The organism is Cryobacterium frigoriphilum (assembly GCF_004403305.1).
In the GTDB taxonomy this organism is placed as follows: Bacteria; Actinomycetota; Actinomycetes; order Actinomycetales; family Microbacteriaceae; genus Cryobacterium; species Cryobacterium frigoriphilum.
Map to the genome: position 1 here is coordinate 56024 of NZ_SOHE01000083.1, position 57671 is coordinate 113694.

A 57671-nucleotide genomic window follows, 5' to 3' on the forward strand; every position below is an offset into this window, starting at 1 on the left:
CGGTAGTTCTTCACGAACTCGCGCAGCCAGATCACGGAATCGGCGTCGAGGTGGTTGGTGGGCTCGTCGAGGATCATCGTCTCTGCGGCGGAGAAGAGGATGCGGGCGAGCTCGATGCGGCGGCGCTGACCACCGGAGAGGGTGCGCAGGGGCTGGTCGAGGATGCGGTCGGGCAGCTTCAGGTTGCTCGCGATCGCGGAGGCCTCCGCCTCGGCCGAGTAGCCGCCGAGGGCGTTGAACTGGTCGGTCAGGGTGCCGTAGGTGCGCATCGCGGCCGCGCTGATCTTATCGTCGGGGCTCGCCATGGCGAGGCTCGAGTCGTGCATGCCGAGGGCGATGGTGCCGAGCCCGCGGGCATCGAGGATGCGGGTGCGGGCGAGCATGTCCGGGTCACCGGAGCGCGGGTCCTGCGGCAGGTAACCGATCTCACCGCTGCGCTCGATGGAACCCGCGGTCGGGTTCGTCTCGCCCGCGAGGGTCTTGGTCAGGGTCGTCTTGCCGGCGCCGTTGCGGCCGACCAGACCGATCTTGTCGCCGTCAGAAACACGGAAGCTGACGTCCTCCATGAGGACGCGCGCACCAACGCGGATTTGGAGATCTTGCACGTTGAGCACAGCAATTGTCCGTTCAGAAGGGGGGTTGTGAGGGGAAAAAAGAGCGGGCCGACTGGTCCAACTCTCTATTCTACAGGAGGGCGCCGCGCAGGGTTTTTTCGAGCCAGTCCCGGTAGGTGTCGGGCGACCAGCCCACGTCGCGCACGAGGGTGCGATAGCACTGCGGATGCGCGAGGGCCCAGATCGCGGCGGCGGCCTCGTGATCGCTCAGACCGACCCGCAGGGAGCGCCTCGAGCGCAGCGCCGCGGCGTCCTCTCCGAAATCGTGCAGCCGTGCCGTGTCGCGGCGCCGTTCGAAGGCGGCAACGTCGGGGTCGACCGCGGCCGCCTCGCTCACAATCTGCTGGATGCCGGCGGTACGTTCGTTGACGAGGGCGCAGCCATCCGCCAGCGCCCGAATGATGTCGCTCGCCGAGTGCGCGTCATCGATGCGCTGTCGCATGGCAGCGGCCACTGCATCGGGTGAGCCGCTCGCGGCGGCCGCCCGCTCGAGCAGTGCCGCCAGAAGTTCAGCCTTGGAACCGACCGAGTTGTAGATGGTCTGCACGGCCACGCCGGCCTCGGTCGCGATCGCGCCAATCGAGGTCTTCACGTAACCGTGCTGCAGCATGAGTCGACCGGCCGCCCGAACGATATCCTGCCGGGTGCCGGCGGCCTGGGCTTCACGTCGCGCGTTCATGATGTCACTCTCATGGTATTAGCATATCAGTTCTACTGAGTGGATCGGCACTCTACCCAGCGCTTCGGACAGCAGAACGCCCCGGGGCCTGCCTGAGGCAGAATTCCCGGGGCGTTGCAGTATTACTGGTTACCGGTTATGCCAGAACCGGTTATGCCAGAACCGGTTATGCCAGAACCGGTTATGCCAGAACCGGTTATGCCAGAACTACATGGCGAAGCCGAGGGCCCGCATCATGTCGCGGCCGTCGTCGGTGATCTTTTCGGGACCCCACGGCGGCATCCAGACCCAGTTGATGCGGAACTGTTCGACGACACCGTCCAGGGCCTCGGCGGTCTGTTCCTCGAGCACATCGGTCAGCGGGCAGCCGGCCGAGGTGAGCGTCATGTGAATGACGAGCGCGTTGTTCTCGTCGTCCCAGCCGAGGTCGTAGATGAGCCCGAGATCGACGACATTGATGCCGAGTTCCGGGTCCATGACGTCTTTCAGCGCCTCTTCGATCTCGTCGTAGCGCGTCGGAGTGAGGGAGGAGACCATGCGACTAGTTTACGATCTCGGGAACGAGAAAGCGATCGTAGCCCTCGTCTTCGAGGCGGTCGGCGAGCTCGGGTCCGCCCTGTTCGGCGATGCGGCCGTTCACGAAGACGTGCACGAAGTCGGGGTGGATGTAGCGCAGAATGCGCGTGTAGTGCGTGATGAGCAGCAGGCCGAGGCCGGTGTTCTCCTTGGCACGATTGACGCCCTCCGAGACGATCTTGAGCGCGTCAACGTCGAGGCCGGAGTCGGTCTCGTCGAGGATGGCGAACTTCGGCTTGAGAAGTTCGAGCTGCAGGATCTCGTTGCGCTTCTTCTCTCCGCCGGAGAAGCCCTCGTTCACGTTGCGCTCGGCGAAGGACTTGTCCATGCGCAGGTTGGTCATCGCACCGCGCACGTCCTTGATCCAGGTGCGGATGGCGGGGGCTTCGCCGTCGATGGCCGTCTTGGCCGTGCGCAGAAAGTTCGTCACCGTGACCCCGGGAATCTCGACCGGGTACTGCATGGCCAAAAACAGGCCGGCGCGAGCACGCTGGTCGACCGTCATGGTGAGGACTTCGGCGCCGTCGAGCAGAATGGAGCCGCTCTCGACGTGGTACTTGGGGTGACCGGCGATCGTGTACGCAAGGGTCGACTTGCCGGAGCCGTTCGGGCCCATGATGGCGTGGATTTCACCCTCGTTGATGGTGAGGTTCACGCCACGCAGGATCTGCTTCACGCCCTGGTCGGTCTGAACGCTGACGTGCAGGTCCTTGATTTCAAGAACTGACATGGATGATATTTCGCTTTCTATACGTGACACCAGCGCGTGGCGCGGTGTCGACCCGCGGGATTAAACCGCGAGGATGACTGAGGGGTCGATGTAGACGTCGCCGTCGACCAGGGAAACCTGGTAGACGGGCACCGGATCGTAGGCGGGAAGCGTGATCGGCTTGCCCGTCTTCAGGGAGAACATGGAACCGTGCGCCCAGCATTCGAGCGTGTCGCCCTCGACGAAACCCTCGGACAGCGAGATGTCGCCGTGCGTGCAGGTGTCACCGATGGCGAACACATCGCCGTTCATGTCGCGAACGACGGCGATCGGAATGCCGTCAATCTCGACCTTGATGGCCTGATTGGGTTCGAGCTCGTCGAAACCGCAGATCTTCGTGGCGGCCATGGTTATCGGGCCTCGACGGCGGGCGTCACGGCGGCGGGCAGCGAGTCCGAGCTGAGCAGCTCGGCCTCGATCGCGTCCTGCAGGCGGGTTTCCAGTGCCGGCGAACCGATCTGCTGGATGACCTCGGTGAGGAATCCGCGCACCACGAGGCGGCGCGCTTCTTCTTCGGTGATGCCGCGGGACTGCAGGTAGAAGAGCTGCTCGTCGTCGAAACGTCCGGTGGCACTCGCGTGGCCGGCTCCGACGATGTCGCCGGTTTCGATTTCGAGGTTCGGGATCGAGTCGGCCCTGGTGCCCTCGGACAGCACCAGGTTGCGGTTCTGCTCGTAGCTGTCGGTGCCGGCGGCCTTGTTGCCGATCAGCACGTCGCCGATCCAGACCGTGCGGGCATCCTGTCCCTGCAGCGCACCCTTGTAGGTGACGCGGCTGCGGCTGTGCGGGGCGTCGTGGAAGACGTAGACCTGCTGCTCGAGATGCTGGCCGGCGTCGGCGAAGTACAGGCCGAGCAGCAGCGTGTCCGAGCCCGATCCGGCGAGGCGCACCGAGGGGTTGACGCGCACGATGCTGCCGCCGAGCGAGACGACGACGTGCTTCAGGCGCGCGTCTTTACCGACGGATGCGAAGTGGTTCGTGAGGTGCACCGCGCCGGAGTTCCATTCCTGAACGCTGACGACGGTGAGGTTGCTCGATTCACCGAGGATGATCTCGACGTTCTCGCTCAACCGGGCGTCGCCGTTGTTCTGCAGAATGACCGTGGCCTGGCTGAACGGCTTGGCCTCGATGATGACGTGGGCCGCGCGGGCGCCGGTTCCGAGTTCGGCACGGGTGACCGTGATCTCCTTGGCCTCTTCACCGCTCACCGTGATGGCGAGGGCCTTCTCGAAGGTGCTCCAGGCGTTGGCCGCGGCGCGTTCTTCGGGAGTGCCGGCCGTGCCGATGCGGGCATCGGTGCGGTCAACCCAGTCGACGGTCACGCCATCGACGGGTTCTGAGCTGATCGGGTAGACAGCGCCGTCGAGTTCGCCGGCCGTGAGGTCGGTGAACTTGGCGACGGGGGAAAGTTTCCAGACGGCTTCACGACCGGTGACAGCGTCGAAATCGGCGACGTTGACGCTCTTGAACCGGTCGGAACGAGTCTGTACCGGCACGTAGCCGAACCGTCCGTCGGTGTGCGCCTTGTTGCCGTGCTGGGTTGTGGATTCCGGGAGTGTGGAGCCGCCGGGAGTGGGGGTGGTTTTGAGTGCGGGGGCGACGGACATTTAGCCGACGGATCCTTCCATGCCCATTTCAATGAGCTTGTTGAGTTCAAGGGCGTACTCCATCGGGAGCTCCCGGGCGATGGGCTCGATGAACCCGCGCACGATCATGGCCATGGCCTCGTCTTCGGGCATGCCACGGCTCATCAGGTAGAAGAGCTGCTCTTCGCTGACGCGCGAGACGGTCGCCTCGTGGCCGAGCTGCACGTCGTCGACACGGATGTCGATCGACGGGTAGGTGTCAGACCGGGACTGCGTGTCGACCAGCAGCGCGTCGCACCGCACGGTGTTCGCGGAGTGGTGAGCGGATGCATCCACTCGCACCTCACCGCGATAGCCGCTTCGTCCGCCACCGCGAGCGATGGACTTGGAGACGATCGACGACTGGGTGTACGGGGCCATGTGGATCATCTTGGCGCCGGCGTCCTGGTGCTGGCCGGGGCCGGCGAAGGCCACGGAGAGCGTCTCACCCTTGGCGTGCTCGCCCATCAGGTAGATGGACGGGTACTTCATGGTGACCTTGGAGCCGATGTTGCCGTCGATCCATTCCATGGTCGCGCCTTCGCCCGCCGTGGCGCGCTTGGTGACCAGGTTGTAGACGTTGTTCGACCAGTTCTGGATGGTCGTGTAGCGAACGCGGGCGTTCTTCTTCACGACGATCTCGACGACCGCGGAGTGCAGCGAGTCGGACTTGTAGATCGGGGCGGTGCAGCCCTCGATGTAGTGCACGTAGCTGCCCTCGTCGGCAATGATCAGCGTGCGCTCGAACTGGCCCATGTTCTCGGTGTTGATGCGGAAGTAGGCCTGGAGGGGAATCTCGACGTGCACGCCGGGGGGCACGTAGACGAAGGAGCCACCGGACCAGACGGCCGTGTTGAGCGCGGCGAACTTGTTGTCGCCGGAGGGGATGATGGTGCCGAAGTACTCCTCGAAGAACTCCGGGTGCTCCTTGAGCGCCGTGTCGGTGTCCATGAAGATGACGCCCTGAGCTTCGAGCTCTTCGTTGATCTGGTGGTAGACGACTTCGGACTCATACTGGGCCGCGACACCGGAAACGAGGCGCTGGCGCTCCGCTTCGGGGATGCCGAGCTTCTCGTAGGTGTTCTTGATGTCGTCGGGCAGGTCTTCCCAGGTCTGGGCCTGCTTCTCCGTGGAGCGCACGAAGTACTTGATGTTGTCGAAGTCGATCTCGCTGAGGTCGGCGCCCCAGGTCGGCATGGGCTTGCGCTCGAACAGCGCCAGCGCCTTCAAACGGCGCTGCAGCATCCAGTCCGGTTCGTTCTTCAGGTTGGAAATGTCGGTGACGACCTCCGGAGAAATGCCCCGGCGCGCTGAGGCGCCGGCCTTGTCCGAGTCGGCCCATCCGAATTCATATGTACCCAGGCCCTCAAGATCGGGGCGGTCAAGCAGAACATCCGACATACTTACCTCTTCTCCTATCCGAAACAACCCGGATATCAGTCCGGTCATTCCCTGGGGCTGTCCCTTGACGGGAAACACCATGGAATGGATTGTGTGGACGGCTACAGTGCGTATCTAGCTACGCGGCGTACCTAGACTATTCATGGGCTCGTGCAACTGCGACGCAGTCTCAGCTCCGCGAATCCACCAGCGTGATTTCCGCTGAACGGCTCAATTCTACAGGTTGATGCCTGAGGCTGGTGTTCTTACCGGGGTATTAACATGCGCAGTGCCTAAAACAGTGCCTTACACAGTGCCTTACACACAGAGCAGAAGTGGTGAACCGGATGTCCCGATGGATTCCAACCCGAATCGACGGCAAGATACGCTCCTTCGCGTGGCTCTCGCTGATCAGTGAGATCACGATCATCGGCACCGGCGGCGCCGTACGCCTGACCGGCTCGGGGCTCGGCTGCTCCACCTGGCCGGCCTGCGTGCCCGGTTCGCTGACACCGACCGCGGAGATGGGCATCCACGGGGTGATCGAATTCGCCAACCGCCTGATGACCGGGGTCATCGGCATCATCGCCATCATCATGCTGCTGCTGCTCTGGAACCTGCGCCGTCAGCGCCGCGACCTCTTCGTGCTGGCCCTGGTTCTGGTCGGCGGGATTCTCGCCCAGGCGGTCGTCGGCGGAATCACCGTGTGGACCGGGCTGAACCCCTTCATTGTCGGGTTCCACTACGTCGCCTCGCTCCTGATGGTCTGCGTCGCCGCGGTGCTCGTCTACCGCGTCTACTCCCCTGTCGGTACCCGCACTCGCATCGTGCCCGCCGCCTTCGCCGGCCTGACCCACGCCACGAGCTTCTTCGTGGCGGTCACGATCGCCTTCGGCGTGCTCACCACGGCATCCGGTCCGCACTCCGGTGACCTCGACGCCGCCCGCAGCGGCTTCAACGTCGAGCTGCTCGAACACCTGCACGCCTGGCCCGCCTACGTCATGCTGGCGCTCACGATCGTGCTGCTCGCGGCATCCGTCGCCCGCCGGCTGCCCATCGCGTCATGGTTCGCCGCGCTGCTGTTGGTCGAGGGCATCCAGATCTTCGTGGGCCTGGTCCAGGCGAACTTCGGCCTGCCGCCGCTGCTGGTGGGCATCCACATGGTGCTCGCGAGCATCCTGGCGGCGGTCATGACCGTGGTTATTCTCAGTCTCAAAAAGGTGACGGATGCCCCGGCGACCGCACCAGAGGCATCCGCCGCCGAACCGGCCCTCAGCAACCGCTAGCGCGTTCCGCACAGAGGAAAACCCCCGCGTCAGAGGACGCGGGGGTTTTTTATGCTTGACCGGCGGCTATTCCGCCGGGTCGGTGATGAAACCCTCGTCGACCATCCAGGCGTAGGCCACATCGGCGGGTTCTTCGCCGTCGACGTCGACCTCGCGGTTCATGCCGCGCAGCACCTCGTCGGTGAGTTTGGGTGAGATCTGGGCGAAGATCTCTTCGAGGCCCGGGTAAGCGTCGATCGTCTCGGTGAAGAAGACCGGGGCCACGTTGTAGGCCGGGAAGAACGACAGGTCGTCGGTCAGTACCGTGAGGTCGAGGGCGTCGATGCGACCGTCGGTCGTGAAGACCTCGCCGAAGTTGCAGGCTCCGTCGTCGGTCGCGCTGTAGATGGCGCCGGTGTCGTAGATGCCCACGTTGCCGTCCGGCACACTGTCGGCGGCGCCGCGTTCCATGCCGTAGTGGGCGAGCATCGGGTTCAGGCCGTCGGGGCGCGAGTTGAACTCGGACTCCACGCAGAAGGTGCGGGCCTCGACCGGCAGCGCGGCGAGTTCGGACATGGTCGAAATGCCGCCGAGTTCGGCGACGGCCTCGGTGCGTACGGCCATGGCGTAGGTGTTGTTCATGGGAGCCGGCTCGCCCCAGGTGACGCCGTTCTCGATGTCGACGTCGTAGACGGCCTGCCACATCTCGTTCTGGTCGGTGATCGCCTCGGCCTGCCCGAGGTAGGTCAGCCAGGCGGTGCCGGTGTATTCCCAGAGCACGTCGGCCTGGCCCGAGAGCAGCAGTTCGCGGGCCGGCTGGCTGCCGGGCACGTTGCTGAGGTCGGTCACGTCGAAGCCGGCGGCGGTTCCGGCGATGACCGCGATCTTGCCGAGCAGCAGCTGTTCGGTGAAGTTCTTCGAGGTGATCGTCAGGTCGACGCCCTCGGCGCCGTCGAGCGGGGTGATCGAGCCGGGGCCCACCGGGGGAACGTACGACGTGACGGGCTGCAGCCCGCAGCCGGTCAGGGCAACCGCCGAGAGCGCGAGCGCACCGGCGATCAGGCCGCGGCGGCGCATCCGGACGGAGGTGATGCGAGCGGTGGAGCGGTACATCTAGAGTCCCTTCGGGCGGGCGACGTGTTCGACGACACGGCCGACCCAGTCGATGAGCAGGGCCAGCAGAGCCACGAGCAGGGCTCCGGTGACGAGCACCGTGGTCAGTGAGAGGTTGACGCCGGTGGTGATGAGGATGCCGAGGCCGCCACCGTTGATGAAGGTCGCGAGGGCCGCGGTGCCGACCAGCAATACGAGGGCGGTGCGCACTCCGGAAAGCATGACCGGCACGGCGAGGGGCAGCTCGACCCTGAAGAGCACCGCGGTGGCGCTCATGCCCATACCGCGTCCGGCTTCGACGAGTCGGGCATCGACCTGGTCGAGCCCGATCATCGTGTTGCGCAGCACCGGCAGCACGGCGTAGAGCACGAGGCTCAGCGTCGCGGCCCAGAAGCTGAACCCGACCCACAAGGCCAACAGCACGACGACGCCAACCGCCGGAGCGGCCTGACCGATGTTCGCGATGGCGAGCACCGGAGCCGTCAGAAACCGCAGCGGCTTGCGCGTCAGGGCGATTCCGAGGGGGATGGCGATGACGAGCACGATGACGGCCGCCAACAGGGTGAGCTGCAGGTGTTCCAGCGTGTACACCCACAGTGCCGCGGGCGCCAGTGTTCGAAGTTCGATCGCAGAAAGGTCTGCCGTCAGCAGCCATACCAGGAGCGCCAGACCCGCGAGAATGATGCCGGCGAGCTGGTACACCAGACCCCGCCAGGACGCCCACACGGTACGGGCACGGCTGACGGTAGCGGCGGCGGCGATCGGCAGACCGGCGGCGGAGTCGCCGCCGGCTATTCCGGCTTCAGCCTTCAGGGAGCCGGTGCTCACTGCGCGGCCCGCGCGTCCGCGCCGCTGCCGTCCGCCTCGATCGGTTGGGCGCTGCTTGATTGGGCACTGCTTGATTGGGCACTGCTTGATTCGGCACCGATCAGTTCCGCTTCGGCGGCTTCCGCGGCTGACGCCTGCGCCTGGAACATGCCCGTGTTCAAACCGACGGGTGCCTTGTCCGACTCGAGAACCGCAGCGGTCTGCGAGCGGGTGATGGCGTCCATCACGGTGCGTACGTCGATGACGCCCTTGAACATGTCACGGCGGCCGGTGACCAGTGCGGCCCCGGCGCTCGAGACCAGCATCGTGTCCAGTGCGTCGTTCAGGGTGGCGCGGATGCCGACAACCGGCAGCTTCGGGTCCGGAACGGCGCTGATCAGATCGAGGCGCCCGAGTTTGCGCCGCGACAGCCACTGGATCGGACGGTGACGGTCGTCGACGATCACCGCGTGTCCGTGGCCGGCTTCGGCGACGCGGGCCAGAACATCCGCTGCCCGTTCGCCGGGATTACCGATGACGGCGTCGGCGAGACCGACCTCTTCGACCCGCGTCAGGGTGAGCTGCTTGAGGCCGGCGCCGGAGCCGATGAAGTTTTCGACGAACTCGTTGGCCGGGTCGCCGAGGATACGCTCGGGGGTGTCGTACTGTTCGAGCTGGGCGCCCTCGTTGAAGATGGCGATCCAGTCGCCGAGCTTGACGGCCTCGTCGAAGTCGTGGGTGACGCAGACGATGGTCTTCTGCAGCTCATCCTGGATGTTGAGCAGTTCGTCCTGCAGGCGCAGGCGGGTGATCGGGTCGACGGCGCCGAAGGGCTCGTCCATGAGCAGCACGGGCGGGTCGGCCGCGAGAGCACGCGCAACGCCGACTCGCTGCTGCTGGCCGCCCGAGAGCTCCTTGGGGTAGCGATCACGGTAGAGGGCCGGGTCGAGGGAGACGAGCTCGAGCAGTTCGTCGACGCGGGCCGCGATGCGGGCCTTGTCCCAGCCGAGCATTTTCGGCACGATGCCGATGTTCGTGGCGACGGTCATGTGCGGAAACAGGCCGCCGGCCTGGATCACGTAGCCGATGCCGCGCCGCAGGGTGTCGCCGTTCATCTCGGTGACGTCGTCGCCATCGACGACGATGCGGCCCTCGGTCGGCTCGATGAGTCGGTTGATCATCTTGAGGGTCGTGGTCTTGCCGCAGCCCGAGGGGCCGACGAACATGACGATCTTGCCGGCCGGGATCTCCATGGTGAGACCGTCGACGGCGGGGTGGACCTGGCCGGGAAAGCGCTTGGTGACATGGTCGAGCAGGATGCTCGCACCGGTGATTCCGGTGGATGCGGCGCTGGGCGCGGGGCTGGTGGATGCGTTGCGTTCAGACACGGATACCTCGGGGAATGGTCAGGCGGCCGAGGCCGACGAGAAGAAGATCAAGAATGAGGGCGAGGACGATGACGCCGATGACGCCCGTCAGTACGGACTCGAGCGAGTTGGCGCCGCCGCTGCGGGACAGCCCGGAGAAGATGAAGCCGCCCAGGCCCGGGCCGAGGGAGTACGCGGCGACCGCGGCGATTCCCATCACCATCTGAGCGGATACGCGGACACCCGTCAGAATGATCGGCCAGGCCATCGGCAGCTCCACCTGCAGCAGGGTGCGGAACCGGCTCATGCCGATGCCACGCGCCGACTCGACGATCGACGGCGCGATACCGGACAGCCCGACGACGGCGTTGCGCAGAATCGGCAGTGCCGCGAAGAAGGCCACCACGATGACGGCCGGTGTGACGCCGAAACCGAGCGGTGCGATGAGCAGACCAATCAGGGCGAAGGCCGGGATGGTCAGGCCGATGGCCGACACCGAGTTCACGACCGAGGTTAGGCCCTTACTGCGGTAGACGAGGGACGCGATGATCACGGCGATCACTGTCGCCAAGATCAGGCATTGCACCACGAGGCTGAAATGCTGCCAGCCACTGAACAGGATCTGCTCATACCGATCCCCTAGAAAATCCCACACATTAAAACCTCTTCGCCGTAGTTCACACACCGATTCACCGCCACCGGCAGCGGCGCAACTGGAGGCGCCGGTGCCGAACTGGATGGGGACGCGGGCTGAGAGCCGTAGGCGAGGGTGAGGGACTAGTCTCGCACGGCTACCCCCGTATGGGCGTAGCGAGACGTTACGGTTCCATCACGCGTGGCATCTCAGTGACGGGGCGCGGTATGACGAGGGCGTGACGGGGGCATGAAGGGGCGTGACTGGCTAGCTGCTGGGCGTGGTGGCGCGGTGTTTTTGTGGTGCGCGCCAGCTGTCGGTGGGGTCGAGCCAGTGTGGGGCTTTGACTTGGGGTCGGCCGTTGATCATGCGGATGCGCCAGCCGCCGATGTTGTCCAGGCTTTGGTGATGCCACCAGCAGACGGCGCAGCCATTGGAGATGACAGTGTCTCCACCTTCGCTGTAGGGCACGACATGGTTGAGTTCGCAGTAGTACGCGGGCACGGTGCAGCCGAGAATGACGCAGCCTCCATCGCGGGCGGTGATGGCGCGGCGCTGCAGGTGGTCGAAGAGTCGTTTGCGGCGGTTCTGCACGCTGCCGACCTGCACGATGCGCCCGTTTGTGTCAAAGACGACGGGTTCCACGCTGCTGACCTTCATCAGGTCGGTGACGGTTTTCAACGAGAGAGGGGCGTCGAGGCCGTCGATCCAGCCGACGCCGCGGCCGGCTTCGAGGTCGGCGGCGTTGACGTGCACCATCACGGTCGGCGCCGCACCGCCGATACTCGGAGCGCCGGGGTCGCGGGCTCCAGCCACAAACAGCGCCCGCACGATGTCGGCTCGCTTCTCACCGGCGGGGCGGGTGTCGACGCAGACGATCTGTCGGGCCTCCTCGTCGCTGCCCTCGCCCTCAGCACCCTCAGCACCATCAGCACCCTCAGCACCATCGGTGCTGTCGGTGCTCTCGGTGCTGTCGGTGCTGTCGGTGGGGGTGAAGGTGGGACTGCTGGTGGCGAAGTGCGCGGCCCAGAACTTCTCCATGATGCCGCGGTCCAGCGGAGTCATACCACCGATCAACGGGTAGAGACCATCGCGCAACAGACCGAACCCGATACTGCTCTTGGCCTCCCGGGCACGGTCGGTCGGAGCGATACCGTTGGGGTCGAGCCGGGCCTGCCAGGCCGCCACCAACACGCGGAGGTTGTCCGGCGGCAACGCCAGCCCCGGGCACGGGTCACCGTCAGAATCGAGCATCTGCGCACCGGTCGCGACAGTGACCAACGCCTGCTCGGCGGCCTCCAACTTGCTCTGCTCGGCCCGGCGAGAGACCACGTCCAGGCCTTTCACGATCACCTCGGCCGCATCCACCCCGATCGCACCCGCAGCCAACGCCGCCCCCACCACCGGATACAGCGCCGGCAACGACGCCCCGACCCCCGCGCGCACCCGAGTGAACGCACCCAACGCCAGACGCCGCTTGGCCTCCCGCACCGACACCCGCGTGACCGCCGTGATCACGTCGACCGTGTTGCGACAGCCGAGCTTTTTGATCAGACTGCCCGACCCGAAGTCAATGGCCGCCCGCCCCGCCACATCATGCGCGGAGATCACCCGGGCGGCATCCACCAGCCGGCCCAGGCCCTCCAACCCACCCAACACCCCGACCGCGGCCATGTCCGAGGGTCGTGAGAGGGTGAGCCCAGCAAGGACTTCGGCGAGACGCTCCTGAATCTCAGCGAGCGCCTCAACCGCTTCGTGGTCGGAATCTGTGTCCGACGGGAGTGTCAATGACATATTCTCAGTATCGCGGGTCTAGAATTCAACTTCAAGACTATATATGAGTGATTGTCAGAATAATCAGAGATAATTCTCCCCTCGACACGCGCACGAACATCCCGGGTTGCCAGCGGGACCCGGGCCCGCCGTCGGCACGCTGTCGGCCCGATAACGGCCCATCGAAGACCCCCAGAGTGCCCCAGAGTGCCCTGGGAACAGAACGTCAGGACCGGTGTGAGACGGGTACGTGAGAAGGGTGCGTGAGAAGGGTGCGTTAAAAGGGAAGGAGGGGGTCCACGCCGACGGCCACGAAGAGCAGCGTGAGGTACGCGATCGAGCCGTGGAAGACCCGCATCGGTGAGACGTGCTCGTGGCGGATGGCGAGGTTGTAGAGGCGGTGGGTCTCGTAGATGAACCAGCCACCGGTCACGAGGGCGATGCCGGTATAGAGCAGGCCCATGTCCGCGACGGGAATCAGCAGCAGGGAGCAGGCGACGGTGGCCCAGGCGTACAGGATGACCTGCAGGCCGACCTGCGCGCGACCGCGCACCACGGAGAGCATCGGCACGCCGGCGGCGCGGTAGTCCTCGCGGTACTTCATCGACAGCGGCCAGTAGTGCGGCGGCGTCCACAGGAAGATGATCAGAAAGAGGATGAACGGCGGCCACGACAGGTCACCGGTGACGGCGGCCCAGCCGATGAGCACGGGCATGCAGCCGGCGATACCGCCCCAGACGATGTTCTGCGCGGTGCGGCGCTTGAGGACGATCGTGTAGAAGACGACGTAGAGCAGGATGGCTGCGAACGAGAGAGCGGCAGCGAGCCAGTTGGTGAAGATCCACAGCCAGGCGATGGATGCCGCGCCCAATACCCACGCAAACACGAGCGCCTGCCGGTCGGTCAGCTCGCCCGTGACGAGGGGGCGCCGCTTGGTGCGGTTCATGACCCGGTCGATGTCTCGGTCGATGTAGCAGTTGAATGCACCGGCGGAACCGGCGCTGAGCGATCCACCGATCAGGGTCGCAACCATCAGCCAGAGGCTCGGAAGCCCACGTTCCGCCAAAATCATGGTCGGAGCGGTCACGACCAGCAGCAGCTCCACGACCCGTGGCTTGGTCAGTGCGACATACGCCATGACCGTGCGACGGAAACTACGGGTGCCGCTCACAGCGGTCTTCTCTAAAGCGACGTCCATTGCTCCTCTAACCGGTGCAGTCTGAAACACCTCGCAAGTCTTTTAATTCTAGGCCATCCCGGTGCAGGCCCCGTTCATGTCACGTTAGGCCCCATGACGTAACAAAGAGGGGCAGGGTCCGGCGGCCGTCCGTATACTTAATGTGCTGGCCAATCGCGGTTGTCGCTCGTGGGCAACCCCAGGGTCCCCATCCCGACATCGCGAGTCAACCGGCGCGACAACGCATTCTTCTGTGCGGTCGCTCAGATACTTGGACAGGTTCCCTGTCCACTTCGCCTTGAGAAGGGTCAATACACGTGGCAGCAATGCAGTGGGATTCCATCGACAATCTAGCGGTCAACACCGCCCGAGTTCTCGCGGCCGATGCCGTGGAGAAGGTTGGAAATGGGCATCCCGGCACAGCCATGAGCCTCGCTCCCGCCGCGTACCTGCTCTTCCAGAAGGTCATGCGCCGCGACCCGGCCGACAACGAGTGGATCGGTCGCGACCGTTTCATCCTGTCGGTCGGCCACAGCTCGCTCACTCAGTACGTTCAGCTCTACATGGGCGGCTACGGCCTCGAACTCGAGGACCTGAAGGCTCTGCGCACCTGGGGTTCCAAGACCCCGGGGCACCCGGAGTACGGCCACACCGACGGTGTCGAGATCACCACCGGTCCCCTCGGCCAGGGCCTGTCCTCGGCCGTGGGCTTCGCGTACGCTTCGCGTTTCGAGCGCGGCCTGTTCGACCCGGATGCCGCCACCGGCGCCAGCCCGTTCGATCACTTCGTGTACGTCATCGCCGGCGACGGCGACCTGCAGGAGGGCATCACGAGCGAGGCCTCCTCGCTCGCCGGCCACCAGCAGCTCGGCAACCTGATTGCGATCTACGACAGCAACCAGATCTCCATCGAAGACGACACCAACATCGCCTTCACCGAAGACGTCGCCGCCCGCTACGCCGCCTACAACTGGCACGTGCAGACCGTCGACTGGAAGAAGACCGGCGACTACGTCGAAGACGTCGCCGAACTGAACGCCGCCATCACGGCCGCGCAGGGCGTCACCGACCAGCCCTCGCTGATCATCCTCAAGACGATCATCGGGTGGCCGGCGCCGAAGAAGCAGAACACCGGCAAGATCCACGGATCCGCGCTCGGTGCCGAAGAACTCGCCGGCGTCAAGACCGTGCTCGGCTTCGACCCGGAGAAGAGCTTCGACGTGGCCCCCGAGGTCATCGAGCACACCCGTCTGGCGCTCACCCGCGGCGCCGCCGCCCACGCCGAGTGGAACGTGGGCTTCGACGCCTGGGCCCTCGCCAACCCCGAGCGCAAGGTTCTGCTCGACCGCGTACTCGCCGGCGACCTGCCCGACGGCGTCGACGAGGCCCTGCCCGTCTTCCCCGCCGGTACCGCCGTCTCCACCCGCGCCGCGTCCGGCAAGGTGCTCACCGCCCTCGGTGAGGTCATCCCCGAACTCTGGGGCGGTTCGGCCGACTTGGCCGAGTCGAACAACACCACCATCGGCGGTGCGGCCTCGTTCATCCCGAGCGAGCACTCCACCGGCGCCTGGACCGGCAACGAGTACGGACGTGTGCTGCACTTCGGCATCCGCGAACACGCCATGGCGGCGATCCTCAACGGAATCGTGCTGCACGGCAACACCCGCCCCTTCGGCGGCACGTTCCTCATCTTCAGTGACTACATGCGCCCGGCGGTTCGTCTCGCCGCGCTCATGAAGGCGCCGTCGATCTTCGTCTGGACCCACGACTCCGTCGCCCTCGGCGAAGACGGCCCCACTCACCAGCCGATCGAACAGCTCGCGACCCTGCGCGCCATTCCCGGACTCGACGTGGTGCGCCCCGGCGACGCCACCGAGGTCGGCGTCGCCTGGCGCACCATGCTCGAGCGTCGCAACGGTCCGGCCGGCATCGCCCTGACCCGTCAGAACATCCCGGTGTTCGCTCGTGGCGAGGGTGCAGCCAGCGGCGACACCTTCGCATCCGCTGACCTGGCCAAGCACGGCGCGTACGTTCTCGCCGAGGCCTTCACCGGCACCCCCGACGTGATTCTCATCGGCACCGGCAGCGAGGTGCAGCTTGCCGTCGACGCCCGCGAAGCGCTCAAGGCCGACGGAATCCACGCCCGCGTGGTCTCGGCTCCCTGCCTCGAATGGTTTGACGAGCAGACCGCGGAGTACCGCGAATCTGTTCTGCCGGCCGCCATCACGGCCCGCGTCTCGGTCGAAGCCGGCATCGCCCTCACCTGGCGCGGCATCGTGGGCGACCGCGGCCGCAGCGTCTCGATCGAGCACTTCGGTGCCTCGGCCGACTACCAGACCCTGTTCCGCGAATTCGGCATCACGACGGAAGCCGTCGTCGCTGCCGCCAAAGCATCCATCGCTGCGCACTAGCGCCAACATAATTCAGGAGATCAAAAAAATGACTGAACAGACCACTCCCCTCGCCCAGCTCTCCGCCGCCGGCGTCAGCATCTGGCTCGACGACCTGTCGCGCGAGCGCATCGCCTCGAACGGGCTGCAGAAGCTCATCGAAAGCCACAACGTGGTCGGCGTGACCACCAACCCGACGATCTTCGCCGGCGCCCTCACCAAGGGTGAGGCCTACGCCGAGCAGGTGGCCACCCTCGCCGCCGCCGGCACGCCCGTCGCCAAGGCCGTCTTCGAGATCACGACGGATGACGTCACCGCCGCGAGCGATATCTTCCGCCCCGTCTACGACCGCACCCACGGCCAGGATGGCCGTGTCTCCATCGAGGTCGAGCCCGGCCTCGCCCACGACGCCGCCGGAACCGTCGTACAGGCCCAGGAACTGTGGGCCAAGGTCAACCGCCCGAACGCGATGATCAAGATCCCCGCGACCGTTGAAGGCCTCGACGCGATCACCGAGACCATCGCGCTCGGCATCAGCGTCAACGTCACCCTGATCTTCAGCCTCGAGCGTCACCGTCAGGTCATCAACGCCTACCTGTCCGGTCTCGAGAAGGCCAAGGCCGCCGGCATCGATCTCTCCACGATCCACTCCGTCGCCTCGTTCTTCGTTTCCCGCGTCGACACCGAGATCAACGCCCGCCTCGAGGCCATCGGCACCCCCGACGCCCTCGCCCTGAAGAGCAAGGCCGGCGTCGCCAACGCCCAGCTGGCCTACGAGGTCTTCGAGCAGGCATTCTCCAGTGAGCGTGCCCTCGGCCTGCTCGCCGCCGGCGGCACCAAGCAGCGCCCGCTCTGGGCCTCGACCGGCGTCAAGGACCCGAGCCTGCCCGACACCCTCTACGTGACCGAACTGGTCGCGCCCGAGGTCGTCAACACCATGCCGGAGAAGACGATGCAGGCCACCTTCGAGCACGGCGTGATTCCCGCCGACTCGGTCACTGGCTCCTACGCCGCGGCCAACGCCGTGCTCGACGCCCTCGCTGCGCAGGGCGTCTCCTACGACGACGTCACCCGCGTTCTCGAAGAGGAAGGCGTCGCCAAGTTCGTCATCTCCTGGAACGAACTGCTCGAAACCGTCGAGACGGCACTCAACGCCGCCAAGGTTCTGCGATGAGTTTTCGTATTTCGGTGAGCGGAGCGGCGGCCGACGCCGTTCGCTCCGCCGTACCGACGCTGGTCGACGACCTGGTCGCCTCCGGCATCACGGCGCTTGACCCGGCGCTGTGGGGCCCGGACGCGCAGTCAGAGGCCGCCGTGCGCCTGGGCTGGACGGAATCCGTCGCGATCTCCCGCCCGCTCGTCGCCGAGATCGTCGCCCTGCGCGACGACCTGCACGCACGCGGCGTGACCCACATCAACCTCGCCGGCATGGGCGGCTCCTCGCTCGCCCCCGAGGTCATCACCCGCACCGCGGGTGTCGAGCTGACCGTGCTCGACGCCACCGACCCCGGCCAGGTGCTCGCCGCCCTCGGCACCAACCTCGCCACCTCGGCGCTCGTCGTGTCGAGCAAGTCCGGTTCGACGGTCGAAACCGACAGCCAGCGTCGCGTCTTCGAACGCGCCTACCTGGCCGCCGGCATCGACCCGGCCGAGCGCATCATCGTGGTGACGGACCCCGGTTCGCCGCTCGAGGCATCCGCTACCGCCGCCGGCTACCGCGTCTTCACGGCCGACCCGAACGTGGGCGGGCGCTATTCGGCCCTCACCGCTTTCGGACTCGTGCCGTCGGGCCTGGCCGGCGTCGACATCGGCGCGCTGCTCGACGAGGCAGAGGCCGTTTCCCTGTCGCTCGCCGTGGACTCCCCCGAGAACCCCGGACTGGTGCTCGGCGCGGCGATCGCCGCGACCGTTCCGCGCCGCGACAAGCTCGCCATTCTCGCCGACGGAACCCACATCGTGGGCTTCGCCGACTGGGTCGAGCAGCTCATCGCGGAGTCGACCGGCAAGCTCGGCCGCGGCATCCTGCCGGTCGTCATCGAGGCGACCGCCCCGGAACTGACCGAGGCCCTGCCCGACGTGCAGCTCGTGCGCGTGGTAGCGGATGCCGGCACCGAAATTCTGCTCGGCGACGACACCGATGAGATCCGCGTCAGTGGAACCCTTGGCGCGCAGTTCCTGGTCTGGGAATACGCGACCGTCGTCGCCGGCCGGTTGCTCGGCATCAACCCCTTCGACCAGCCCGACGTGGAATCGGCCAAGATCGCGACCCGCGGCCTGCTCGACTCCCGCCCGGCGCCCGAACCGGCCGCGTTCATCTCCGACGGCATCGAGGTGCGCGGCACTGCCCACGTCATCGGCGCCGCGAGCGACCTCGCCTCGGCGATCGACGCCCTGCTCGAGGAACTCGGCCCCGACGGCTACGTGGCCATTCAGGCCTACGTGAACCGCCTGGCACTGCCCGAACTGGCCGGCCTGCGCGACGGTGTCGCGACGCTCGCCAAGCGCCCCGTCACCTTCGGTTGGGGACCCCGGTTTCTGCACTCGACCGGTCAGTTCCACAAGGGCGGCCCGGCCACCGGCGTGTTCCTGCAGATCCTCGCCACTCCGGCCGAGGACCTCGATATTCCGGAACGCCCGTTCACCTTCGGCGAGCTCGTGCAGGCGCAGGCGAGCGGTGACGCGAGCGTTCTGGCGGCTGCCGGTCGCCCGGTGCTCACGCTGACGCTGACCGATCCGGCCGCGAACCTGGCGACCCTCTTCGCGGCACTCGCGTAGGCTCGCCCTGCATCACTAGATCCGGCACCACCGGACGGGGCCTTCGGGCCCCGTCCCGATCGATACCCCATACCTCCCCGAAGGAGCTGCATGTCACCGGTGGAAATCACCCCGGAGTTCAACCCGCTGCGTTCGCCCTCCGACTACCGCCTGAACAGAATCGCGGGGCCCAGCAGCCTCGTCATCTTCGGCGTCACCGGCGACCTCGCTCGGAAGAAACTCATGCCCGCGGTCTACGACCTCGCCAACCGCGGCCTGCTCCCCCCGGGCTTCGCCCTGGTCGGCTTCGCCCGCCGCGACTGGGACAACGAAGACTTCATGCAGGTCGTGCACGATGCGGTCAAGGAACACGCCCGCACCGACTTTCATGAGGATGTCTGGGCACAGCTGGCCGAGGGCATCCGCTTCGTCTCGGGAACTTTCGACGACGCGGCCGCGTTCGAACGCCTCAAGGACACGATCGAGGAACTCGACCGTGAACGCGGCACCATGGGAAACCATGCCTTCTACCTGTCGATCCCGCCGAAGGCCTTCCCGGAGGTCACCGAACAGCTGCGCCGTTCGGGCCTCGCGGAGCAAAAAGACGGCCAGTGGCGCCGCGTCGTCATCGAAAAGCCCTTCGGCAGCGACCTGAAGACCGCCCGTGAACTCAACGCGGTGGTTGAATCGGTCTTTCCGCCGGACTCCGTCTTTCGAATCGACCACTACCTGGGCAAGGAGACGGTGCAGAACATTCTCGCGCTGCGCTTCGCGAACCAGATGTTCGAACCGCTCTGGAACGCCAACCACGTCGAGCACGTGCAGATCACCATGGCCGAGGACATCGGAGTGGGCGGTCGCGCCGGATACTACGACGGCATCGGCGCCGCCCGCGACGTCATTCAGAACCACCTGCTGCAGTTGCTCGCGCTGACCGCGATGGAAGAACCGATCTCCTTCGACGCCGCCGATCTGCGCGCCGAGAAGGAGAAAGTTCTCGCCTCGGTGCGACTGCCCGATGACCTGGGTCTCGGCACCGCACGCGGCCAGTACACCGGCGGCTGGCAGGGCGGTGAGAAGGTCGACGGATTCCTCGAGGAAGACGGCATGAACCCGGACTCCGTCACCGAAACCTACGCGGCACTGCGCCTGACGATCGACACCCGCCGCTGGGCCGGAGTTCCCTTCTACTTGCGGGCCGGCAAACGACTCGGCCGCCGGGTCACGGAGATCGCCGTGGTCTTCAAGCGGGCCCCGCAATTTCTCTTCGCGCCCAGCCAGACGGCCGAGCTCGGCCACAATGCACTCGTCATCCGCGTGCAGCCCGACGAGGGCGTCACCATCCGCTTTGGTTCCAAGGTGCCCGGTGTGAACATGCAGGTGCGCGATGTGACCATGGACTTCGGGTACGGCCACGCCTTCACCGAAGCCAGCCCGGAGGCCTACGAGCGTCTGATTCTCGACGTACTGCTCGGCGACCCGCCGCTGTTCCCCCGCCATGAGGAGGTTGAACTGTCGTGGAAAATTCTCGACCCGATCGAGGAGTACTGGGCCACTCAGGGTCAGCCCGAACAGTACCGCCCGGGAACCTGGGGCCCCACCTCGGCCGACGAACTTCTGGCCCGCGACGGCCGAACCTGGAGACGACCATGATCGTTGATCTGCCCAACACCACCACCAGCAAGATCTCCAAGGCGCTGGTGCGCATTCGTGAGGAGGGCGGCGCGGTCGCGCTCGGACGCGTTCTCACGCTCATCATCTCGTCGACCCTCGGCCACGAAGAAGAAGCCATTGCCGCCGCGAACGATGCCTCTCGTGAGCACCCGATGCGGGTCATCGTGGTCTCCACGCAGGTTCCGAATGCGGGTGACCCCGAACCCGCCGCCCGGGTTGACGCCGAGATTCGGGTCGGCGGCGACGCCGGCGCGAGTGAGGTCATCGTGCTGCGCGTGTACGGCGAGGCCGCGAACGACCCGGAGAGCCTGGTCACCGGACTGTTGCTCTCCGACGCCCCCGTCGTGACGTGGTGGCCGGGTGAAGCGCCGGAGATTCCCTCCGAGACTCCCCTCGGCCGGCTCGCCAACCGCCGAATCACGGATGCCTCGGCGCAGCTGAGCCCTCAGGACGCGCTGTTCCACCTGTGCCACAGTTACCGTCCCGGTGACACGGACTTCGCGTGGACCCGCCTGACGCTGTGGCGTGGCCAACTCGCCGCCGTGCTCGATCAGCCGCCCTATGAGGCCGTCACGGCCGTACAGGTCACGGGGGCAGCGGCATCGCCGTCAACCACGATGCTCGCCGCGTGGCTGCAGATGCAGTTGGGGGTCACGGTCGAATACGAACTCACCTCGGGCCCGCTCGCCAACGGCGTGCACGGTGTGCACCTCACCCGCGCCTCCGGTGTCATTTCACTGGAGCGCGAGATTCCCGACGTGGCCACCCTCAGCCAGCCGGGCCAGCCCCTGCAGGATCTGACGCTCAAGCGTCGCAGCCTGCGCGACTGCCTGGCCGACGAACTGCGTCGGCTGGACCCCGACGAACTGTATGGTGAAGTCATTATGCGTGGTCTTCCGGGTTTGCACGCGAAGGCCGCCGCCGAGGCTGGGGAGAAATAGTGAGCAACGAACGGCGTGTACTGGTTCACCGCGACAAACAGGCGCTGGCCACGGCGGTTGCGGCACGGTTCATCACGAAGATGGTCGATATTCTCGACGAACAGGGCACGGCACACGTCGTTCTGACCGGTGGTTCCGTGGGCATCAACGTGCTCTCGGCCATCAACGAGTCGTCGGCCAGGGACACCATCGACTGGACCAGAGTGAACTTCTGGTGGGGCGATGAGCGTTGGCTGGCCCGGCACGATGCAGAACGCAACGAACTGCAGGCCAGGGTGGCGCTGCTCGATCACATCGATGTTCCCGAAGAGAACGTGCACCCGATGGGCGCCGCCGGCGAGGGTGTCGAGCTGGATGACGCCGCCGCGGGCTATGCGGCGGAACTCGGCGCGAACGCTCCGTTCGGGGCACTGATGCCGAGCTTCGACATTACCTTTCTGGGAGTCGGCCCTGACGGACACATCGCATCGCTGTTCCCGCACCGGTCCGCGATCAGGGAGCGCGAGGCGAGCGTGCTCTCCGTGCGCCGTTCCCCCAAGCCGCCGGCCGAGCGCATCACGCTGACCCGTCCGGTGCTCAACTCCTCCGAGCGGGTCTGGCTCGTGCTGGCCGGCTCGGACAAGGCATCCGCTTTGGGGCTGGCCCTGGCCGGTGCCAGCCGCGACGAGGTTCCGGTCGCCGGCATCAAGGGCCGACGTCGCACGGTCTTCTTCATCGACAAGGCCGCGGCCGCCGAGGTTCCCGAGAACCTCATCGCGCCGATCTACTGACGGGCAAGCTGACGGCCAAGCTGACGCAGGTTTAACACAGAAAGGCCCCGACCTGTCAGGTCGGGGCCTTTCTTGATGCACTGTCGGTGTGCTGCTAGTTCGGCGCGATCTTGCCGCGGCGCACGCGCAGCTGCTGCAGCGCCTCTTCGAGGAGGGACTCCGCCTCTTGCTCGGTGCGGCGCTCTTTCACGTAGGCGAGGTGGGTCTTGTAGGGCTCCAGCTTGACCACGGACGGCGGGTTGGCCTTGTCGCGGCCGGCCGGAAGTCCTGAAGACGGGCAATCGATCGTGACGGGGATTTCTTCGTCGGGCAGGGTCGCCGCGAAGTAGCGCACGGTCTCGTTGCCGAGGGCGTCCCAGTAGGAAACCTTGACGCGCTCCGCGTGGTATCCGCGGTCCTGCTCACCCATCGGGCCGGCTCCTACACGCGAGCCCCGAATTGCGCTGCCACCAGATGCCATGATCTTCCTCCGCTACATTTTTTTACAGATGCTGTGTTCTGATTCTTGTTGGGCGACCTGAGGCTAAACGCCTGTATCGAACTTGGTGATCAAACCCAACACCACGATGCACGTGATCCAGGCCAGCCCCAGAACCACGGTGATGCGATTGAGGTTACGCTCTGCGAGGCCCGAGGCACCGAGATTCGATGTCATGCCGCCCCCGAACATGTCGGAGAGGCCACCGCCCCTCCCCTTGTGCAACAGAATGAGCATGGTGAGCAGGAGGCTCGTAATTCCGAGCAACACCTGCAACACAACCTGGAGAATCTCCACACGAAACCTTTCACAATTGCGGTGGGCACGTTGGACACCACCGCGGACACTGGCAATTATAGCCTGCTGCCGCTCTCCGACGGGGGTGCCTCACGGCACCCGGCGGAAAACGGCAGCAGGATTGTACTATTTACGCGGTGTAAGCGGGTTGAGCCGGCCTAGCCCACGTGCTTCAGGTAGCGAACGATGTTGCCGAATTCGGTGACATCGAGGCTGGCCCCGCCGACGAGTGCACCGTCGACGTTCGGCTCGCGCATGTACGCCGCGATGTTGCCCGACTTGACGGACCCGCCGTAGAGGATGCGGGTCTTGTCGGCGACGTCCTGGCCGAGGGTCTCCTGCAGAACGAGTCGCAACTGTGCCGCGACCTGCTCGGCCTGCTCGGGCGTCGCGGCTTTGCCGGAACCGATGGCCCAGACGGGCTCATAGGCGACGACGATGTCCGCGGCGTTCGAGACGCCGGCCAGAGCGGCACGCAGCTGCGCGACGGGGACCGCGCTCGGTCCGTGCAGCTCGAGGTCAGCGGCCGTTTCACCGACGCAGATGAGCGGAACGAGGTTCTGGCCGAGAGCCGCCGTGACCTTCGCGGCAACCTGCTCGTCGGTCTCGTTGTGCAGGGTGCGACGTTCGGAGTGCCCGATGATGACGTACTGGCATTCGAGCTTGGCCAGGAACGCGGCCGAGATTTCACCGGTGAAGGCGCCGGACTCCTGCGCCGAGACATCCTGCGCCCCGAAAGCGAGCGGCAGTTTGTCGGCCGAGATCAGCGTCTGCACGCTGCGGATGTCGGTGAACGGCGGGAAAACCGCCACCTCGACCGCGGTGAAATCGTGGTTGGCGTCTTTCAGGCTCCAGGCGAGCTTCTGCACGAAGGCGATGGCCTGGAGGTGATCCAGGTTCATCTTCCAGTTGCCGGCAATGAGCGGCGTGCGTCGCGGGTTGATGGTTACCATCCGAGGACCTCCAGTCCGGGCAGGCGCTTACCCTCGAGAAATTCGAGGCTTGCACCGCCGCCAGTAGAAATGTGACCAAACTGGTCGTCGCTGAAACCGAGGATGCGCACGGCAGCGGCGGAATCGCCACCGCCGACGACGCTGAGGCCGCCAACCTCGGTGAGTGCCTGGGCAACCGTGCGGGTACCCTCGGCGAAGGGGGCGAGCTCGAACACGCCCATCGGTCCGTTCCAGAACACCGTCTGGGACGAGCGGATGATGGCCGCGAACGCCGCCGCCGACTCCGGTCCGATGTCGAGGCCGAGACCGGCCGCGCCATAGGGAGTGTCTTCGATGGCGTCGGCCGCGGTGATCGTGTGCTCGGCGTCGGCCCCGAACTTGGAGGCCACCACGATGTCCGTGGGCAGCACGATCTTCACGCCGAGGCGCTCGGCCTCGGCGAGGTAGCCGCGTACGGTGTCGAGCTGGTCGCTCTCCAGCAGGCTTGCGCCGACCTTGTGGCCCTGGGCCGCGAGGAAGGTGAAGAGCATGCCGCCACCGATGAGCAGCGAGTTGACTCGCGGCAACAGGTGACCGATGACGCCGAGCTTGTCGGACACCTTGGAGCCGCCCAGCACGACCGCGTACGGCGCCTCTGGCTTCTCGGTCAGGCGTTCAAGCACCTCGAGCTCGGTCTGAATGAGCAGACCGGCCGCGCTCGGAAGAATCGAGGCGAGGTCGAAGACGCTCGCCTGCTTGCGGTGTACGACGCCGAAGCCGTCGGAGACGAGAGCGTCGCCCAGAGTGGCGAGCTGCTCGGCGAAGGCGATACGTTCCGCCTGCACCTTGCTGGTCTCGCCGGCGTTGAAACGCAGGTTCTCGAGTACGACGAGCTCGCCGTCGGCGAGTGCGCCCACGGCATCCGTCGCCGAAGCTCCGACCGTGTCGGTCGCGAACGCGACCGGCTGGCCGAGCAGCTCGCCGAGGCGCGCGGCGACCGGCGCGAGGCTGTACTTGGCGACGGCCTGGCCGTCGGGGCGTCCCAGGTGGGACACCACGACGACCCGCGCGCCGGCGGCGAGAAGTGCGGTGAGGGTGGGCAGTGACGCCCGCACCCGACCATCGTCGGTGATCTGACCATCCGTCAACGGAACGTTCAGATCACAGCGAACGATGACGCGTTTGCCCTGGAGCGAACCCAGTGAATCGATAGTGCGAAGCGTCACAGCAGCGCCGGCTTAGAGGCGGTCGGCGACGAAGACGGTGAGGTCAACCATGCGGTTGGAGTAACCCCACTCGTTGTCGTACCAGGAGGCCACCTTGACCTGGTCGCCGATCACCTTGGTGAGTCCGGCGTCGAAGATCGAGGAGTGCGGGTCGCCGACGATGTCGCTCGAGACGATGGGCTCCTCGGTGTACTTCAGGATGCCCTTGAGGGGGCCCTCGGCCGCGGCCTTGTACGCGGCGTTGACCTCGGCGACGGTGACCGGGCGCGAAGCCGTGATGGTCAGGTCGGTGATGGAACCGGTCGGGACCGGAACGCGCAGTGCGTAGCCGTCGAGCTTGCCGAGCAGTTCGGGAATGACGAGGCCGAGGGCCTTGGCAGCTCCGGTCCCGGTGGGGATGATGTTCGCGGCAGCGGCGCGGGCACGACGGAGGTCGGCGTGCGGGCCGTCCTGCAGGTTCTGGTCGGCGGTGTAGGCGTGGATCGTGGTCATGAGGCCACGCTCGATGCCGAAGTTGTCGAGGAACACCTTGGCGAGCGGCGCGAGGCAGTTCGTGGTGCAGGAGGCGTTCGAGATGATGTTGTGCACGGCGGCGTCGTAGGCGTCCTCGTTCACGCCGAGAACGAGCGTCGCCACATCAGCACCGGTCGCGGGAGCGGAGACGATGACCTTCTTGGCGCCGGCTTCGATGTGCTTCTGAGCGTCGACGGCCTTGGTGAAGCGGCCGGTGGACTCGATGACGATGTCCACTCCGAGGGCGCCCCAGGGCAGGTTGGCCGGGTCGCGCTCGGCGAGAACCTTGATGGACTTGCCGTCGACGACGATCGTGTCGCCATCGACCTCGACGGTGGCGTTCAGGCGGCCGCCGACGGTGTCGTACTTGAGAAGGTGCGCGAGCGACTTCGTGTCGGTGAGGTCGTTGACCGCGACAATCTCGATGTCGCTGCCCAGGGCGAGGGCGGCGCGGAGGTAGTTACGGCCGATACGGCCGAATCCATTGATACCGATCTTTACGGACACAGATGACTCCATTTTTTCGTGCGCCGAGAGGCGCGGTTGAGGAAGGAAAGCAAGTTGAGGGGGCGGGGGCACCGTCTGCGGCGCCCCCGCCGGTGGTACGGGTCGTGCGGGTCGTGCGGGTCGTGCAGGCCGTGCAGGCCTACTTGAGCAGCAGCAGGCCGTTGGTCTTCTCGCGTGCCAGCGCGAAGCGCTCCTGCACGTTCGCCCAGTTGGCGATGTTCCAGAAGGCCTTCACGTAGTCGGCACGCACGTTGAGGTAGTCGAGGTAGTAGGCGTGCTCCCAGACATCGAGCATCAGTACCGGCACGGTGCCGGCGGCGAAGTTGCCCTGCTGGTCGAAGAACTGCTGGATGATGAGGCGCTCACCGATGGAGTCCCAGGCGAGAACGGCCCAGCCGGAACCCTGCACGCCCATGGCGGCAGCGGTGAAGTGGGCCTGGAACTTCTCGAAGGATCCGAAGAAGTCGTCGATTGCGGCCGCGAGTTCGCCAACCGGCTTGTCGCCGCCGTTCGGGGACAGATTGGTCCAGAAGATGGAGTGGTTGACGTGGCCGCCGAGGTTGAAGGCCAGGTCTTTTTCGAGCTTGTTGACGTTGGCAAGGGCGCCGGCGTCGCGGGCCTCGGCGAGCTGCGCGATGGCGTTGTTGGCGCCGGTCACGTAGGCCTGGTGGTGCTTGCTGTGGTGCAGCTCCATGATGGTGCCGCTGATGCTCGGCGCGAGAGCCGAATAGTCGTAAGCCAGTTCGGGAAGGGTGTATTCAGCCATAGCTAATCTCCTCTGGTGTTGGTCGGCTCTGGTATTGGTCGACTCTGGTGATAACCGACACGCACGTGCACGCGTCGGACAAATGAGCGACTTATTCAGTCTACTCAGGTCATTTGTGGCTCATCGGCGTGCGCCGGGTAGTGCGGTTCCGTTCCGGGGATGCCCTCATCGGCCGCTTTCTTGTCGGCCATGGCGAGCAGCCGACGGATGCGCCCGGCCACCGCGTCTTTCGTCATCGGCGGATCGGCGTGGTGACCGAGCTCGTCGAGGCTCGACTCACGGTTGTTCAGACGCAGCTCACCGGCGTAGCGCAGGTGCTCGGGAATGTCGGCGCCGAGGATATCCATGGCCCGCTGAACTCGGGCGCAGGCTGCCACAGCGGCCTCGGCCGAACGACGCAGGTTGGCGTCGTCGAAGTTGACGAGCCGGTTGGCCGTGGCGCGCACCTCGCGGCGCTGGCGCATCTTCTCCCAGCTCTGCACGGTCTCCTGGGCGCCCATGACCTTGAGCATGGCGGCGATGGCGTCGCCGTCACGAATGACAACGCGGTGCACACCGCGCACCTCGCGTGCCTTCGCGGCGATGCCGAGGCGGCCGGCCACGCCGACGAGGGCCATGGCGGCCTCGTTGCCGGGGCAGACGACCTCGAGGGCGGCCGAACGGCCCGGGTCGGTCAGCGAGCCGTGCGCGATGAACGCCCCGCGCCAGATTGCGGCGATCTCTTCCTTCGAGCCGGTCGTGAGTCGGTTCGGCAGACCGCGAATCGGGCGCCGGCGGGCATCCAGCAGCCCGGTCTGGCGCGCCAGAGTCTCGCCGCCCTCGATGACCTGCACCAGGTACCGGTCGGTGCGGCGCACACCCGACGCGGGCTGCACCTGAACGGCGCTGCGCACGCCGTACAGCTCGGTGAGGTCTTTGCGCACACGGCGCACGATCTGGGGCGTGTCGAGCTCAGACTCGATCGCGATACGGGTGTTGATCATGTGCAAACCGCCGGAAAACCGGAGGATCGTGGCGAGCTCTGCGGCGCGCACGGTGGTCTTGGAGACCATCACGCTGGAGAGTTCATTCTTTACGTCGGCGGTGAGAGCCAATCGCGTTTCCATTCTGTTTTGTCCCGAAAAAATCTGTCGTCAATCCGGTGGAGCTATTCGCGCCCCAGGTCGCGGTGCTTGATTCTGACCGCGACGCCGGGAAGTTTGTCGATCCGAGCGGCAAGCTCGCGGGCCATCGCCACCGATCGGTGTTTGCCGCCCGTACAGCCGATCGCTATTGTCGCGTGGCGTTTGTTCTCGCGCTGGTACCCCGCGAGCACCGGTGCGAGCGCGGCCGCGTAGTGATCGAGAAACTCGAGGGCCCCTTCCTGCTCCAACACGAAGTCACGCACCTCGGGGTCTTGACCGGTGTGCCCCCGCAGATCAGGGACCCAGAACGGGTTGGGCAGAAAGCGCGCATCCGCGACGAGGTCGACATCCGTCGGCAGCCCGTACTTGAACCCGAAGCTCATGACGGTGACGTGCACGCCGGCCGCGCCCTCGGCCGAGAACCGTTCGGTGATCGTCGTGGCGAGCTGGTGCACGTTGAGGTCGGAGGTGTCGATGACGAGGTCGCTCGACTCGCGTACCGGGCCCATGCGCACCCGTTCGGCGGCGATTCCGTCGAGCAGGGTGCCTTCGCCCTGCAGCGGATGCGGGCGCCGCACCGATTCGAAGCGGCGCACGAGCACATCGTCGCGGGCCTCGAGAAAGATGACCCGCACCTGAGTGCCGCTGCGCAGCGCCTGCACGATCTCCTGAAAGTCACCGAAGAAGTCCCGGCCCCGAATGTCGACCACGGCGGCGATCTTCGGCAGGTTGGTGCGGGCGCGCTCGACCAGTTCAACGAGCGGGCGCAGCATCTGCGGCGGCAGGTTGTCGACGACGTACCAGCCGAGGTCTTCCAGAGCATTGGCAACGGTCGAGCGACCCGCGCCCGACATGCCCGTGACGATCAGCATTTCCTGCTTGTCGGGGTCCGTTGTCATTCTGAGGTGCGCCTTCGGTTGAGGTAGGTCAAGACTCTAAGACTATCGACCAGCGGCAGGAACACGAACGCGGCTTCACGACCGCAGGTGTTCGTGAATGGTGACCGCTAGCACCGGACCGATGCCGCGCACCTCGCCGATCGCGTCGACGGTCGCTTCTTTCAGCCGGGCCACCGACCCGAAGTGCTGCAGCAGCACCTTGACCCGAGCCGGGCCGAGGCCCGGGATTTCGCCGAGCACCGAGGAGATGTCCTTCTTGCGCCTCGCCCGCTGGTGGGTGATGGCAAAGCGGTGTGCCTCGTCTCGAATGCGCTGAAACAGGAACAGGGCGTCGCTGTTGCGCGGCAAAATCACCGGGTAGTCCGAATCGGGCAGCCAGATCTCTTCGAGTCGTTTCGCGATTCCGCAGAGCTGGATGCCCGTGACCCCTGACTCGCGCAGCGCCCGAGCGGCCGCCGATACCTGCGGCTGGCCACCATCGACGATTAGCAGATTCGGCTGGTAGCGGAACTTTTTTCGCTTGGCGTCGGCGTCGAGGTCCGCGGCCAGCGGCATCGACACCAGGTCGGCAGCGGGATCGACGGCGGTGACTTCGAGAACGGCGCCCGGGGCATCCGTCGGCACGGCCGCATCGGGGCGCAGGTAGGCGAGGCGCCGCGTGAGGGTGCGATAGATCGAGTCGGTGTCGTCGGTGGTTTCGGGAATGTTGAAGCGGCGGTACTCGTCTTTGCGCGGCAGGCCGTCTTCGAAGACGACCATCGAGGCGACCACGTTGGTGCCGCTGAGGTGCGAGGCGTCGTAACACTCCATACGCAGGGGGGCCTGGCTCATGCCGAGGGCCTCCTGGATGTCTTCGAGGGCCTTCGAGCGAGAGACGAAGTCGGAGCTGCGCCGGGTCTTGTAGAGCATCAGGGCGTGCTTCGCGTTTTGGGCGGCCGTCTCGAGCAGGGCGGCCTTTTCGCCGCGCTGAGCGGCGACGAGTCGCACCTTGCGGTGGCCGACGCCGGCGAGCCAGGTTTCGAGGGCCTCGGCGTCGTCGGGCAGCTCGGGCAGCACGATCTCGCGCGGCGGATTGATCCCGCCGGTGTAAGCGGTCTGCAGAATAGAGTCGAGCAGCTCGCCGGTCGTGACGTCGAGTTCTTTGTCGACCATCCAGCCGCGCACACCGCGGATGCGCCCGCCGCGCACGATGAACTGCTGCACGCTGGCCGCGAGCTCGTCTTGTTCGATGCCGAACAGGTCGATGTCGACGGTGTCGCGCAACACCACGGCGCTCTTCTCCAGCACCGACTCGAGGGCCTTGGCCTGATCGCGCAGCTTGCCGGCCCGCTCATACTGCTGTTCGGCGGCAGCGGCCTTCATCTCGGCCGTGAGCTGGTTGATGAGCTTACGGTCGTGGCTGTTCATGAAGTTCACGAACTCGTTCACGATCAGCCGGTGTTCTTCGATGCCGATCTTGCCCGAGCAGGGGCCGTAACACTTACCGATCTGGCCGGCGAAACAGGGCTTACCGGACTCCATGGCGCGCTTGTAGTTCGCGTTGTTGCAGGTGCGAATCGGGAAGGCCTTGAGCATGAGTTCGACGGTTTCGTAGACCGCCCAGACCTTGGGGTACGGGCCGAAGTAGCGGGCGCCCTTGATGCCGGAGGTGCGGGTGACGAGGGCCCGCGGAGCCTCGTCGGCGAGGGTGACGGCGAGGTACGGGTAGGACTTGTCGTCCTTGAACTTGACGTTGAAGGGTGGGTCGAACTCGTTGATCCAGGTCCACTCGAGCTGCAGGGCCTCGACCTCGGTGCCGACGACGGTCCATTCGAGCGAGGTCGCGGTCGTGACCATGCGGCGGGTGCGTTCGTGCAGACTCGCGAGGGGGGCGAAATAGTTGGCCAGCCTGGCGCGCAGGTTGTTCGCTTTGCCCACGTAGACCACTCGACCGTTGGGGTCTCGAAAGCGGTAGACCCCGGGGTTGGTCGGAATTTCGCCCGTCTTGGGGCGATAGCTCAGCGCATCAGACATCAGTGAAACCTAAGCTTAACGCCCGGCGAGGATCTCCTTCAGGAACGTTCCGGTGAAGCTCTTCTTGACCGTGGCGATGTACTCGGGGGTGCCGGTCGCGAGTACCTTGCCGCCGCCCGAACCGCCCTCTGGCCCCAGGTCGATGACCCAGTCCGCGCTCTTGATCACGTCGAGGTTGTGTTCGATCACGATGACGGTGTTGCCCTTGTCGACGAGGCTGTTGAGCACGAGCAGCAGCTTGCGAACGTCTTCGAAGTGCAGCCCGGTGGTGGGCTCGTCGAGCACGTAGACGCTGCGGCCGTTGGAGCGGCGCTGAAGCTCGGTCGCGAGTTTGACCCGCTGGGCCTCGCCGCCCGAGAGGGTCGTGGCGCTCTGGCCGAGCCGCACGTAGCCGAGGCCGACCTCGACGAGGGTCTTCAAAAAACGGTGGATCGCGGAAATCGGTTCGAAGAACTCGGCCGCCTCCGCGATCGGCATGTTGAGGACCTCGGCGATGTTCTTGCCCTTGTAGTGCACCGTGAGGGTGTCGCGGTTGTAGCGGTCTCCCCCGCACACCTCGCAGGCTACATACACGTCGGGCAGAAAGTTCATTTCGATCTTGATCGTGCCGTCGCCCGAGCACGCCTCGCAGCGGCCGCCCTTGACGTTGAAGCTGAACCGGCCCGGCAGGTAGCCGCGGGTCTTGGCCTCGATCGTCTCGGAGAACAGGTTGCGGATCTTGTCGAAGACGCCGGTGTAGGTGGCCGGGTTGGAGCGCGGGGTGCGGCCGATCGGGGCCTGATCGACGTGCACGACCTTGTCGAGCTGGTCGAGACCGGTGACCCGGGTGTGCTTGCCCGGCAGTTTGCGGGCGCCGTTGAGTCGGTTGGCGAGCACCCGATAGAGGATGTCGTTGACGAGCGAGGACTTGCCGGAGCCGCTGACGCCGGTGACGGCGGTGAAGACGCCGAGCGGGAAGGTGACGGAGACCTTCTTGAGGTTGTTGGCTTCGGCGCCGGTCACGGTGATCTCACGCGCCGGGTCGAGCGGTCGTCGCTCGGTGGGCGTCTCGATGCTCTTGCGGCCGGACAGGTAGTCGCCGGTGAGGGACTTGGTGTTGGCCAGCAGTCCTTCGTAGGAGCCGGAGTGCACGACGTGGCCGCCGTTGACGCCCGCGCCCGGGCCGATGTCAACGACCCAGTCGGCGGTGCGGATGGTGTCCTCGTCGTGCTCGACGACGATCAGGGTGTTGCCGAGGTCGCGCAGCGCGATCAGGGTTTCGATCAGGCGGCGGTTGTCGCGCTGGTGCAGCCCGATGCTGGGCTCGTCGAGCACGTACAGCACACCGGTGAGGCCCGATCCGATCTGCGTGGCCAGACGGATGCGCTGGGCCTCGCCGCCGGACAGCGTCGCCGCCGCGCGCGCGAGGTTCAAATAGTTCAGGCCGACCCGAATCAAGAAGTCGAGGCGCACCTTGATCTCGCGCAACACCTGGGCGGCGATGGTCGCCTCCCGGTCGGTGAGAGCCAGCTGCTCCATGAACGCGCGGGCGTCGCTGAGGCTCAGCGCGCAGACATCCGCGATGCTCGCGTCATGAACGCGCACGGCGAGAACCTCGGGCTTGAGCCTGGTGCCGTTGCAGACGTGGCAGTCGACCTCACGCAGGTATTCGGCCCAGCGCTGGCGCTGGGTGTCGCTCTCGGCCTGCAGGTACTGGCGTTCGATGTAGGGAACGACACCCTCGAAGCCGGAGGTATAGCTCATCTCGCGGCCGTAGCGGTTCTTCCACTTCACCCGCACCTCGAAGTTGTCACCGCGCAGCACGGCGTTCTGCACCTCGTCGGTCAGCTCACCCCAGGGGGTGTCGAGTGAGAAATCGAGGTCGTTCGAGAGGCCGTCAAGCAGTTTCTCGTAGTACTGGAACAGGCCCTTACCCTGGGTGGTCCAGGGCAGCACGACACCCTCGGCGATGCTGAGGTCGGGGTCGCCGAGCAGCAGGTCGGCGTCGACGGACATGCGAGTGCCGAGACCGGAGCATTCGGGGCAGGCGCCGAACGGTGCGTTGAACGAGAATGTACGCGGCTCGATCTCGGTGAGCTGCACGGGGTGGTTGTTCGGGCAGGACAGCTTCTCGGAGTAGCTCCGCCAGGCGTCGTCGCCGGTCTTGTCGATGAAGTTGATCTGCACGACACCGTCGGTGAGCTTCAGGGCGGTCTCGAGCGAGTCGGTGAGGCGGGTCAGCAGCTCGGGGCCGGCGACGAGACGGTCGACCACGACGGCGATGTCGTGCTTCTGCTGCTTCTTCAGGGTCGGCGCCTCGCTGAGCTGGATCTGGTTGCCGTCGACGATGGCACGGGAGTAGCCGCCGGCCACAAGCTCCTTGAAGAGGTCGACGAACTCGCCCTTTTTCTGTGAGATCACCGGGCTCAGCACCTGGTAGCGGATGCCGGACTCGAGTTCCATGAGCTGGTCGGCGATCTGCTGCACGGTCTGGCTCTGGATGATCTCGCCGCAGATGGCGCAGTGCGGCACCCCGATGCGGGCCCACAGCAGGCGCATGTAGTCGTAGATCTCGGTGATCGTGCCGACCGTCGACCGCGGGTTGCGGTTGGTGGACTTCTGGTCGATCGAGACGGCCGGGCTCAGGCCCTCGATGAAATCGACGTCGGGCCGGTCGACCTGACCGAGAAACTGGCGGGCGTAGGCGCTGAGCGATTCGACGTAGCGGCGCTGCCCCTCGGCGAAGATCGTGTCGAAGGCGAGCGACGACTTGCCCGAGCCCGAGAGGCCGGTGAACACGACGAGCGAGTCCTTGGGAATCTCGAGGTCGACGTTGTGGAGATTGTGCACGCGAGCGCCGCGCACGCTGAGCTTGGAACCTGATTTCACCGGGGTAATTGACACTCATCGATTCTATGCACGGCCACCGACACTGCCTGAACGTTGCCTGTCACAGAGGGATGACTCCGCCGAGAACCGCAGCGGTTTCCGAGTATGTATATACTCAGAAACGTATTTATTTCTTCCCGTGATCGTCGGAGGTTTCATGTCCGTTCGCCAGAGTCTGCTCGCCATCCTCAACCAGGGGCCCTGCTACGGGTACCAGCTGCGGGCGGAATTCGACCGGCGTACCGGGTCGACCTGGCCGCTCAACGTCGGTCAGATCTACAACACGCTCGATCGGCTGGAGCGTGATGGCCTGGTGCAGAAGGCATCCGCCGACAAGGACTCTGCCGATGCCGAGTCGCACAACACCTTCGAGATCACGGCCGCCGGTCGCCTCGAGGTCGCCCACTGGCTCGACTCCCCCGTCGTGCGCACCACGGCCACCCGCGACGAACTCGCAATCAAACTTGCCATCGCCGTCACCCTGCCCGGAGTCGACATCGCCCACGTGATCCAGGTGCAGCGCACCGCGACCTTCCGCACGCTGCAGGAACTGACCCGCACGAAGAACGCGACCGACAACCCCGAATCAGCAGAGCAGCTGGCGTGGCTGCTCGTCGTCGACTCGCTGATCTTCGCGGCCGAGGCCGAGGCGCGCTGGCTCGACCACTGCGAGAACCGCCTCGCCCGGGCGCTGGCCGCCGGAACCGCGACGCCGCTGCCGCTGTCCACTGACGTGCCCAAGCGCGGCCGCCCGACCAAGGCCCGCGCGTGACCGGCGCCGCACTCCCGACCGGCACCTCGCCCGTCGACACCGATCTGTTGCTGAAGCTCGACGGCGTCTCGATGCAGTACGGTCGCGGCGAGACCGCGGTCACGGCTCTCGCGGGCGTCGACCTGCAGGTGAGGCGCGGCGAACTCGTGGCGGTGATGGGGGCATCCGGTTCGGGAAAATCGACGCTGCTGACCGTGGCCGGCGGCCTGACCCCACCGACCGCGGGCGAGGTGATCGTCGAGGGCCACTGGCTCAGCCAGCTCTCCGCCCGCGAGCTCGCTGTACTGCGGCGGCGAAGCCTGGGCTTTGTGTTTCAGGATTTCAACCTGATTCCCTCGCTCACGGCGCTCGAAAACGTGAGCCTGCCGCTCGAGCTCGACGGCTGGAGCGCAAAAAAGGCGCACCGGCCCGCCCTCGACGCCCTGCGGATCGTGGAGCTCGGCGACCGAGCCCAGCACTTTCCGGCGGACCTGTCTGGCGGTCAGCAGCAGCGCGTCGCGATCGCCCGCGCGGTCGTCGGCGGCCGGTCGCTCATTCTCGCCGACGAGCCCACCGGAGCACTCGACAGCACGACCGGGGAACTCGTGCTGCGGATGCTCCGCTCCCGGGTCGACGCGGGCGCCGGCGGCATCCTCGTCACCCACGATGCCCGTCATGCGGCATGGGCGGACCGGATCGTCTTTCTGCGCGACGGGCGCATCGTGGACGAGTCGCGGGCATCCGCTGTCTCGAGCCTGCTGGGCGGCCTGCCCCTGTGACCGCGTCCCTCAGTGGCGGCCGCTCGGGCGGTACCCGCATCGCGTTTCGGATCGCCCGGCGGATGGCCGGGCAATCACGCGGCCGCAGCGCGCTGATCGCGCTGCTGGTGGCGATTCCCGTGCTCGGGCTCGTCGGCATCACCACGGTCGTGGCGAGTAACGAAGCGACTCCCGCCGAACGCGTGTCACTCGAGCTCGGGGCGACCGAAGCCCGAGTGAGCATCGTTGCCGTGCCCACAGCGGATTTCTCGCAGGACCCGCTCGACGACCGGTTCTTCCGGTACGGCTACGCGGACAATGCCGTGCAGTCGCTCAACCCGACACCCGTGTCCGCCGAGTCGCTGTTTGCGCCGGACACCCGGCTGCTCTCCATTCGATCGACGGATGTCGTGGCCCAGACGAAAGATGGGCTCGGCTCCTTTCCGGCCGTGCAGGGCCAGCCCTGGGACCCCGCGTTCGCCGGAAAGTGGGACGTGACGGCGGGAACGGCGCCGACCGCAGCTGACGAGATCATGGTGACCGCCGCGACGCTCGAGCGACTCGGCGCCACCATCGGGGGCACGGCGACCCTGACCGCACCCCACGCCGAAACATACACAATCGTCGGAACGATTCGCAGTTCGAGTCTCGACGATGACGCGGTCGCGTTCTTCGGTCTGCCCGGCGCCTTCGACGGAGTGCCGCCCGAGGCCTCCGACTGGATGACCCAGTGGTACCTGCCCGACACCCCGCTCTCCTGGAGCCAGGTCCAGGAGCTCAACCCGCTCGGCGTGAGCGTGCTCTCCCGTTCCGTGCTGCTCGACCCACCGTCGCCGGGCAGCTCCAGCTACGACCCGGGTCAGACGTCCTCGGGGTTCCTGACCCTCTTCATCGCGCTGCTCGGCGGTTTTGCCCTGTTCGAGGTCGCGCTGCTCGCGGGAGCGGCATTCACGGTCGGCGCCCGCACCCAGCAGCGCACGCTGGCGACCCTCGCCAGTGTCGGTGGCGACCGACGCCTGCTCTTTCGGGTCATGTCCTTCGGCGGGATCATTCTCGGTGCCGTCGGCGCCGCTGTGGGAACCGTGCTGGGGCTCGCCGGGGCCCGGATCTTCCTGGGCGTCTGGGCGAACGGCAATGCCAGCCGGTATCCGGGATTCCACCTCGATCTCGTGTCGCTGCTCGTCATCGCCGCGTTCGCCGTGCTCGCCGGCTGGTGCGCGGCGGCGGTTCCGGCCCGGGCTGCCGGCCGCATCGACGTGCTGGCTGCCCTCCGCGGCGCGCAGCGCCCGCCCCGCACCAGGCGTCGGCGCCCGATTGCCGGGTTTACCCTGCTGGCGTTGGGCGCGATCATCACCGTCATCGGCGGCCTGGTGCAGCTGTCCGCCTACGGACCGATTTACCGCAGCGGACAGTCCACGCTGGGGGTCGTGCTGATCATTGCCGGCCCGGTCATCATGCAGATCGGAGCCGTGTTCCTCGCTCCCGGCATTCTGCGCCGGGCGGCCGAGCTGGCATCCCGGTGGGGACCCGGTGCGCGGCTCTCGACGCGTGATGTGGCACGGAATCCCGGACGCAGCGTTCCGGCACTCGCGGCGATCATGAGTTGCGTCTTTGTGGCCACGTTCGTGATGAGCCTGCAGGCTTCGCTGGAGATCAATTCGACTCGCACCTACACATATACGGCCCCGCTGAACACCGCCCTCGTGAGCCTGAATGTCTTCGAAGAAGAGCCCGCGTTCGAGTACGTGGTGCAGAGCACGGGCCCGGAGGTCGCTGCGGCGCTCGACGCGAGCTTTCCTAGCGGTCAGGCTCGGCTGCTGAACAGTGTCGAGCAGCCGTTTCCGGGGTTCACGGCGCCCGATGGGCCGACGGCTGAGGACGCGCCTGCTTTGCCCGCGCTGCCCTACCCGCGCATCGATCCGGACTCGCTGTGCCCGAGCGATGCCGACCGAACGGGAAGCGGCGCGCAGGAGTTTCCCGCGGACATCCGCTGCCCGACGCCGTACTATCTCGACGTAGACAACGGGGGCAGGGACGACCACATCTGGGTCGGTGACGTCGACGACTTGGCCGCGATTCTCGGCATGCCGGTCTCAGCCCAGTCGCGGCAGACTCTGGCCGCGGGAGGGGCCGTCAGTACCTACGACGAGTACCTCGTCGAGGATGGCATCCGATTGGACTGGCTGACTACGCTCAACACTTCCGAGGAGCCAGCCCGCAGCGTGACGCTCGCCGGGAGCGTGCAGAAACCGGAGCATCCGCTGCGATACGCCATCTTCATGCTTGATTCCACAGCGGATGCCCTCGGCCTCGAGTACCGCCCCACGGTGGTGGTCTCGAGCCTCGACGCCCCGCCGACCGTGGCGGAGCTGGATCAGGCGCAGGCCGCGCTCGCCGCCGTGTCCCAGGACATGTCCCTCACGGTGGAGGCAGGTCCCGACGCCTATGGAGCGACCTGGAGTTGGGCGCTGCTGGCGCTCACCGCGGTCATCGCCCTCGTCACGGCGACGATCACGATCGGACTCGCCCGCGCCGACGGGCACCGGGACAGTGCGGTGCTCAGCTCGCTCGGCGCGTCGCCGTGGGTGCGGCGGGCGTTCGGGTTCTGGCAGGCCGTGGTGGTCGTGGGGCTCGGCAGCGTGATCGGAGTACTGCTGGGACTGATGCCGTCGTTCGCCCTCTCGCTGACCCGTGACGCGTTGGGGGCGACGGTGCTGCCGTTCGCTCCGCCGTGGCTGCAACTGGCCCTGATGGTGGTGGCGTTGCCCGCGCTCGTGGCGGTCGGCGCGGCGCTCACCGCTGGCGGTACCCACACCCGCTTCAGCAATCGGGCGGTCTTCGACTGAGGCTCGCGCCACGAATACGGGGCCCAGGTGGGGCATCCGCGCCGCGGCACTCGTTGGGCAAGACGGCACCTGATGTACCCAGTGCCGGGTCGCCTAACGAGTGCCACGACGACGCGAAGGCGGGGCATCCGCGCTCGCGGCACTCGTCAGGCAAGACGGCACTCCGTGCAAGGAGTGCCGGGTCGCCTAACGAGTGCCACGACGACGCGAAGGCGGGGCATCCGCTCTCGCGGCACTCGTTAGCTCTCGCGGCACGCGATGGAACGAGTGCCGCCAGCCCTAACGAGTGCCGCCACGGCAGGGGCGTCGCGCGCGGACGCGTCCCGGCCGACGCCGGAGCCCGGGCCGGGGAATCCGCCCTCGCGGCACTCGTCAGGCAAGACGGCACTCCGTGCAAGGAGTGCCGGGTCGCCCAACGAGTGCCACGACGACGCGAAGGCAGGGCATCCGCTCTCGCGGCACTCGTTAGCTCTCGCGGCACGCGATGGAACGAGTGCCGCCACCCCTAACGAGTGCCGCCACGCGACGCGGCCGGCTACTGCAGGTCGCCGGCTGCTGCAGGTCGCCGGCTACTGCAGGTGGCCGGCTTTCTCCATCTGGCGCAACTCGCGTTTGAGTTCGCCGAGCTCGTCGCGCAGGCGTGCGGCGAGCTCGAATTTGAGCTCGCCGGCGGCCTCGAGCATCTGCCCGTTGAGGTCGGCGATGATCGACTCGAGGTCGTTGGCGCCGTTCGCGGCGAGGCCGACGCGCTTGGTGGCGGCGTTCTTACGCCCCTTCGCGTCGCGGCTGGCGAGCAGCTCGGCGGTGTCGGCGCCTTCGCGGGCGAGGGCCTCGGTGATATCGCCGATGCGCTTGCGCAGCGGGGTCGGGTCGATGCCGTGCAGCGTGTTATAGGCCACCTGTTTCTCGCGGCGCCGGTCGGTCTCGTCGATGGCCTTCTCCATCGACGCGGTGAGCCGGTCGGCGTACATGTGAACCTCGCCCGACACGTTGCGGGCGGCGCGGCCGATGGTCTGGATGAGCGACGTGGCCGATCGCAGAAAGCCCTCTTTGTCGGCGTCGAGAATAGCCACGAGCGATACCTCGGGCAGGTCGAGGCCCTCCCGCAGCAGGTTGATGCCCACGAGCACGTCGTAGATGCCGGCCCGCAGCTCGGTCAGCAGTTCGACGCGGCGCAGGGTGTCGACGTCGGAGTGCAGGTAACGTACCCGCACCCCGGCCTCGGTGAGGAAGTCCGTGAGGTTCTCGGCCATCTTCTTGGTCAGCGTCGTGACGAGTACCCGCTCGTTGAGTTCGACGCGTTTGCGGATCTCCTCGAGCAGGTCGTCGATCTGGCCCTTGCTGGGCTTCACGATGATCTGCGGGTCGATCAGGCCGGTTGGGCGGATGATCTGCTCGACGATGCCATCCGCTATGCCCATCTCGTACTTGCCGGGTGTTGCCGACAGATACACGGTCTGGCCAACCCGGCCCTTGAACTCGTTGAACTTGAGCGGCCGGTTGTCGAGGGCGCTCGGCAGGCGAAAACCGTGGTCGACGAGGGTGCGCTTGCGGCTCGAGTCTCCCTCGTACATCGCACCGATCTGGGGCACGGTCACGTGGGATTCGTCGATGACCATGAGGAAATCATCCGGGAAGTAGTCGAGCAGGCAGTGCGGGGCCTCCCCCGGTTCGCGCGCGTCGATGTGCCGGGAGTAGTTCTCGATGCCGGAGCAGAAACCGATCTGTTCCATCATCTCGAGGTCGAAGGTGGTGCGCATGCGCAGCCGCTGCGCTTCGAGCAGCTTGCCCTCACGTTCGAGTTCTTCGAGGCGTTCGGCGAGTTCTTCTTTGATGGTGCCGATGGCGCGCTGCATGGTTTCGGTGCTCGCGACGTAGTGCGAGCCAGGGAACACGGCGACCGAATCGAGCGTGCGCACGATATCGCCGGTAAGCGGATGCAGGCTGTGCAGCGCTTCGATCTCGTCGCCGAACATCTCGATACGAATGGCGAGTTCTTCATACATCGGGATGATCTCGATGGTGTCGCCGCGCACCCGAAAGTTGCCGCGAGAGAAGTCGACATCATTGCGCTGGTACTGCATCGCCACGAACTTGCGGATCAGCCAGTCGCGGCTGACCTTCTGCCCGACCTGCAGGGCGATCATCGCCTCCATGTACCCTTCCGGGGTACCGAGGCCGTAGATGCAGGACACAGTGGAGACGACGATCACGTCGCGACGGCTCAGCAGGGAGTTGGTCGTGGAGTGCCGCAGCCGCTCGACCTCCTCGTTGATCGAGGAGTCCTTCTCGATGAAGGTGTCGGTCTGGGGTACGTAGGCCTCGGGCTGGTAGTAGTCGTAGTACGAGACGAAGTACTCGACAGCGTTGTTGGGCATCAGGTCGCGAAACTCATTGACGAGCTGCGCGGCGAGGGTCTTGTTGTGCGCCAGCACGAGCGTCGGCCGCTGCACCTGTTCGATGAGCCAGGCCGTCGTCGCCGACTTGCCGGTACCGGTCGCGCCGAGCAGAACGATGTCGGTTTCACCGGCCTGGATGCGGGCGGCGAGGTCGGCAATCGCGCTCGGCTGGTCACCGCTGGGCGTGTACTCGCTCACGACCTCGAAGGGATTGACTGAGCGCGTGGGTTCCATTTATCCAGTGTACAAAGTGGGACTGACAGTGGGCTCGCAGGCCCGTGCGGCAGAGGTCAGGAGGCCTCGGCCGCGGACACGCGCTGCCAGAGGTCGTCGAGCTGACGCAGGGTTGCTCCCCGGTCACCATCGTTGTCGATGACGACGTCGGCCATGGCGAGACGCTGGGCATCCGTCGCCTGAGCCTGAATGCGGTCGAGGGCCTCGGCGCGGGTCATTCCGCGAGTCGCCACCATGCGTTTCACCCGGGTTTCGCTGCTCGCCTGCACGACGACGATGAGATCGAAGGTGAGGCGGCGGTCTTCGGGGGCCTCGGCAAGCAGCGGAACGTCGTAGACGACGATCGCGTGAGGGTCGAGCACCTCGGCCTCGGCGATGAGTTCGCGGGTGCGCTGCCAGACGGCGGGATGCACGATCGCGTTGAGGCGTTCCCGGCGTTCGTCGTCGGTGAAGATGATGGCCCCCAGGGCCGCTCGGTCGAGGGTGCCGTCGGGACGCAGCATCTCCTCGCCGAATTCGTCGACGATGGCGTCGAGGGCGGGGGTGCCGGGTTCGACGACGATACGGGCGAGTTGGTCGGCGTCGATATGCACGGCGCCGTACGCGGCGAGGCGGGCCGCGACGAATGATTTGCCCGATGCGATGCCGCCGGTGAGGCCGATGAGGTACATGCCTTCATGGTACCGATCCAGCTTCAGCAACCGACGCCGTCGGGGTTCTGCAGGCAGTTTTCCGCCACCAGGGCGGTGCGGATGCGTCCCACCACCACACTCAGAGCGTTGCCCGTCGCGGGCACGAGCCCCGCAACGGTCAACCAGGTCGAACCCGCGAATCGATACTCGGCGCGATAGTCGACCGTGACCGTGCTCGTGTACCGCCCGACAGCCTCGTAGGAGTGCGTGGTATCGGTATCCGTGAACTCGGCCGTGTAGTCGCGCCAAACGGCGCCGCCGGTCGTCGCTGAACCCGATGTTCCGTCGCCATAGTCCCAGCGGTACGAGACCGGGGTGAACCGCACCTCGGCGGGGAGGCCGAGCAAGTTACCGGATTGCACGTGAACGGATGCCGTGGCGATGAAGTTCGCGGGCATCCCTCGCACCGCCCACCCCGCCGGCTGCATCACCTGCACCGGAACGGTCGGAGTGAAACTGACCAGGTCGCTCACCGTGACCGTTGTCGACACCTGACACGCGTCGTCGACCGGCGTGGACCCGCAGTCGAGCGGAAGCGGCAGGACGTAGAAGTCCGCTGTATAATCGCCACCCATGTCCACCCGGCCGCCTGTTTTCGAGCTTTGGGCGCTGCCCCCGTCAGCTGCGTCTCCCGAGTCGCCCTCGTCGGCTCCGTTGGCTCCGTTGGCCCCGTGCGACACCGACGTTGAATCATCACCCCGCAGGACGACGCTGTCTTCGGCTATCTGCCCCGATATTCTCGGACAGATCCCCAGCTGGTAGTCGGCGAGAGCGCACTCGGGCAGGAGGGTGCTCCCGAGAACGGTGACGCCTGACGTGCTGACAATGGCAGAGAAGATGACGACGAGCACGGTCCGCAGCATTAGCAGACACCTCCGCGCGACCAGACGGTCTGTTTCGCGACGATTAGCGAGTTTGCCGACGATGAGCGGTCGAAAGTAACCTCAAACGGAATGCGATCTGGTCGTGCTGCAGACACTGCTGAGGCGCCATTGGCATAAAGAACGTCGGTCTGCGAGACATCCAAGCAGAGATACGCCACCACGATGCCCACGCCATCACGGGCCTTCTCGTCGACCTGTTGCATAGTCACGCTGTCGAAGCCGCTGGTTCCGATGGTGTGCAACCCCTGAGCTCGAACCTTGTCGTACCCCGAGATTTCGATGTCAGCGAACGTCCGCGAGGCGACCAATCGAATGCGTTCCGGCTCCGCACCTCCCTCCGAGAGGATGAGGTCAGACGTCTCGAGGTAGGCGGCGTAGGCGGCCGTGGCGGCCGCGAGGGCCTCCTCGTTGGAGGCGAAGAGCGGGGATATGACCGTGCGAGTCGGGGTGGGTTGAGGCGGCGGTTCGGCGCTCGCCGCGCAGCCGGTCACGCCCGCCAGGGCGGCACCGATCAGAACAAGGTTCAGAATGTGGTGCCGTCGCGGGCTCATGCGGTCACGATAGGGCAACACGCGAACCCGTGGCGAAGTTATGCACAGGCAAATGTGTGAATTAGACGACAGTTTTCGGTGCGCGCTCGCGACATCCGCTGCCCGAACGGCGGGCACGAAAAAGCAGGCCGGGCCCCGAAGGGTCCGGCCTGCCAGATGTACTGCTAGTCAGTGCAGAAGAAAGTACTGACTAGTTGCTGCTGCTGAGCTTCTCGCGCAGTGCGGCGAGTGCCTCGTCGTCGGCGAGCGTGCCGGCTCCGGCAGCTTCGCTCGAGAACGTGTTGCCCGCGGCGGACGCGACATCGCCGACGGCGGTGATCTCGTCGTTCGAGGTTGCAACCTGCTTCTTGTGCGCTTCCCAGCGAGCCTGGGCTGCAGCGTAGTCCTGCTCCCACTTCTCGCGCTGGGAGTCGAAGCCCTCGCGCCACTCGTTGGTCTCCGAGTCGAAACCTTCCGGGTACTTGTAGTTGCCCTGGTCGTCGTACTCGGTGAGCATTCCGTAGAGTGCCGGGTCGAACTCGGTGCCCTCGGGGTCGACACCATCGTTGGCCTGCTTGAGGCTCAGCGAGATGCGACGACGCTCGAGGTCGATGTCGATGACCTTGACGAACACCTCGTCGCCGACCGAGACAACCTGCTCGGCGAGCTCGACGTGCTTGCCGGAGAGCTCGCTGATGTGAACCAGGCCCTCGATGCCCTCGGCAACGCGAACGAACGCGCCGAACGGAACGAGCTTGGTGACCTTACCCGGTGCAACCTGGCCGATGGCGTGGGTGCGGGCGAAGACCTGCCACGGGTCTTCCTGCGTGGCCTTGAGCGACAGGGAAACGCGCTCGCGGTCCAGGTCAACCTCGAGAATCTCGACGGTGACTTCCTGGCCAACCTCAACGACCTCGCTGGCGTGCTCAATGTGCTTCCAGCTGAGCTCGGAAACGTGAACCAGACCATCGACGCCGCCGAGGTCGACGAACGCACCGAAGTTGACGATCGAGGAGACGATGCCCTTGCGGACCTGTCCCTTCTGGAGGTTGTTGAGGAACGTGGTGCGGCTCTCGGACTGAGTCTGCTCGAGCAGGGCACGACGAGACAGCACAACGTTGTTGCGGTTCTTGTCGAGCTCAAGGATCTTCGCTTCGATTTCCTGGCCCAGGTACGGGGTCAGGTCGCGAACGCGACGCAGCTCGATGAGCGAGGCCGGCAGGAAGCCACGAAGGCCGATGTCGACGATGAGTCCACCCTTGACGACCTCGATGACCGAACCGGTGACAACACCGTCGGCCTCCTTGATCTTCTCAACATCGCCCCATGCACGCTCGTACTGAGCGCGCTTCTTCGAGAGGATGAGGCGGCCTTCTTTGTCTTCTTTCTGAAGAACGAGGGCCTCGACCAGGTCGCCGACCTTGACAACCTCGGAAGGGTCAACGTCGTGCTTGATGGAAAGTTCGCGGGAGGGGATGACACCCTCGGTCTTGTAGCCGACGTCGAGGAGAACCTCGTCGCGGTCGATCTTCACAACGGTGCCTTCGATGAGGTCTCCGTCGTTGAAGAATTTCAGAGTCTTTTCGACCGCGGCAAGAAAGTCTTCAGCAGATCCAATGTCGTTGATGGCGACCTGCTTGGGTGCCCGTTCGGTCGTTGCGATTGTCATGTAGTAGTTGCTCCAGGATGGACATAGCTCAGGCCACAGGCAGAAGGATTCAGACAGAGTGAATCAAATCTGAATCAGGTTGTTGTGCTCCGCATATGGCAACGGATAGTTCGTCACAAACGTGACACTCTATGCTAGCTGCCCGCGCAGACGAGGGGCAACTCGACATCCGGCCGAGTTTCGAGCGAATATGGGCCGGTCAGCAGCCGGTCAGCGGCTACGGAACGACGAGAACGTGTCCGACCGCACCGCGCTCGGCATCCGTCATGGCGTGCGTGACGAAGGAATAGGTGCCGGCCTCGGGAAAGCTGAGCTCGACGAAGCCGCCCTGAGCCGGCGCGAGGGCGAGCGTCTGGCTGCCTCCGGTACCGGTGCTGCCGCCCTGACGCAACAGGTACTCGCCCTCGGCGTAGACCGTGTCGAACTGCCCGCCAACGATATGAAAGGAACTCGCCAGGTTCGGCCCCGCGTCGAGCACCCAGAAGCGGATGCGCTCCCCCACTTTCGCGGTCAGCGGCTGCTGCGCATACTGATTGGCATAACCGTTGAAGACGACGAGGTCGGGGGTGGCGGCGGCGATCTTCGCGGAGTCGGCGATACCGCCCTGCGGCCCGAGGTAGAACTCGGACTGCACGAGCAGGTATTCCCGGTCGACCGGGTCGAGCCCGGCGGGGTCGATGACGACCGCGCCAAACATGCCGTTGGCGATGTGAAGCGACATCGGCGTCGTAGAGCAGTGGTAGAGCCAGATTCCCGACCGGGTGGCGGTGAAGGAATACTCGAGGGTCTCGCCGGGCTCGATCGTGCGCATCGGTCCGTCTGGGGCGAGGGCGCCGGCGTGAAAGTCGAGCGAGTGGCCGGTCGTCGCGTCGTTGATCAGGGTGATCGTGAAGGTGTCCCCGACCGTGCCGCGCAGGGTCGGGCCGGGCGCGGTGCCGTTGAAGGGCCACAGCGTCTGGGTCACGCCGGGGGCGACCTCGACCTCGGTGTCGCCGACGCGGAAGGTGTAGTCGTGATGGGTTTCGCTTGACGCCGGCGGCAGGGCGGCGTCGCGGGCCTCGAATCCGGGCGATGGCTCGGCCTGGGCGCCGAGGTCGTCGGCAGCGGTTGCCGCGACGTCGGTTGCGCCAGAATCGGTTGCGCCAGAATCGGCGTGGTCGGCCGCGGCCTCCGTCGATTCCGCCGTCGATTCCGCCGTCGAGCCGGTGACTGCGATCTGCAGCACCATGCCCATCTGGCGGTGTCCGGCGATGGAACACCAGCCCTCACTGCTCGCGGCCATGACACCGGCGTCGACGGTGACCGTCTCTCCCGGTGCCACCCGGCCCGAAGTGACGCCGTTCGCGAGGGTGAGGTCGTGCACGGCGGTGTCGTCGTTGGTGACGGTGAGTTCGAGTCGGTCTCCGGCGGGCACGGTCAGGCGGGACGGCGAGAACCGCATGTCGAGCATCGTCACGGTTGCCGTGGTGACCTCGCCCGAGGCGATGGTCGCGGCGTTCCGAGCGGTGACCGAACCCGAGCCGACGCCGGCCGTGACCGGATCGAGGGCGACGCCGACGGTGACGGCGAGCACGAGCACGGCGACCGCGGCGGCCGCCATTCCGCTGCGCGTGCGACGGGGGCCGGGCGCGGCTGCCGTGACCGCCGCGAGCCTGTCGGCCAGCAACGGCACGGCGGGGGCTGCGCCCCGAGAACGGATGCGCCCGCCCACCACGACCGCGCGCACGAGCAGAACCAGGAAGCTCAGCAGAACCCCGAACACCAGAAGCGAGAGCACGACCTTTACGAGGCTGGGTACCGGCAACAGGTAGAACACGATGCCGCCGTTGACCACGAGCAGGCGAAACAGCGGTGCCCGGTCGAGTTCGGCGGCCGCGGCCTTGCCGGCCTGCGGCCCGCCACCGGAGACCATGGGCACGAGGTAGCTCAGGGCACCGAGCAGCAGCTGCACGGCGAAACCCGCCAGCAGCGGAACAAGCAGCCAGCCGAGGCGATCGACGGCCTCGATCGGGGCCGGAGCGGTCGCCACGAGCACGCCGAGAGCCCCGACGCTGAACGCCAACCAGGCCATCGACGCGGCGAGGCTCCAGCCGGCGAATGTCGTCGGCGGAGCCTGCCGCGCCTGCCGCACGGCCTCCCGCACGACGGGCATGAGGCCGAGCAGATAGAGCAGCGCACCGGCGGCGACGCCGATCGGCTGGCCCGCCAGGCTCGCACCGGCGGCGACCAGCACACCGGCGGCGAGCAGGGGCAGGGCGGTGCGGGCGGCGGCATCCGTTCCGTCTCCGAGGCGGGTGCGCAGCACCGTGGGCCAGAGCAGCAGCAGGGTCCCGACCGCGGTCAGACCGACCCAACCGAGCACGTTGAGAATGATATGCGCCACATAGAGGCGGGCGTGCAGGTCGGCGCCGGTCGCCGGGCCGGCCATCCAGATGCCGAGGCCCACCCCGATGGCGAGGCTCACGCTCGCGGCCACGTAGTAGCGCACCAGCGAGCCGAAGCGGGTGGGTTTGGCCCGGCGCAGCTGGCCGCCGAGCAGGATCGCATGCAAGACCGCGACCGCGCCGACGACGAGGCCGCCGCCGAGCACGAGCGGGAACGCGTTGAGGGTCATGCCGACCATCACGAGGATGGCTCCCAGCGTGTGCCCGGCGAGGCGGATGATCAGCGACCGGCGGCCGCTGAGTGCCGGCCGACGCACCAGGGTGTCGGCGAAGTGCTGGCTCCAGATCAGGATTGCGGTGCTGACGGCGCCGAGCAGCAGCAGGTGCACCATCAGCCAGTCGGCACCGGGCACCATCTGGTGCGTGAGCACGGCGACGCCGAGCACCGCGAGCCAGCCGACGACGACGGCGTTGGTCTGCAGGTACCAGGTGCGGCGGGCGTGCACGCGGGCGGTGACGGGACTCATGCGCCGGCTTTCTGTGGTGCGCTGGCTTTCTGAGGTGCGCTGGGTATCTGTGGTGCGCTGGTTTTCTGAGGGCGGCGACCGACGCCATCCACCGGTCCGCGTACCGCTGAGACCACGGCGATGACGATGAACAGCAGCAGCGCGCTGATGTTGAGCGATCCGCCGAGCTGCAGCATCGAGGGCATGCCCCAGGCATCACCGAAGAGCACCCGCAGCACGAGTGAGGCGTGCAGCAGCGCGACCGGGAGGTACATGATCGGCCGGTACGGCAGCGGGCGGCGCAACACGGCCGGCAAAATGACGGGGGCGTGGGCCATGATCATCGACAGGGTGAAGCCGAGCAGCACCGCGTGGATGACCGCGTCGTAGGCCGGTCCGCTCGTCGCGGCGCCGCCGACGAGCCAGATGACACCGGCGACGACCAGCCAGGCGTAGCCGCTCAGCAGGCACGCCGCCATGTATCGCGGCAGCCCCGTCGCCCGCAGGGTGCGGCGCGCGACATCGTGCAGGAACAGCCAGGACACCACCCACAACAGGGCGAAGCCGAAGAGCGGATAGCCGTAGGCCGGAACGCTGAGGGCGAGCGAAACGCATCCGGTGAGCGACAGCGCCGCCCACAGCAGACCGCGACCGGGGTGGCTGCCACGCAGGGACAGCCGGGCCAGTTCGAGGCGTTCGCCGGCGATGGTGAGCACGAGGAAGGCGCTGAAAGCCGGAATCAGGTGCGCGACCGGTACGGCAGCGAGCCAGAGAAGCGCGGCGACGACGAGGTTGACCCCGCCGAGAAACTGGATCGCGGTGGCGGTCATCGCCTGGCGACGCCAGATGGTGCGGTAGATCAGCAGCAGGCCGATCGCGCCGAGAACGATCGCGCTGCGGCCGATCCAGGTCGGCAGCGGTGCCAGTACGAGCAGGCTGCCGATGCCGAGCAGGGCCGGCGCAGTGAACGCCCACCACTTTTTGATGGCGACCGCCCGTTCGAGCACGATCAGGGTGCCGACGAAGCCGAACACCATGAGCGCGCCGTGCGAGGCCGCCAGCCGATCGGCCAGCGGCGGAACGTCGAAGCCCAGCAGGGCCGTCGCTGCGTAGAGCCCGAACAGCAGCGACGCCCCGGCCGGAGCGAGGAACAGAAAGCGGATGCCCGGGCGATCGATCAGGCCGCGGCGCGGCTTCGCCCGGGCCTGGACTGACGCGACGGCGGGTACAGTCCCGGTGCCAGACGAGGACGGCTCAGCGGGACGCACCCGCCTAGTTTACCGAACCCTATATGCCCGTCCGGGACCGCATCGCGTTCTGCTTCGGTTAGGCCAGCGCCGACCGCAGGGTGTCGAGGCCAACGCCGCCGAGGTCGAGGGCCCGGCGGTGGAACTCCTTGATGGAGAAACTCGAACCCTCGCGGGCGGCACACTCGTCGCGCAACTGCTCCCAGATGCGCTGCCCGACCTTGTACGACGGAGCCTGGCCGGGCCAGCCGAGGTACCGGTTCACCTCGAACTTCACGAAACCCTCGTTCATGTTCACGTTCTGGCCGAGAAACTCGAACGCGTACTCCGCGGTCCACTTTCCGCCGCCGTCGGGGCGCTGCTTGCCGAGGTGCACACCGATATCCAGCACGACGCGGGCGGCGCGCATCCGCTGCCCGTCGAGCATGCCGAGGCGGTCGGCCGGGTCGTCGAGGTAGCCGAGCTGTTCCATCAGCCGTTCGGCGTACAGCGCCCAGCCTTCGGCGTGTCCCGAGGTGCCGGCGAGCTGGCGGCGCCAGGTGTTGAGCTTGGCGCGGTTGTAGACGGCCTGGCCGATCTGCAGGTGGTGCCCGGGAACGCCCTCGTGGTAGACGGTGGTCAGTTCACGCCAGGTGTCGAATTCGGTGACGCCGACCGGAACGGACCACCACATGCGGCCGGGGCGGGAGAAGTCATCCGTTGGTCCGGTGTAATAGATGCCGCCCTCCTGCGTGGGGGCGATCATGCACTCGATGGCCTTGATCTCGTCGGGAATGTCGAACTGAGTGTCGGCGAGTTCGGCGACGGCCCTGTCGCTGGTCTCCTGCATCCACTTCTGCAGGGCGTCGGTTCCGTGCAGTTTGCGGCTCGGGTCGGTGTCGAGAAAGGCGATGGCTTCGAGCACGGTCGCGCCGGGCTTGATCTGGCGGGCGACGCTTTCTTGCTCACTCACCATGCGGGCGAGCTCGTCGACGCCCCACTCATAGGTTTCGTCGAGATCGATGGTCGCGCCGAGAAACTGGCGAGAGGTGAGGGCGTAGTGGTCGCGGCCGACGGCATCCGCCTCGGTGGCGACCGGCGCGAGATCGTTTCGCAGAAAATCGCCGAGCTTCTCGAAGGCCGAGGCCGACCGTCGCGCGCCGAGGCCGAGGTCGCTCGCGAGCGAGGCCGGCAGGCTGCCCTGCTCGAGGCTGGCCTCTGAGGCGAATTCGGCGAAGAAGCCGTCGTTGGCCGAGTGGCGCTGCACCTGGGCGAGCACTTCGAGCACCTGGCGGCGGGCCGGGGTCACTCCCCGCTCGATGCCGAGCCTCAGGGTCTCGATGTAGCCGTCGACGGCGTTCGGCACGGCACCGAGCCGCGACGAGATGTTGCTCCAGTCGTCGACCGTCTTCGTGGGCATGAGGTCGAAAATCTCACGGATGCCCTGGGCCGGGGACGCGATCACGTTCAGGTCCCGAAGCTGCAGGTTGGCCGCGGAGCTCTCGAGTTCGAGGGCCAGTGTGGCCCGCAGGTCGGTCTGAGTGACCCGGTCCACGTCGTCGATCACGGTGGCCGCGTCGAGGGCGGTGATAATCCGGGTGGCCTCGGCGATATAGCGCTCGTGTCCGGCGGGCGAGAAATCGCCGAAGCGCCCGTCGCCCTCGGTGCGTCCGATGTAGGTGCCGACCGTGGGGTCGAGGTCGACGAGGGTATCGACCCAGTCTTCAGCGATCTTGTCGATGGGGGTAGCCGGGCGCTGCACTGCGCCGCTGGCTCCGTTCGTGCTTTTCGCGGTAGTCATGACCCGAGCTTAGAACACGGGCACCGCTCCTACTGGGGGGCGCCGAGCGGGCCCGTTCCTGTGCCCAGTGGCACGGTGCTCATGCTGACCAGTTCCTCGCGCCCGCCGGCTCCGCCCGACACGTCCACCACGAGTACGGGACCGATGCCGGGCGCGTAGAGCTTGTACTGTGCCACGTCGGGTTCGATCGTGATCGTGTCCTTGGTGAGCACCACATCTGAGAATTGTCCGAACGGAACCTGAGCCAGCTCGGAACGACTGAGAACCTCGCCATTGTCTTCGGCCTCCCCGGCGTAGTACTCCTGGCGATAGGACAGCCCCACGACCGGATCGGCCGGCATGACCACACCCGGCAGAGCCCCGTCCACTCCGGCCTCGAACGACCCGGCGGTCGAGCTGATCACACCGTTCTCGAACTCGGCGGTATCTTCGCCGAGATACCACACGGTGCCTTGGTGGTCCTGGGCGTACCAATCAAACGTGTCCTCAATCACTTCGGAACCGCGCCGCACTGTGTCGCGGACGACGCGTGCGGTGATGCCGTTGGCGATGAGTCGGGTGTCGTGGGTCACAGTGACGGTCACGGTGAGTTCGTCGCCCGTTCCGTCGGTTTCACGATAGGTCCACTGTGTTCCGGGCATCATCGGCCAGTAGGGATTGTCGATGGTGACACTGAACGCGGACGGATCCAGTTGGACCGGTGTGCTGCCCCTGGGCAGGTCCGCCGCCGATGCTGGCGTGATGACCTGTGCCGGCGCGCACCCTGTACTGGCGGTGAGAATACTGGCACTGAGAATGCCGGCGCTGAGCGCCAGTCCGAGAACGCTGTGTGAGGGTGACTTCATGATGTTCGCCCCTTCCTGAGTCTGGATACTGCTGGTGCCCGGTGACCCTGGCCGTCTCGGCCGGTCTGGCCCTCAGAGTGCCGCCGTGAGGCTGACTCTGGGCTGAATCGTGCGGATACCGAGGCCCGACCGATTCAGACAGGGTTCAGGCGCCGGAGCCTACGGTCACTGCACCGACGCATCCGTGTCGGTTCCGTCGGGACAGGAGTTGTGTCATGCACGCACCAGAGCACAAAAATGCTGAGCAGCAAAACACGAAGCACGAAAGCGCACAGAATTCGATCAGGATTGCGACGGCACTCGCCGGCACGGTCGCGCTCGCGGCGGGCGGAGTACTGCTGCTCGGAACCTCCGGGGCTATCGGCGCCCCCGGCAAGACGACGGGATCTGCCACCTCGGAGGGCCCCGACGTGGCCATCACCGGCGGCGCGCTCGACCAGGCCAGCGCCGCAGCCCTCGCCCACACGGGCGACGGGGTCGTCACGGAGACCGAGATGAACGACGAAGAAAGCTACTACGAAGTCGAGGTCACCCTGAGCTCAGGCGCCGAGGTCGACGTGCAGCTCGACCAGGGCTTTGCCGTCGTGGGTTCCGAACCGGAGAACTCGTCGGGGCACGAAAACTCTTCAGACGAGTAGAGCACGACACCCCCAGGCCGCCGTCATCGCCGTACTCTGATCGTCATGAAGGTGCTGCTGGTCGACGACGACGTGAAGATCACCGCAATCGTGGCGCGCGGACTGACGGCGGAAGGGTTCACCGTGGACGTTGAACACACGGGCCCGGACGGCCTCTGGCGCGCGACCGAAGGCCATTACGATGTGATCGTGCTCGACATCATGCTGCCGGGACGCAATGGTTTTCTGATCTGCGCCGACCTGCGAGCAGCCGAGAATTGGACCCCGATCCTCATGCTGACGGCCAAGGATGGTGAACTCGACGAGGCTGAGGCTCTGGATACCGGCGCCGACGATTACATCGTCAAGCCGTTCTCTTTTCCCGTGCTGGTCGCACGATTGCGCGCGCTCATGCGGCGCGGAGCATCCGCTGACCCCGGCCCGGACACACTCGCCGACCTCAGTATCGACCCGCGCACCCATCGGGCACGGGTCCGCAGGGAAGAGATCACGCTCACGGCCCGGGAATTCGCCGTACTGTACTTTCTCGTGCACCATGCGGGGCAGCTGGTCTCCAAACACGCGATTCTCGACGGCGTCTGGAGTGACGATTTCGAGGGCGACCCGAACATCGTCGAGGTCTACATCGGGCGGTTGCGACGCACACTCGAGCAGCATGCCAGCCGGGCCATGATTGAGACCGTACGCGGCGCCGGCTATCGCATTGTCGCGGCGGCCTGAGCCATGCGAGGCCTGCTCGGCCTGCGGGGTATGGGCGCTGTCGGTGTGCGTGGCCGCATCACCCTCCTGGCGACCGTTGTCGTTCTGATCGTGCTGGCCGGCACCGGTGCGGCCCTCTCGGCCGTGCAACGATCTGTGCTCACCGACAGCGTCGACGAGGTTCTGCAACGCCAGATCAGCGAGATCGTGGCGCAGATCGATGCCGGCACTCTTCCACCGATCCTTGCCGGGCAGGGTGATGACGAGTCCTACGGCCAGGTGACGGATGCCGCGGGCCGGATCGTCGCCGCCACCCGCGTCACGCCGCCCGCGGGTTCCGCCGCCGATCGGGCGGGCCACGCAGCCGAAGGGCCCCCCGACTTTCGCGTGCGGACCGCACAGCGTGCGGGCCTGCGCATCGACGTCGGCACTCCCCTCGACGACGTCAACGAGAGTGTCGCGGCGTTGGTGAGTGGGCTTCTCGTGGCTGTCCCTGCCGCTGCGGCGCTCCTGGCCGTCATGGTGTGGTTCCTCGTGGGCCGCGTGCTTCGACCGGTCGAGAGAATTCGGCAGGAGGTCGCGGAGATCTCCGGTCGGACCCTCGAACGCCGTGTTCCGGAACCACCCCGCGCCGACGAGATCGGCAGGCTCGCCCGCACGATGAACGGCATGCTCGCCCGCCTGGATGCCTCGGCCAAACGCCAGCAGCGCTTCGTCTCCGACGCCTCCCACGAATTGCGCAGTCCGCTCGCGCGGATCAGGGCTGAATTGGAGGTCGACGAGGCGCATCCCGGCCTCACCGACCCCGAAACCATTCGGAGAAGTGTGCTGGCCGAAACCTTGCTTTTGCAGCACCTGGTCGACGACCTGCTCGAGCTGGCCCGCATCGATGAAGCAGACCTCGGCCCTCCCCACATGATTGTCGACCTCGACGAAATCGTGCGCGGCGAGATCGACCGGGCACGAGCATCCGCTCGCCTCACGGTCACGGTGACGACACTCACCCGTGTGCACGTGCGGGGAGACGCGGCCCAGCTCGGGCGGGTCGTGCGCAACCTACTCGACAACGCAGCCGAACACGGCGGCGGCCAGGCAACGGTCGGGTTGGTGGCCCAGGCGACGGATGCCGTGCTCACCGTTTCCGACGCTGGCCCGGGGATCGAGTCTTCACTGCAGGAGCAGGTCTTTGAGCGCTTCGCCCGTGCCGATGCGGCGCGCTCCGGCAGCGGATTCGGGCTGGGCCTGGCGATCTCGCGTGCCCTCGTGACCGGGCACGGGGGCACGATCCGGCTGCTGGATCGCACGCCGGGGGCGCACATCGAAGTTCGGCTCCCCCTCGAGCCCGACCGGGAACGAGGGGAAACGTCAGGGGGCAGAACCGGTCGCTAGTGGGCGGCGTCGTCCCAGTTAGCGCCGCGGCCGAGCTGCACGTCGAGCGGCACGAGCAGCTCGGCGGCGGTGCCCATGCGGTGCCGCACGACCGTGCTGAGAGCGTCGTACTCCCCCGGCGCGACCTCGAAGATCAATTCGTCATGGACCTGCAGCATCATGCGCGACTCGAAGCCCTCGCTCGCCATGTCCCGGGCGATACCGTTCATGGCGATCTTCATGATGTCGGCCGCCGACCCCTGGATCGGCGCGTTCAGTGCCGCGCGCTCGGCGTTGTCGCGCAGCACGCGGTTCGGGCTGTGCAGGTCGGGGAACGGCCGGCGACGCCCGAACAGGGTCTGGGTGTAGCCGTCGACCTTGGCCTGCTCGACCACGTTGCGCAGGTAGTCACGTACGGCGCCGAAACGGGCAAAGTAGTCCGTCATCAGCTGCTTCGCCTCCTTGTTGTCGATGCGCAGCTGCTTCGACAGGCCGAACGCGCTGAGCCCGTATGCGAGGCCGTAGGACATGGCCTTGACCTTGCTGCGCATCTCGTTGCTCACCTCGGCGGGTTCGACGCCGAAGATGCGGGCACCCACGAAGCGATGCAGGTCTTCGCCGGCGTTGAAGGCCTCGATCAGTCCGGCGTCCTCGGACAGGTGCGCCATGATGCGCATCTCGATCTGCGAGTAGTCGGCGGTCAGCAGGCATTCGGTTCCCGGACCGGCCTGGAACGCGGCGCGGATGCGGCGGCCCTCCTCGGTGCGCACCGGGATGTTCTGCAGGTTGGGGTCGTTCGACGAGATGCGGCCGGTGGTCGTGCCGATCTGCATGTACGTGGTGTGGATGCGACCGGTGCTGTCGATCTCCTTGTCGAGGGTTTCGACGATCTGGCGCAGCTTGGTCGAGTCCCGGTGCTTGAGCAGCAGGTCCAGGAACGGATGCGGGTTGCTGGCCTGCAGATCGGCCAGGGCCCCAGCATCCGTCGAATACCCGGTCTTGTTGGCCCGGGTCTTGGGCATGCCGAGCTGCTCGAAGAGCACGTCCTGCAGCTGCTTGGGTGAGCCGAGGTTCACCTCGCGGCCGATCTCCGCGTAGGCGCTCGCGGCATAGCCGGCGGAGCGTTCGCCGAGCTGGCTCGACAGTTCGGCGAGCTGTTCGTGCGAGACGGCGACGCCGGTGAGCTCCATGCCGACCAGGGTCAGCAGGGTCGGAATCTCGATCTCGGTCAGCAGGGTGCGCGAGCCCTCATCGAGTAGGGCGAGCACGGCCGGCGCGAGGCGCAGGGTGTACCAGGCCTGCAGCGGCGCGCCGCCGTCCTGCTCGTCGGGCACCAGCTGGTTCGGGTCGGTCACCGGCAGGGCCTCGTCCAGGTAGCGGGTGACCAGGTCGACGAGGGTCTTGTCCGGGCCGCCCGGGCGCAGCAGCCAGCCGGCCACGAGGGTGTCGACCGCGAGGCCGCTGAAGGTCAGCTTGGCGCGTTTCAGCGCCTTGAGCTGCGGTTTGGCGTCGTGCATGATCTTGGGGGCGTCGCTCGCCAGCCACGCCTCCAGGGGCGCGTAGTCGCCCCGGTCGGCCTGCCAGGGCAGGGAAATGGTCTCGGTGAGGCTCGCGAGGCCGAACCCGATCGGGCGGCCCTCCTGCACCTCGACGGTGAGTCCGAGCCCGGCCGGCGCGGCCGCCGTCGCGCGCACGAGCCACGCGGCGAGTTCTTCGTCGAGCAGGTTCTGGGCCACCGGGGCGACGGGCGCCGCGACCGCCTCAACGGGGTTCTCGGCGACCGCACCGGCGACGGATGCCCCGCCCGCGGCATCCGCTCCCTCCAGCTTGAGTACGCGGTCGAGCAGGCTCTTGAATTCGAGCCGGCCGAAGATGTCCCTGACGGCGTCCTGATCCATCGCGCCGCGCTGCAGGTTCTCGACGGCGACGTCGAGCTCGACGTTGGTCACGAGCCGGTTCAGCCGGCGGTTGCGAATCGCGTTCTCTTTTTGCTCGCGCAGGTTGTTGCCGACGACGCCCTTGATCTCCTCGGCGTGCTCGAGGATTCCGTCGAGGCTGCCGTACAGGCCGAGCCACTTGACGGCGGTCTTCTCGCCGACCTTGCTGATGCCGATGAGGTTGTCGCTGGTCTCCCCCACGAGAGCAGCCACGTCGGGGTACTGCTCGGGTTCGATGCCGTAGCGCTCGCGAACCCGGGCCGGGTCGTAGCGGGTGAGCGCGGAGACGCCCTGACTGGCCGGGTAGAGCAGGGTGACGTTTTCATTGACGAGCTGGATCGCGTCACGGTCTCCGCTGACGACGAGCACGTTGTAGCCCGCCGCATTGCCCTGCACCGAGAGGGTCGCGAGAATGTCGTCGGCCTCGAAATCTTCCTTGGTGATGGTCGTGATGTTCATCGCGGCCAGCGCCTCCTGCAGCAGCGGAATCTGGCCGAGAAACTCGGGCGGTGTCGCATTGCGGGTTCCCTTGTATTCGGGGTATTCCCGGGTGCGAAACGAGGCCCGCGAGATATCGAAGGCGACGGCGATGTGGGTGGGTTTTTCGTTGCGCAGCAGGCTGAGCAGCATCGACAGAAAGCCGTGAATGGCGTTCGTATGCTGCCCGTCGTGGGTCTGGAAGCTATCCACCGGCAGAGCGAAAAACGCTCGAAATGCCAGGGAATGGCCGTCAATGATCATCAGGGTAGGCTTTTCGGAGTCCAACACTCCCTCAGCCTACAAGCCCCGCGGCCTCTCGGCGCGGGCTGCAGAGGCTGGCCCCGCGACCAAAGGTGATCATGTTCAGTCTGACCGACAACGCCCTCGACTGGGTTCAGCAGCGCGGCGGCGGAGCCCTCGCCGACAAGATGGGGATCGAGTTCACGGAGTTCAGCATCGCCAGGGCCGTGGCCCGCATGCCCGTTGAGGGCAACACCCAACCGGCCATGCTGCTGCACGGTGGCGCCTATGTCGTGCTCGGCGAATCGCTCGGCTCCATGGCCGCGAACCTGCACGCCGGTCCCGGCAAACTCGCCGTCGGCATCGAGATCAACGCGACGCACACCCGCTCGGCGACCAGCGGCTGGGTGACCGCCGTCTGCACGCCGGTGCACCTCGGCCGTACCCTCACGACGCACGAAATCGCGGTAACGGATGACCAGGGTCGCCGCTGCTCGACCATCCGCATCACGAACATCATTCGGGATCTGCCCCCGAAGCCGTGATTCTTCGGCGTTAACAAACAAGCAGGCCCGGTCATCATTGACCGGGCCTGCTTGGGTTGTGCGCTCGTCTGAGCGCGGTGCCGTCTCAGTTACTTCTTGACCGACAGCTGTTCGATGATCGCCTGGGAAACGTCGTGCATCGTGAGGCGGCGATCCATCGACGCCTTCTGAATCCAGCGAAACGCTTCCGGCTCGGTCAGGCCCATCTTCTCGTTCAGCAGGCCCTTGGCGCGGTCGACGAGTTTGCGGGTCTCGAAGCGTTCGACGAGGTCGGCGACCTCGGCCTCGAGGGTGATGATCTGGCTGTA

48 protein-coding genes (2 of these 48 running past the window's edge) are annotated in these 57671 nt (G+C 66.4%); 14 read left to right on the plus strand and 34 right to left on the minus strand.

What is annotated here, in order from left to right; all coding sequences use genetic code 11:
* The 7 genes from E3T55_RS18385 to sufB all read right to left on the minus strand — a co-directional run.
* Window positions 1-614, minus strand: the beginning of a protein-coding gene (locus tag E3T55_RS18385) for an ABC-F family ATP-binding cassette domain-containing protein (protein ID WP_134520993.1). The gene continues 985 nt to the left of window position 1, outside the view; only the first 614 of its 1599 coding nucleotides appear in the window; it begins with the start codon at window positions 612-614; the stop codon falls past the left edge of the window.
* Window positions 615-684: 70 nt separating this feature from the next.
* A complete protein-coding gene (locus tag E3T55_RS18390; RefSeq protein ID WP_134520994.1) occupies window positions 685-1293 on the minus strand; it encodes a TetR/AcrR family transcriptional regulator in 609 nt (202 codons plus the stop codon).
* A 207-nt stretch (window positions 1294-1500) separates the two neighbouring features.
* Window positions 1501-1830: a metal-sulfur cluster assembly factor gene (locus tag E3T55_RS18395; RefSeq protein ID WP_119975591.1), complete on the minus strand. Its 330-nt coding sequence runs from the start codon at window positions 1828-1830 to the stop codon at window positions 1501-1503.
* A 4-nt stretch (window positions 1831-1834) separates the two neighbouring features.
* Window positions 1835-2599, minus strand: a complete 765-nt coding sequence (gene sufC, locus E3T55_RS18400) for a Fe-S cluster assembly ATPase SufC (protein ID WP_134520995.1) — start codon at window positions 2597-2599, stop codon at window positions 1835-1837.
* A 60-nt stretch (window positions 2600-2659) separates the two neighbouring features.
* Entirely contained in the window at window positions 2660-2986 is a 327-nt protein-coding gene (locus E3T55_RS18405; RefSeq protein WP_119975589.1) for a non-heme iron oxygenase ferredoxin subunit, read from the minus strand.
* A 2-nt stretch (window positions 2987-2988) separates the two neighbouring features.
* On the minus strand, window positions 2989-4245 hold the full coding sequence (gene sufD, locus E3T55_RS18410) for a Fe-S cluster assembly protein SufD (RefSeq protein WP_134520996.1): 1257 nt from the start codon (window positions 4243-4245) through the stop codon (window positions 2989-2991).
* Window positions 4246-5664: a Fe-S cluster assembly protein SufB gene (sufB, locus tag E3T55_RS18415; RefSeq protein WP_134520997.1), complete on the minus strand. Its 1419-nt coding sequence runs from the start codon at window positions 5662-5664 to the stop codon at window positions 4246-4248.
* Between the two features lie 326 nt (window positions 5665-5990).
* Here sufB and E3T55_RS18420 point away from each other — a divergent pair, with 326 nt between their 5' ends.
* Window positions 5991-6929 (plus strand): COX15/CtaA family protein, encoded by a 939-nt coding sequence (locus E3T55_RS18420; protein WP_134520998.1) that lies wholly within the window; start codon window positions 5991-5993, stop codon window positions 6927-6929.
* Between the two features lie 66 nt (window positions 6930-6995).
* Here the strand turns inward: E3T55_RS18420 and E3T55_RS18425 are convergent, their stop codons facing one another.
* The 6 genes from E3T55_RS18425 to E3T55_RS18450 form a co-directional block, all read right to left on the minus strand.
* Window positions 6996-8021, minus strand: a complete 1026-nt coding sequence (locus E3T55_RS18425) for a glycine betaine ABC transporter substrate-binding protein (RefSeq protein WP_241993144.1) — start codon at window positions 8019-8021, stop codon at window positions 6996-6998.
* Window positions 8022-8783 carry an ABC transporter permease gene (locus tag E3T55_RS18430; RefSeq protein ID WP_420898019.1) on the minus strand — a complete coding sequence of 254 codons (762 nt, stop codon included), beginning with the start codon at window positions 8781-8783 and terminating at the stop codon, window positions 8022-8024. It lies immediately after the preceding gene.
* Between the two features lie 62 nt (window positions 8784-8845).
* Window positions 8846-10216: an ATP-binding cassette domain-containing protein gene (locus E3T55_RS18435; protein ID WP_134520999.1), complete on the minus strand. Its 1371-nt coding sequence runs from the start codon at window positions 10214-10216 to the stop codon at window positions 8846-8848.
* Entirely contained in the window at window positions 10209-10850 is a 642-nt protein-coding gene (locus tag E3T55_RS18440; protein WP_134521000.1) for an ABC transporter permease, read from the minus strand. Before E3T55_RS18440 ends, E3T55_RS18435 begins: the two co-directional genes overlap by 8 nt.
* Before the next feature lie 246 nt (window positions 10851-11096).
* A complete protein-coding gene (locus tag E3T55_RS18445) occupies window positions 11097-12623 on the minus strand; it encodes an HNH endonuclease signature motif containing protein (protein WP_134521001.1) in 1527 nt (508 codons plus the stop codon).
* A gap of 256 nt (window positions 12624-12879) precedes the next feature.
* The gene (locus tag E3T55_RS18450; RefSeq protein WP_134521002.1) at window positions 12880-13800 is read right to left on the minus strand and encodes a heme o synthase; all 921 of its coding nucleotides are present in this window, start codon (window positions 13798-13800) and stop codon (window positions 12880-12882) included.
* A 296-nt stretch (window positions 13801-14096) separates the two neighbouring features.
* Between E3T55_RS18450 and tkt the strand changes: the two genes are divergently transcribed.
* The 6 genes from tkt to pgl all read left to right on the plus strand — a co-directional run bounded on the left by tkt (window position 14097) and on the right by pgl (window position 22308).
* Window positions 14097-16190: a transketolase gene (gene tkt, locus E3T55_RS18455; RefSeq protein WP_134521003.1), complete on the plus strand. Its 2094-nt coding sequence runs from the start codon at window positions 14097-14099 to the stop codon at window positions 16188-16190.
* Between the two features lie 28 nt (window positions 16191-16218).
* Complete coding sequence (tal, locus tag E3T55_RS18460; RefSeq protein WP_134521004.1) at window positions 16219-17343, plus strand: transaldolase; 1125 nt, start codon at window positions 16219-16221, stop codon at window positions 17341-17343.
* On the plus strand, window positions 17340-18944 hold the full coding sequence (locus E3T55_RS18465) for a glucose-6-phosphate isomerase (protein ID WP_134521005.1): 1605 nt from the start codon (window positions 17340-17342) through the stop codon (window positions 18942-18944). The genes tal and E3T55_RS18465 overlap by 4 nt, the downstream gene beginning before the upstream one ends.
* 90 nt (window positions 18945-19034) lie before the next feature.
* Complete coding sequence (gene zwf, locus E3T55_RS18470; RefSeq protein ID WP_134521006.1) at window positions 19035-20576, plus strand: glucose-6-phosphate dehydrogenase; 1542 nt, start codon at window positions 19035-19037, stop codon at window positions 20574-20576.
* The gene (locus E3T55_RS18475) at window positions 20573-21538 is read left to right on the plus strand and encodes a glucose-6-phosphate dehydrogenase assembly protein OpcA (protein WP_134521007.1); all 966 of its coding nucleotides are present in this window, start codon (window positions 20573-20575) and stop codon (window positions 21536-21538) included. The genes zwf and E3T55_RS18475 overlap by 4 nt, the downstream gene beginning before the upstream one ends.
* Window positions 21538-22308, plus strand: coding sequence for a 6-phosphogluconolactonase (gene pgl / locus E3T55_RS18480; RefSeq protein ID WP_134521008.1), 771 nt, complete (start codon window positions 21538-21540; stop codon window positions 22306-22308). Before E3T55_RS18475 ends, pgl begins: the two co-directional genes overlap by 1 nt.
* 94 nt (window positions 22309-22402) lie before the next feature.
* On the opposite strand, the gene E3T55_RS18485 is transcribed toward pgl, so the two are convergent.
* From E3T55_RS18485 to uvrA, 10 genes are all read right to left on the minus strand, one after another.
* Complete coding sequence (locus E3T55_RS18485) at window positions 22403-22768, minus strand: RNA polymerase-binding protein RbpA (RefSeq protein WP_134521009.1); 366 nt, start codon at window positions 22766-22768, stop codon at window positions 22403-22405.
* A gap of 63 nt (window positions 22769-22831) precedes the next feature.
* Window positions 22832-23083, minus strand: a complete 252-nt coding sequence (gene secG, locus E3T55_RS18490) for a preprotein translocase subunit SecG (protein ID WP_119975575.1) — start codon at window positions 23081-23083, stop codon at window positions 22832-22834.
* 158 nt (window positions 23084-23241) lie between these two features.
* Entirely contained in the window at window positions 23242-24036 is a 795-nt protein-coding gene (gene tpiA / locus E3T55_RS18495) for a triose-phosphate isomerase (protein WP_134521010.1), read from the minus strand.
* Complete coding sequence (locus E3T55_RS18500; protein WP_134521011.1) at window positions 24030-25241, minus strand: phosphoglycerate kinase; 1212 nt, start codon at window positions 25239-25241, stop codon at window positions 24030-24032. The genes tpiA and E3T55_RS18500 overlap by 7 nt, the downstream gene beginning before the upstream one ends.
* Before the next feature lie 12 nt (window positions 25242-25253).
* Complete coding sequence (gene gap / locus E3T55_RS18505; protein WP_134521012.1) at window positions 25254-26261, minus strand: type I glyceraldehyde-3-phosphate dehydrogenase; 1008 nt, start codon at window positions 26259-26261, stop codon at window positions 25254-25256.
* A gap of 139 nt (window positions 26262-26400) precedes the next feature.
* Complete coding sequence (locus tag E3T55_RS18510; protein WP_134521013.1) at window positions 26401-27027, minus strand: superoxide dismutase; 627 nt, start codon at window positions 27025-27027, stop codon at window positions 26401-26403.
* A gap of 104 nt (window positions 27028-27131) precedes the next feature.
* The gene (gene whiA / locus E3T55_RS18515; protein ID WP_134521014.1) at window positions 27132-28121 is read right to left on the minus strand and encodes a DNA-binding protein WhiA; all 990 of its coding nucleotides are present in this window, start codon (window positions 28119-28121) and stop codon (window positions 27132-27134) included.
* 53 nt (window positions 28122-28174) lie between these two features.
* Window positions 28175-29050, minus strand: a complete 876-nt coding sequence (rapZ, locus tag E3T55_RS18520; RefSeq protein WP_134521015.1) for an RNase adapter RapZ — start codon at window positions 29048-29050, stop codon at window positions 28175-28177.
* A gap of 75 nt (window positions 29051-29125) precedes the next feature.
* A complete protein-coding gene (gene uvrC / locus E3T55_RS18525) occupies window positions 29126-31063 on the minus strand; it encodes an excinuclease ABC subunit UvrC (protein WP_134521016.1) in 1938 nt (645 codons plus the stop codon).
* 15 nt (window positions 31064-31078) lie between these two features.
* Window positions 31079-33946: an excinuclease ABC subunit UvrA gene (uvrA, locus tag E3T55_RS18530; protein WP_134521017.1), complete on the minus strand. Its 2868-nt coding sequence runs from the start codon at window positions 33944-33946 to the stop codon at window positions 31079-31081.
* Between the two features lie 142 nt (window positions 33947-34088).
* Here uvrA and E3T55_RS18535 point away from each other — a divergent pair, with 142 nt between their 5' ends.
* From E3T55_RS18535 to E3T55_RS18545, 3 genes are all read left to right on the plus strand, one after another.
* Window positions 34089-34703: a PadR family transcriptional regulator gene (locus E3T55_RS18535; protein WP_134521018.1), complete on the plus strand. Its 615-nt coding sequence runs from the start codon at window positions 34089-34091 to the stop codon at window positions 34701-34703.
* 71 nt (window positions 34704-34774) lie between these two features.
* On the plus strand, window positions 34775-35461 hold the full coding sequence (locus E3T55_RS18540) for an ABC transporter ATP-binding protein (protein WP_134521052.1): 687 nt from the start codon (window positions 34775-34777) through the stop codon (window positions 35459-35461).
* The gene (locus E3T55_RS18545) at window positions 35458-38286 is read left to right on the plus strand and encodes an ABC transporter permease (protein ID WP_166791838.1); all 2829 of its coding nucleotides are present in this window, start codon (window positions 35458-35460) and stop codon (window positions 38284-38286) included. Before E3T55_RS18540 ends, E3T55_RS18545 begins: the two co-directional genes overlap by 4 nt.
* 569 nt (window positions 38287-38855) lie before the next feature.
* Here E3T55_RS18545 and uvrB read toward each other — a convergent pair.
* The 9 genes from uvrB to E3T55_RS18590 all read right to left on the minus strand — a co-directional run bounded on the left by uvrB (window position 38856) and on the right by E3T55_RS18590 (window position 51456).
* Window positions 38856-40919 carry an excinuclease ABC subunit UvrB gene (gene uvrB / locus E3T55_RS18550; RefSeq protein WP_134521020.1) on the minus strand — a complete coding sequence of 688 codons (2064 nt, stop codon included), beginning with the start codon at window positions 40917-40919 and terminating at the stop codon, window positions 38856-38858.
* A 56-nt stretch (window positions 40920-40975) separates the two neighbouring features.
* Window positions 40976-41590 carry a dephospho-CoA kinase gene (coaE, locus tag E3T55_RS18555; protein WP_134521021.1) on the minus strand — a complete coding sequence of 205 codons (615 nt, stop codon included), beginning with the start codon at window positions 41588-41590 and terminating at the stop codon, window positions 40976-40978.
* 23 nt (window positions 41591-41613) lie between these two features.
* Entirely contained in the window at window positions 41614-42474 is an 861-nt protein-coding gene (locus tag E3T55_RS18560; protein ID WP_134521022.1) for a PKD domain-containing protein, read from the minus strand.
* Window positions 42474-43046 (minus strand): hypothetical protein, encoded by a 573-nt coding sequence (locus E3T55_RS18565; protein WP_134521023.1) that lies wholly within the window; start codon window positions 43044-43046, stop codon window positions 42474-42476. Before E3T55_RS18565 ends, E3T55_RS18560 begins: the two co-directional genes overlap by 1 nt.
* Window positions 43047-43236: 190 nt before the next feature.
* The gene (gene rpsA, locus E3T55_RS18570; RefSeq protein WP_134521024.1) at window positions 43237-44694 is read right to left on the minus strand and encodes a 30S ribosomal protein S1; all 1458 of its coding nucleotides are present in this window, start codon (window positions 44692-44694) and stop codon (window positions 43237-43239) included.
* Window positions 44695-44911: 217 nt separating this feature from the next.
* Window positions 44912-47605 (minus strand): multicopper oxidase domain-containing protein, encoded by a 2694-nt coding sequence (locus E3T55_RS18575; RefSeq protein ID WP_134521025.1) that lies wholly within the window; start codon window positions 47603-47605, stop codon window positions 44912-44914.
* Window positions 47602-48852 carry a hypothetical protein gene (locus tag E3T55_RS18580; protein ID WP_198418606.1) on the minus strand — a complete coding sequence of 417 codons (1251 nt, stop codon included), beginning with the start codon at window positions 48850-48852 and terminating at the stop codon, window positions 47602-47604. The genes E3T55_RS18575 and E3T55_RS18580 overlap by 4 nt, the downstream gene beginning before the upstream one ends.
* A gap of 58 nt (window positions 48853-48910) precedes the next feature.
* Window positions 48911-50611, minus strand: a complete 1701-nt coding sequence (locus tag E3T55_RS18585; protein ID WP_134521026.1) for a DUF885 domain-containing protein — start codon at window positions 50609-50611, stop codon at window positions 48911-48913.
* 29 nt (window positions 50612-50640) lie between these two features.
* A complete protein-coding gene (locus tag E3T55_RS18590; RefSeq protein ID WP_134521027.1) occupies window positions 50641-51456 on the minus strand; it encodes a hypothetical protein in 816 nt (271 codons plus the stop codon).
* A 215-nt stretch (window positions 51457-51671) separates the two neighbouring features.
* On the opposite strand from E3T55_RS18590, the gene E3T55_RS20490 reads away from it, so the two are divergent.
* From E3T55_RS20490 to E3T55_RS18605, 3 genes are read left to right on the plus strand one after another with little or no spacing between them, the layout of a single operon-like run.
* Entirely contained in the window at window positions 51672-52094 is a 423-nt protein-coding gene (locus E3T55_RS20490) for a PepSY domain-containing protein (RefSeq protein ID WP_174775490.1), read from the plus strand.
* A 45-nt stretch (window positions 52095-52139) separates the two neighbouring features.
* Window positions 52140-52814, plus strand: a complete 675-nt coding sequence (locus tag E3T55_RS18600) for a response regulator transcription factor (protein WP_134521028.1) — start codon at window positions 52140-52142, stop codon at window positions 52812-52814.
* Window positions 52815-52817: 3 nt separating this feature from the next.
* Window positions 52818-54182 (plus strand): sensor histidine kinase, encoded by a 1365-nt coding sequence (locus tag E3T55_RS18605; protein WP_134521029.1) that lies wholly within the window; start codon window positions 52818-52820, stop codon window positions 54180-54182.
* Here E3T55_RS18605 and polA read toward each other — a convergent pair.
* A complete protein-coding gene (polA, locus tag E3T55_RS18610; RefSeq protein WP_134521030.1) occupies window positions 54179-56866 on the minus strand; it encodes a DNA polymerase I in 2688 nt (895 codons plus the stop codon). The genes E3T55_RS18605 and polA overlap by 4 nt on opposite strands.
* Before the next feature lie 71 nt (window positions 56867-56937).
* On the opposite strand from polA, the gene E3T55_RS18615 reads away from it, so the two are divergent.
* The gene (locus tag E3T55_RS18615; protein ID WP_134521031.1) at window positions 56938-57363 is read left to right on the plus strand and encodes a hotdog fold thioesterase; all 426 of its coding nucleotides are present in this window, start codon (window positions 56938-56940) and stop codon (window positions 57361-57363) included.
* 89 nt (window positions 57364-57452) lie between these two features.
* Here E3T55_RS18615 and E3T55_RS18620 read toward each other — a convergent pair whose 3' ends face one another.
* On the minus strand, window positions 57453-57671 hold the end of the coding sequence (locus E3T55_RS18620) for an ANTAR domain-containing response regulator (protein ID WP_119972969.1). 387 nt of this gene lie beyond the right edge of the window; only the last 219 of its 606 coding nucleotides appear in the window; its start codon lies off the right edge, out of view; the stop codon is at window positions 57453-57455.

What these genes read in the sequence shown, in the direction of transcription:
- E3T55_RS18390 (WP_134520994.1), bottom strand. Translation starts at nt 1,293, where the DNA reads ATGAACGCGCGACGTGAAGCCCAGGCCGCCGGCACCCGGCAGGATATC.
- E3T55_RS18395 (WP_119975591.1), bottom strand. Translation starts at nt 1,830, where the DNA reads ATGGTCTCCTCCCTCACTCCGACGCGCTACGACGAGATCGAAGAGGCG.
- sufC (WP_134520995.1), bottom strand. Translation starts at nt 2,599, where the DNA reads ATGTCAGTTCTTGAAATCAAGGACCTGCACGTCAGCGTTCAGACCGAC.
- E3T55_RS18405 (WP_119975589.1), bottom strand. Translation starts at nt 2,986, where the DNA reads ATGGCCGCCACGAAGATCTGCGGTTTCGACGAGCTCGAACCCAATCAG.
- sufD (WP_134520996.1), bottom strand. Translation starts at nt 4,245, where the DNA reads ATGTCCGTCGCCCCCGCACTCAAAACCACCCCCACTCCCGGCGGCTCC.
- sufB (WP_134520997.1), bottom strand. Translation starts at nt 5,664, where the DNA reads ATGTCGGATGTTCTGCTTGACCGCCCCGATCTTGAGGGCCTGGGTACA.
- E3T55_RS18420 (WP_134520998.1), top strand. Translation starts at nt 5,991, where the DNA reads ATGTCCCGATGGATTCCAACCCGAATCGACGGCAAGATACGCTCCTTC.
- E3T55_RS18425 (WP_241993144.1), bottom strand. Translation starts at nt 8,021, where the DNA reads ATGTACCGCTCCACCGCTCGCATCACCTCCGTCCGGATGCGCCGCCGC.
- E3T55_RS18445 (WP_134521001.1), bottom strand. Translation starts at nt 12,623, where the DNA reads ATGTCATTGACACTCCCGTCGGACACAGATTCCGACCACGAAGCGGTT.
- E3T55_RS18450 (WP_134521002.1), bottom strand. Translation starts at nt 13,800, where the DNA reads ATGGACGTCGCTTTAGAGAAGACCGCTGTGAGCGGCACCCGTAGTTTC.
- tal (WP_134521004.1), top strand. Translation starts at nt 16,219, where the DNA reads ATGACTGAACAGACCACTCCCCTCGCCCAGCTCTCCGCCGCCGGCGTC.
- E3T55_RS18465 (WP_134521005.1), top strand. Translation starts at nt 17,340, where the DNA reads ATGAGTTTTCGTATTTCGGTGAGCGGAGCGGCGGCCGACGCCGTTCGC.
- zwf (WP_134521006.1), top strand. Translation starts at nt 19,035, where the DNA reads ATGTCACCGGTGGAAATCACCCCGGAGTTCAACCCGCTGCGTTCGCCC.
- E3T55_RS18475 (WP_134521007.1), top strand. Translation starts at nt 20,573, where the DNA reads ATGATCGTTGATCTGCCCAACACCACCACCAGCAAGATCTCCAAGGCG.
- E3T55_RS18485 (WP_134521009.1), bottom strand. Translation starts at nt 22,768, where the DNA reads ATGGCATCTGGTGGCAGCGCAATTCGGGGCTCGCGTGTAGGAGCCGGC.
- tpiA (WP_134521010.1), bottom strand. Translation starts at nt 24,036, where the DNA reads ATGGTAACCATCAACCCGCGACGCACGCCGCTCATTGCCGGCAACTGG.
- E3T55_RS18510 (WP_134521013.1), bottom strand. Translation starts at nt 27,027, where the DNA reads ATGGCTGAATACACCCTTCCCGAACTGGCTTACGACTATTCGGCTCTC.
- rapZ (WP_134521015.1), bottom strand. Translation starts at nt 29,050, where the DNA reads ATGACAACGGACCCCGACAAGCAGGAAATGCTGATCGTCACGGGCATG.
- uvrC (WP_134521016.1), bottom strand. Translation starts at nt 31,063, where the DNA reads ATGTCTGATGCGCTGAGCTATCGCCCCAAGACGGGCGAAATTCCGACC.
- E3T55_RS18535 (WP_134521018.1), top strand. Translation starts at nt 34,089, where the DNA reads ATGTCCGTTCGCCAGAGTCTGCTCGCCATCCTCAACCAGGGGCCCTGC.
- E3T55_RS18540 (WP_134521052.1), top strand. Translation starts at nt 34,775, where the DNA reads ATGCAGTACGGTCGCGGCGAGACCGCGGTCACGGCTCTCGCGGGCGTC.
- uvrB (WP_134521020.1), bottom strand. Translation starts at nt 40,919, where the DNA reads ATGGAACCCACGCGCTCAGTCAATCCCTTCGAGGTCGTGAGCGAGTAC.
- coaE (WP_134521021.1), bottom strand. Translation starts at nt 41,590, where the DNA reads ATGTACCTCATCGGCCTCACCGGCGGCATCGCATCGGGCAAATCATTC.
- E3T55_RS18560 (WP_134521022.1), bottom strand. Translation starts at nt 42,474, where the DNA reads ATGCTGCGGACCGTGCTCGTCGTCATCTTCTCTGCCATTGTCAGCACG.
- E3T55_RS18565 (WP_134521023.1), bottom strand. Translation starts at nt 43,046, where the DNA reads ATGAGCCCGCGACGGCACCACATTCTGAACCTTGTTCTGATCGGTGCC.
- rpsA (WP_134521024.1), bottom strand. Translation starts at nt 44,694, where the DNA reads ATGACAATCGCAACGACCGAACGGGCACCCAAGCAGGTCGCCATCAAC.
- E3T55_RS18575 (WP_134521025.1), bottom strand. Translation starts at nt 47,605, where the DNA reads ATGAGTCCCGTCACCGCCCGCGTGCACGCCCGCCGCACCTGGTACCTG.
- E3T55_RS18585 (WP_134521026.1), bottom strand. Translation starts at nt 50,611, where the DNA reads ATGACTACCGCGAAAAGCACGAACGGAGCCAGCGGCGCAGTGCAGCGC.
- E3T55_RS18590 (WP_134521027.1), bottom strand. Translation starts at nt 51,456, where the DNA reads ATGAAGTCACCCTCACACAGCGTTCTCGGACTGGCGCTCAGCGCCGGC.
- E3T55_RS20490 (WP_174775490.1), top strand. Translation starts at nt 51,672, where the DNA reads ATGCACGCACCAGAGCACAAAAATGCTGAGCAGCAAAACACGAAGCAC.
- E3T55_RS18600 (WP_134521028.1), top strand. Translation starts at nt 52,140, where the DNA reads ATGAAGGTGCTGCTGGTCGACGACGACGTGAAGATCACCGCAATCGTG.
- E3T55_RS18605 (WP_134521029.1), top strand. Translation starts at nt 52,818, where the DNA reads ATGCGAGGCCTGCTCGGCCTGCGGGGTATGGGCGCTGTCGGTGTGCGT.
- E3T55_RS18615 (WP_134521031.1), top strand. Translation starts at nt 56,938, where the DNA reads ATGTTCAGTCTGACCGACAACGCCCTCGACTGGGTTCAGCAGCGCGGC.